Annotated in this window: 54 protein-coding genes, 2 tRNA genes and 1 pseudogene; 25 read left to right on the top strand and 32 right to left on the bottom strand. The window is 68.0% G+C overall.

What is annotated here, in order from left to right; genetic code table 11:
- Positions 1 to 369: 369 nt before the first annotated feature.
- The 3 genes from ACFV4K_RS10340 to ACFV4K_RS10350 are packed head-to-tail and all read left to right on the top strand — an operon-like array spanning position 370 to position 2174.
- Entirely contained in the window at positions 370 to 960 is a 591-nt protein-coding gene (locus ACFV4K_RS10340) for a TetR/AcrR family transcriptional regulator (RefSeq protein ID WP_379273742.1), read from the top strand.
- Complete coding sequence (locus ACFV4K_RS10345; RefSeq protein ID WP_379273744.1) at positions 957 to 1805, top strand: alpha/beta fold hydrolase; 849 nt, start codon at positions 957 to 959, stop codon at positions 1803 to 1805. Before ACFV4K_RS10340 ends, ACFV4K_RS10345 begins: the two co-directional genes overlap by 4 nt.
- A 9-nt stretch (positions 1806 to 1814) precedes the next feature.
- Positions 1815 to 2174 (top strand): VOC family protein, encoded by a 360-nt coding sequence (locus tag ACFV4K_RS10350; protein WP_357081921.1) that lies wholly within the window; start codon positions 1815 to 1817, stop codon positions 2172 to 2174.
- 9 nt (positions 2175 to 2183) lie between these two features.
- Here ACFV4K_RS10350 and ACFV4K_RS10355 read toward each other — a convergent pair whose 3' ends face one another.
- The 3 genes from ACFV4K_RS10355 to ACFV4K_RS10365 all read right to left on the bottom strand — a co-directional run bounded on the left by ACFV4K_RS10355 (position 2184) and on the right by ACFV4K_RS10365 (position 5986).
- Positions 2184 to 3380 carry a DUF418 domain-containing protein gene (locus ACFV4K_RS10355; protein WP_379273746.1) on the bottom strand — a complete coding sequence of 399 codons (1197 nt, stop codon included), beginning with the start codon at positions 3378 to 3380 and terminating at the stop codon, positions 2184 to 2186.
- A 91-nt stretch (positions 3381 to 3471) separates the two neighbouring features.
- Positions 3472 to 4350, bottom strand: a complete 879-nt coding sequence (locus tag ACFV4K_RS10360; RefSeq protein ID WP_379273841.1) for an NAD(P)-dependent oxidoreductase — start codon at positions 4348 to 4350, stop codon at positions 3472 to 3474.
- Positions 4351 to 4366: 16 nt separating this feature from the next.
- Positions 4367 to 5986 carry an FAD-dependent monooxygenase gene (locus tag ACFV4K_RS10365; protein ID WP_379273747.1) on the bottom strand — a complete coding sequence of 540 codons (1620 nt, stop codon included), beginning with the start codon at positions 5984 to 5986 and terminating at the stop codon, positions 4367 to 4369.
- Between the two features lie 108 nt (positions 5987 to 6094).
- Here ACFV4K_RS10365 and ACFV4K_RS10370 point away from each other — a divergent pair, with 108 nt between their 5' ends.
- Entirely contained in the window at positions 6095 to 6814 is a 720-nt protein-coding gene (locus ACFV4K_RS10370) for a TetR/AcrR family transcriptional regulator C-terminal domain-containing protein (RefSeq protein WP_379273749.1), read from the top strand.
- 3 nt (positions 6815 to 6817) lie between these two features.
- Here ACFV4K_RS10370 and ACFV4K_RS10375 read toward each other — a convergent pair whose 3' ends face one another.
- The 5 genes from ACFV4K_RS10375 to ACFV4K_RS10395 all read right to left on the bottom strand — a co-directional run bounded on the left by ACFV4K_RS10375 (position 6818) and on the right by ACFV4K_RS10395 (position 10313).
- On the bottom strand, positions 6818 to 6982 hold the full coding sequence (locus ACFV4K_RS10375) for a respiratory nitrate reductase subunit gamma (RefSeq protein ID WP_379273751.1): 165 nt from the start codon (positions 6980 to 6982) through the stop codon (positions 6818 to 6820).
- The gene (gene narJ / locus ACFV4K_RS10380) at positions 6979 to 7626 is read right to left on the bottom strand and encodes a nitrate reductase molybdenum cofactor assembly chaperone (RefSeq protein ID WP_379273753.1); all 648 of its coding nucleotides are present in this window, start codon (positions 7624 to 7626) and stop codon (positions 6979 to 6981) included. The genes ACFV4K_RS10375 and narJ overlap by 4 nt, the downstream gene beginning before the upstream one ends.
- A gap of 184 nt (positions 7627 to 7810) precedes the next feature.
- A complete protein-coding gene (locus ACFV4K_RS10385) occupies positions 7811 to 8377 on the bottom strand; it encodes a DUF308 domain-containing protein (protein ID WP_379273755.1) in 567 nt (188 codons plus the stop codon).
- A gap of 76 nt (positions 8378 to 8453) precedes the next feature.
- The gene (locus tag ACFV4K_RS10390) at positions 8454 to 9107 is read right to left on the bottom strand and encodes a 1,4-alpha-glucan branching protein (RefSeq protein WP_379273757.1); all 654 of its coding nucleotides are present in this window, start codon (positions 9105 to 9107) and stop codon (positions 8454 to 8456) included.
- 69 nt (positions 9108 to 9176) lie between these two features.
- Positions 9177 to 10313, bottom strand: a complete 1137-nt coding sequence (locus ACFV4K_RS10395) for an epoxide hydrolase family protein (protein ID WP_379273759.1) — start codon at positions 10311 to 10313, stop codon at positions 9177 to 9179.
- Positions 10314 to 10450: 137 nt separating this feature from the next.
- Here ACFV4K_RS10395 and ACFV4K_RS10400 point away from each other — a divergent pair, with 137 nt between their 5' ends.
- The gene (locus tag ACFV4K_RS10400; RefSeq protein ID WP_379273761.1) at positions 10451 to 11767 is read left to right on the top strand and encodes a cytochrome P450; all 1317 of its coding nucleotides are present in this window, start codon (positions 10451 to 10453) and stop codon (positions 11765 to 11767) included.
- Here ACFV4K_RS10400 and ACFV4K_RS10405 read toward each other — a convergent pair.
- Positions 11764 to 12186 (bottom strand): MerR family transcriptional regulator, encoded by a 423-nt coding sequence (locus ACFV4K_RS10405; protein ID WP_379273763.1) that lies wholly within the window; start codon positions 12184 to 12186, stop codon positions 11764 to 11766. The genes ACFV4K_RS10400 and ACFV4K_RS10405 overlap by 4 nt on opposite strands.
- Before the next feature lie 47 nt (positions 12187 to 12233).
- Here ACFV4K_RS10405 and ACFV4K_RS10410 point away from each other — a divergent pair, with 47 nt between their 5' ends.
- Both ACFV4K_RS10410 and ACFV4K_RS10415 read left to right on the top strand, forming a co-directional pair.
- Positions 12234 to 13190 carry an MBL fold metallo-hydrolase gene (locus ACFV4K_RS10410; RefSeq protein WP_379273765.1) on the top strand — a complete coding sequence of 319 codons (957 nt, stop codon included), beginning with the start codon at positions 12234 to 12236 and terminating at the stop codon, positions 13188 to 13190.
- Positions 13191 to 13194: 4 nt separating this feature from the next.
- Complete coding sequence (locus ACFV4K_RS10415; protein ID WP_379273767.1) at positions 13195 to 13803, top strand: GNAT family N-acetyltransferase; 609 nt, start codon at positions 13195 to 13197, stop codon at positions 13801 to 13803.
- 220 nt (positions 13804 to 14023) lie between these two features.
- Here the strand turns inward: ACFV4K_RS10415 and ACFV4K_RS10420 are convergent.
- The 3 genes and pseudogenes from ACFV4K_RS10420 to ACFV4K_RS10430 all read right to left on the bottom strand — a co-directional run.
- Positions 14024 to 14167 (bottom strand): annotated as a pseudogene (locus tag ACFV4K_RS10420) (FAD-dependent oxidoreductase); the annotation flags it as partial.
- Between the two features lie 36 nt (positions 14168 to 14203).
- Positions 14204 to 15193, bottom strand: coding sequence for a thioredoxin-disulfide reductase (gene trxB, locus ACFV4K_RS10425; protein WP_379273769.1), 990 nt, complete (start codon positions 15191 to 15193; stop codon positions 14204 to 14206).
- A complete protein-coding gene (locus ACFV4K_RS10430; RefSeq protein ID WP_379273771.1) occupies positions 15190 to 15609 on the bottom strand; it encodes an ArsR/SmtB family transcription factor in 420 nt (139 codons plus the stop codon). The genes trxB and ACFV4K_RS10430 overlap by 4 nt, the downstream gene beginning before the upstream one ends.
- Before the next feature lie 78 nt (positions 15610 to 15687).
- On the opposite strand from ACFV4K_RS10430, the gene ACFV4K_RS10435 reads away from it, so the two are divergent.
- The 4 genes from ACFV4K_RS10435 to arsA (ACFV4K_RS10450) all read left to right on the top strand — a co-directional run bounded on the left by ACFV4K_RS10435 (position 15688) and on the right by arsA (ACFV4K_RS10450) (position 20397).
- Positions 15688 to 16110 carry a low molecular weight phosphatase family protein gene (locus tag ACFV4K_RS10435; RefSeq protein WP_379273773.1) on the top strand — a complete coding sequence of 141 codons (423 nt, stop codon included), beginning with the start codon at positions 15688 to 15690 and terminating at the stop codon, positions 16108 to 16110.
- 20 nt (positions 16111 to 16130) lie between these two features.
- Entirely contained in the window at positions 16131 to 16541 is a 411-nt protein-coding gene (gene arsD, locus ACFV4K_RS10440) for an arsenite efflux transporter metallochaperone ArsD (RefSeq protein WP_379273775.1), read from the top strand.
- 11 nt (positions 16542 to 16552) lie between these two features.
- A complete protein-coding gene (gene arsA / locus ACFV4K_RS10445; RefSeq protein ID WP_379273777.1) occupies positions 16553 to 18325 on the top strand; it encodes an arsenical pump-driving ATPase in 1773 nt (590 codons plus the stop codon).
- A gap of 281 nt (positions 18326 to 18606) precedes the next feature.
- On the top strand, positions 18607 to 20397 hold the full coding sequence (gene arsA / locus ACFV4K_RS10450; RefSeq protein ID WP_379273779.1) for an arsenical pump-driving ATPase: 1791 nt from the start codon (positions 18607 to 18609) through the stop codon (positions 20395 to 20397).
- A gap of 81 nt (positions 20398 to 20478) precedes the next feature.
- On the opposite strand, the gene ACFV4K_RS10455 is transcribed toward arsA (ACFV4K_RS10450), so the two are convergent.
- The 4 genes from ACFV4K_RS10455 to ACFV4K_RS10470 form a co-directional block, all read right to left on the bottom strand.
- A complete protein-coding gene (locus ACFV4K_RS10455; RefSeq protein ID WP_379273781.1) occupies positions 20479 to 20802 on the bottom strand; it encodes a hypothetical protein in 324 nt (107 codons plus the stop codon).
- A gap of 189 nt (positions 20803 to 20991) precedes the next feature.
- On the bottom strand, positions 20992 to 21777 hold the full coding sequence (locus ACFV4K_RS10460) for an SAM-dependent methyltransferase (protein WP_379273783.1): 786 nt from the start codon (positions 21775 to 21777) through the stop codon (positions 20992 to 20994).
- 117 nt (positions 21778 to 21894) lie between these two features.
- Positions 21895 to 22380 carry a hypothetical protein gene (locus ACFV4K_RS10465; RefSeq protein WP_379273785.1) on the bottom strand — a complete coding sequence of 162 codons (486 nt, stop codon included), beginning with the start codon at positions 22378 to 22380 and terminating at the stop codon, positions 21895 to 21897.
- A 331-nt stretch (positions 22381 to 22711) separates the two neighbouring features.
- Positions 22712 to 23644 carry a hypothetical protein gene (locus ACFV4K_RS10470; protein ID WP_379273786.1) on the bottom strand — a complete coding sequence of 311 codons (933 nt, stop codon included), beginning with the start codon at positions 23642 to 23644 and terminating at the stop codon, positions 22712 to 22714.
- Positions 23645 to 24314: 670 nt separating this feature from the next.
- Between ACFV4K_RS10470 and ACFV4K_RS10475 the strand changes: the two genes are divergently transcribed.
- The 3 genes from ACFV4K_RS10475 to ACFV4K_RS10485 all read left to right on the top strand — a co-directional run bounded on the left by ACFV4K_RS10475 (position 24315) and on the right by ACFV4K_RS10485 (position 26834).
- A tRNA-Lys gene (locus tag ACFV4K_RS10475) sits at positions 24315 to 24389 on the top strand.
- 2 nt (positions 24390 to 24391) lie between these two features.
- Positions 24392 to 24466 (top strand) — tRNA-Ser (locus tag ACFV4K_RS10480).
- 25 nt (positions 24467 to 24491) lie between these two features.
- Positions 24492 to 26834: a hypothetical protein gene (locus tag ACFV4K_RS10485; RefSeq protein ID WP_379273788.1), complete on the top strand. Its 2343-nt coding sequence runs from the start codon at positions 24492 to 24494 to the stop codon at positions 26832 to 26834.
- Positions 26835 to 27012: 178 nt separating this feature from the next.
- Here the strand turns inward: ACFV4K_RS10485 and ACFV4K_RS10490 are convergent, their stop codons facing one another.
- Genes ACFV4K_RS10490 through ACFV4K_RS10510 form a run of 5 tightly spaced genes read right to left on the bottom strand, consistent with a single transcriptional unit; the run spans position 27013 to position 32837 of the window.
- Entirely contained in the window at positions 27013 to 28521 is a 1509-nt protein-coding gene (locus ACFV4K_RS10490) for a bifunctional 3-(3-hydroxy-phenyl)propionate/3-hydroxycinnamic acid hydroxylase (RefSeq protein ID WP_379273789.1), read from the bottom strand.
- On the bottom strand, positions 28518 to 28874 hold the full coding sequence (locus ACFV4K_RS10495; RefSeq protein WP_379273791.1) for a DoxX family protein: 357 nt from the start codon (positions 28872 to 28874) through the stop codon (positions 28518 to 28520). Before ACFV4K_RS10495 ends, ACFV4K_RS10490 begins: the two co-directional genes overlap by 4 nt.
- Complete coding sequence (locus tag ACFV4K_RS10500; protein ID WP_379273793.1) at positions 28871 to 30772, bottom strand: acyl-CoA synthetase; 1902 nt, start codon at positions 30770 to 30772, stop codon at positions 28871 to 28873. The genes ACFV4K_RS10495 and ACFV4K_RS10500 overlap by 4 nt, the downstream gene beginning before the upstream one ends.
- The gene (locus tag ACFV4K_RS10505; protein WP_379273795.1) at positions 30769 to 31707 is read right to left on the bottom strand and encodes a fumarylacetoacetate hydrolase family protein; all 939 of its coding nucleotides are present in this window, start codon (positions 31705 to 31707) and stop codon (positions 30769 to 30771) included. Before ACFV4K_RS10505 ends, ACFV4K_RS10500 begins: the two co-directional genes overlap by 4 nt.
- Entirely contained in the window at positions 31704 to 32837 is a 1134-nt protein-coding gene (locus tag ACFV4K_RS10510) for a VOC family protein (protein WP_379273797.1), read from the bottom strand. Before ACFV4K_RS10510 ends, ACFV4K_RS10505 begins: the two co-directional genes overlap by 4 nt.
- Positions 32838 to 32974: 137 nt before the next feature.
- Here ACFV4K_RS10510 and ACFV4K_RS10515 point away from each other — a divergent pair, with 137 nt between their 5' ends.
- Positions 32975 to 33637: a TetR/AcrR family transcriptional regulator gene (locus tag ACFV4K_RS10515; protein ID WP_379273799.1), complete on the top strand. Its 663-nt coding sequence runs from the start codon at positions 32975 to 32977 to the stop codon at positions 33635 to 33637.
- Position 33638: 1 nt separating this feature from the next.
- Here the strand turns inward: ACFV4K_RS10515 and ACFV4K_RS10520 are convergent, their stop codons facing one another.
- The 9 genes from ACFV4K_RS10520 to ACFV4K_RS10560 all read right to left on the bottom strand — a co-directional run bounded on the left by ACFV4K_RS10520 (position 33639) and on the right by ACFV4K_RS10560 (position 40509).
- Positions 33639 to 33971: a hypothetical protein gene (locus ACFV4K_RS10520; RefSeq protein WP_379273801.1), complete on the bottom strand. Its 333-nt coding sequence runs from the start codon at positions 33969 to 33971 to the stop codon at positions 33639 to 33641.
- Positions 33968 to 34471: a Tn3 family transposase gene (locus ACFV4K_RS10525; RefSeq protein ID WP_379273802.1), complete on the bottom strand. Its 504-nt coding sequence runs from the start codon at positions 34469 to 34471 to the stop codon at positions 33968 to 33970. Before ACFV4K_RS10525 ends, ACFV4K_RS10520 begins: the two co-directional genes overlap by 4 nt.
- 498 nt (positions 34472 to 34969) lie before the next feature.
- The gene (locus tag ACFV4K_RS10530) at positions 34970 to 35359 is read right to left on the bottom strand and encodes a DUF4158 domain-containing protein (RefSeq protein WP_379273804.1); all 390 of its coding nucleotides are present in this window, start codon (positions 35357 to 35359) and stop codon (positions 34970 to 34972) included.
- 140 nt (positions 35360 to 35499) lie between these two features.
- Positions 35500 to 35778 carry a hypothetical protein gene (locus tag ACFV4K_RS10535; protein ID WP_379273806.1) on the bottom strand — a complete coding sequence of 93 codons (279 nt, stop codon included), beginning with the start codon at positions 35776 to 35778 and terminating at the stop codon, positions 35500 to 35502.
- 99 nt (positions 35779 to 35877) lie between these two features.
- Entirely contained in the window at positions 35878 to 36957 is a 1080-nt protein-coding gene (locus ACFV4K_RS10540; protein ID WP_379273808.1) for a DUF6670 family protein, read from the bottom strand.
- A gap of 205 nt (positions 36958 to 37162) precedes the next feature.
- Positions 37163 to 37549 carry a winged helix-turn-helix transcriptional regulator gene (locus ACFV4K_RS10545; RefSeq protein WP_379273810.1) on the bottom strand — a complete coding sequence of 129 codons (387 nt, stop codon included), beginning with the start codon at positions 37547 to 37549 and terminating at the stop codon, positions 37163 to 37165.
- 776 nt (positions 37550 to 38325) lie between these two features.
- Entirely contained in the window at positions 38326 to 38802 is a 477-nt protein-coding gene (locus ACFV4K_RS10550; RefSeq protein ID WP_379273812.1) for a hypothetical protein, read from the bottom strand.
- 195 nt (positions 38803 to 38997) lie between these two features.
- Positions 38998 to 39975 (bottom strand): DUF1353 domain-containing protein, encoded by a 978-nt coding sequence (locus tag ACFV4K_RS10555; protein WP_379273814.1) that lies wholly within the window; start codon positions 39973 to 39975, stop codon positions 38998 to 39000.
- Positions 39976 to 40032: 57 nt separating this feature from the next.
- Positions 40033 to 40509 (bottom strand): DUF6194 family protein, encoded by a 477-nt coding sequence (locus ACFV4K_RS10560; RefSeq protein WP_379273816.1) that lies wholly within the window; start codon positions 40507 to 40509, stop codon positions 40033 to 40035.
- A gap of 62 nt (positions 40510 to 40571) precedes the next feature.
- On the opposite strand from ACFV4K_RS10560, the gene ACFV4K_RS10565 reads away from it, so the two are divergent.
- Both ACFV4K_RS10565 and ACFV4K_RS10570 read left to right on the top strand, forming a co-directional pair.
- On the top strand, positions 40572 to 41300 hold the full coding sequence (locus ACFV4K_RS10565) for a MerR family transcriptional regulator (protein WP_379273818.1): 729 nt from the start codon (positions 40572 to 40574) through the stop codon (positions 41298 to 41300).
- A gap of 7 nt (positions 41301 to 41307) precedes the next feature.
- Positions 41308 to 41661, top strand: coding sequence for a hypothetical protein (locus tag ACFV4K_RS10570; protein WP_379273820.1), 354 nt, complete (start codon positions 41308 to 41310; stop codon positions 41659 to 41661).
- Positions 41662 to 41866: 205 nt separating this feature from the next.
- Here the strand turns inward: ACFV4K_RS10570 and trxA are convergent, their stop codons facing one another.
- Together trxA and ACFV4K_RS10580 are read right to left on the bottom strand one after the other, a co-directional pair.
- Positions 41867 to 42604 (bottom strand): thioredoxin, encoded by a 738-nt coding sequence (trxA, locus tag ACFV4K_RS10575; protein WP_379273822.1) that lies wholly within the window; start codon positions 42602 to 42604, stop codon positions 41867 to 41869.
- Positions 42605 to 42667: 63 nt separating this feature from the next.
- Complete coding sequence (locus ACFV4K_RS10580) at positions 42668 to 44944, bottom strand: MFS transporter (RefSeq protein ID WP_379273824.1); 2277 nt, start codon at positions 44942 to 44944, stop codon at positions 42668 to 42670.
- On the opposite strand from ACFV4K_RS10580, the gene dinB reads away from it, so the two are divergent.
- From dinB to ACFV4K_RS10620, 8 genes are all read left to right on the top strand, one after another.
- A complete protein-coding gene (gene dinB, locus ACFV4K_RS10585) occupies positions 44928 to 46157 on the top strand; it encodes a DNA polymerase IV (RefSeq protein WP_379273826.1) in 1230 nt (409 codons plus the stop codon). The genes ACFV4K_RS10580 and dinB overlap by 17 nt on opposite strands.
- Positions 46158 to 46193: 36 nt before the next feature.
- On the top strand, positions 46194 to 46994 hold the full coding sequence (locus ACFV4K_RS10590) for a HugZ family protein (RefSeq protein ID WP_379273828.1): 801 nt from the start codon (positions 46194 to 46196) through the stop codon (positions 46992 to 46994).
- Positions 46995 to 47138: 144 nt separating this feature from the next.
- A complete protein-coding gene (locus ACFV4K_RS10595; RefSeq protein WP_379273830.1) occupies positions 47139 to 47369 on the top strand; it encodes a hypothetical protein in 231 nt (76 codons plus the stop codon).
- 68 nt (positions 47370 to 47437) lie between these two features.
- Positions 47438 to 48667 (top strand): site-specific integrase, encoded by a 1230-nt coding sequence (locus ACFV4K_RS10600; RefSeq protein ID WP_379273832.1) that lies wholly within the window; start codon positions 47438 to 47440, stop codon positions 48665 to 48667.
- Positions 48668 to 48945: 278 nt separating this feature from the next.
- A complete protein-coding gene (locus ACFV4K_RS10605) occupies positions 48946 to 49896 on the top strand; it encodes a hypothetical protein (protein ID WP_379273834.1) in 951 nt (316 codons plus the stop codon).
- Positions 49897 to 49971: 75 nt separating this feature from the next.
- Positions 49972 to 50583, top strand: coding sequence for an ArsR/SmtB family transcription factor (locus tag ACFV4K_RS10610; RefSeq protein WP_379273836.1), 612 nt, complete (start codon positions 49972 to 49974; stop codon positions 50581 to 50583).
- 2 nt (positions 50584 to 50585) lie between these two features.
- Entirely contained in the window at positions 50586 to 51320 is a 735-nt protein-coding gene (locus ACFV4K_RS10615) for an SRPBCC domain-containing protein (RefSeq protein ID WP_379273838.1), read from the top strand.
- 47 nt (positions 51321 to 51367) lie between these two features.
- Positions 51368 to 51937 (top strand): dihydrofolate reductase family protein (locus ACFV4K_RS10620; RefSeq protein ID WP_379273840.1); only part of this gene is annotated, 570 nt, incomplete at its 3' end.

Genomic DNA, 51937 nt, shown 5'->3' on the forward strand with positions numbered 1-51937 from the left:
GAGCCCACGCGCACCATCGGCGGTGCGGCGCAGCACATGCGCGGTCACCCGCGGCGCGCGGGCCGCGGCGACGATCTCCTTCGGCAGATATGCGGGCGACGCATCACCTTGATGCCAGCGGAGCCCCGTCACAGCGCAGTCGATTCCGACATCGATATTGCGCGAACGTCATCGGTCCCGTGGCATCGAAGGCGAGCGGCGGGTCAGAGTTGCACTGGCAGAAGAGAGTCGGCGGCCAGGTCGAACACGTCACCCTCCGATCGTGAACGCGCACACGGTAACCCGACGTTCGCGGGCCGTTCGGGTTTCGCCCGCACCAAACCTATGTATATTAGGTTTCACCCTAATAGTCTTAGGAAGGAGTGGCTGATGTCGCCGCGGGTGGGTCTGAACGCCGAACGCATCACGCAGGCGGCCGCCGAGATGGCCGATGCCATCGGATTCGACAACGTCACGCTGGCCGCGGTCGCCAAGCACTTCGGGGTGAAGGATCCGAGCCTCTACTCGCATGTCCGGAATCTGCGGGATCTACGTACTCGCATCGCCCTGCGGGCGGCGGTCGAGATGACCGACCGGATCGGTGTGGCGGTCCAGGGACGGGCAGGTCGCGACGCGCTGATCGCCTTCGCGAACGCCTACCGGGACTACGCCCGCGAACACCCCGGACGCTACGACGCGACCCAGCGCAAGCTCGACATCGAGGTCATCGCCGACGCCCCGGGAGCGGTCCGCAGCGTGCAGCTCACCGAAGCCCTGCTGCGCGGCTACGACCTCGACGGCGCCGAGCTCATCGACGCGGGCCGCCTGCTGCGCAGCACCTTCCACGGTTTCGCGACGCTCGAGACCGTCGGCGGCTTCAACCACTCCCGCGAGACCGACGGGTCCTGGGCGCGCATCCTCGACGCCTTGCATCTGCTGCTGACCCAGTGGCCGACATCGAGACAGGAGACCCCGCAATGAGATCCGAGACGCTACCGGTACCGGGCGCGACCATCTACTACGAGGTGCGCGGCCGCGGCCCGCTCGTGCTGTTCCTGCCCGGCGGCGGGGGCGACGCGGCCTCGGTGGACCCGATCGCCGAGGTTCTCGAGGACCGGTTCACGGTGGTATCGCTGGATCAGCGCGGCTATTCGCGCAGTGTCCTCGACGGTCCGCAGCGGACCCAGCGGGTCGAGGTGCAGAGCGACGACGTTCACCGGCTGCTGAGCCACCTCACCGGTGAGCCCGCGCTCGTCGTCGGTGGCAGCAATGGCGCGATCGTGGGACTCGATCTGCTGGCCCGGCATCCGGAGCAGGTGTCGCTGCTGATCGCGCACGAACCACCGTGTTTCGCCGTCCTTCCCGACGCCGCCGAACAGCGCGCCATGATCGACGAGGTCTACACGCTGTTCCGCACCGAAGGCCCCGGCCCGGCGTCGATGCGCTTCCTGGCGGGCATCGGCAATGCGATGAAACCGTCTCCGATGCCCGACGAACTGCCGCCGCGCGCCGCCGAGATGTGGGCGCGACTGGCGGCCAACGGTCCGCTGATGCTCGAACACGAGCTGCGGGAATTCACTTCGTACCTACCCGATTTCGCGGCGCTCGCCCCGGTGGCCGATCGACTGGTCCTGGCCGCCGGGCGTGAGACGAAGGGCTGCCTGCCGTACCGCCCCGCCGTCGAGATCGCGCGCCGGCTGGGGATCGAGGTCACCGAGGTCCCCGGCGCCCACAATGGGATGCGCACCGAGGCCCCCGAATTCGCCGCGCGACTGGGCGACATCCTGACCGCGCACCTGCGCGCCGGAGCGGCCGGACGCTGTTAGCGTCGGCACATGATCACCGGTGCGCACACCATCCTCTACGCCGAGGACGCCGACGCGGCACGGGCCTTCTTCCGCGACGTCCTCGGTCTGGCCCATGTCGACGCGAACAACGGGTGGCTCATCTTCAAGTCGCCGCCCGCCGAACTCGCCGTGCATCCCGCGCAGGTCCCCGACAGCGGCAAGGCCGAGCTGTACCTCATGTGCGACGACCTGACCGCCACCGTGGCCGACCTGCGGTCTCAGGGCGTCGAATTCACCTCGGACGTCACCGATGCCGGGTGGGGCCTGCTCACCATGCTGAAGGTGCCGGGCGCGGGCCAGATCGGCCTCTACCAGCCGCGGCACGCCACAGCCTACGACCTGCCCTGAACCGCGCTCCTACGCTGTCGGTTTCCGCCACGCGGGGATCGACAGGTAGGTCGCCGCGCGCAGCAGCCACTCGACCGGGCCGTACGGGTGAGTCCGCAACCACCGAGCGCTCAGCCGGATCTGCACCAGATAAGTGGCGACCGCGAGCAGCACGACCCCGACCGGGGGCACGCGATCGGCCAGCGCCAGGCCGTATCCGGTGTAAATGAGCATCAGTACCACCGACTGCCCGATGTAGTTGGTCGCCGCCATCCGCCCGGCGGGTGCGAGCCAGCCCACCGCGCCCGCCCATCGGTAGCGGGCCAGCCACACGATGCCCGCCGCGTAGCCGAGTGCCAGCAACGGATTCGCGAGCTCCTGCACCCCGTACCAGTACGACGGCAGCTCCCCGCGCAGCGTCATCAGCGTCACTGTGACAGCGGAAACGGGCAGTCCCACACCGAATCCCACCGCCAGCGCCCGCGGCAGCCACCGGGTCGTCCAGTCCGTGTCCTCGAACACGCGGCGCTTGCCGGCCGCCAAGCCGACCAGGAACATCCCCAGCGCCGGAATGCCCTGACCGATCCAGGTGAAGATCATGAACTTCGGTCCGAACTCCAGCTGGGCGCGCAGCGTGTCACCGACATTGCCGGTGTAGCCATCATGCATCCGCTGCAGATCGAACACCTCGTCCAGCCCGGCCAGTCCCCCGTTGCCCGGCAGGAACGCCAGGGACGCGAACGCGAAATACAGCACCAGACCGGTGATCAGGGCCGGGCGCGGCCGAATCCAGCGCAGCGCCACCAGGATCAGGCACAGCGCGGCGTACAGGGTGAGGATGTCGCCGATCCACAGCAACAGCAGATGCGCCAGACCGATCAGGAACAGTGCGAGGCAGCGGCGCAACAGCCGGGGCGTGGCCGCGACGCCCGCACGCCCTGCGGCCGCGATCTGCAAGGTGAACGAGTACCCGAACAGGAACGCGAACAGCAGATAGAACTTGCCGAGGAAGAACCCGTCGATCAGCCCGTAGGCGAACCGGTCCAGTGTGCCGTCGAACATCGGCTGCGGATCGGCGCCCGCGCCCGGCGCCGACCAGAGCATGGTCGCCACCACGGTGTTGGTGACCAGAATCCCGAACAGCGCGAATCCGCGCAGACTGTCGACCACCCCGATGCGCTGCCTCTGCGTCACATCGGCTACCTGGGTTTCGAGCTGTTCGGACATGCCTGCACGCTATTTCCGGCAGCGCCCCCGCCACATCCACCACGGCCCCGGATTCCCTCTCCGACCTCCGAGGTATTGACACGCCCGGAAGTCATCCCATGGCAGGACCTCTCAGCAGGTCGATGAGCTTCGTTTCGGACAGATCGCCATGTCCTTCCGCGACCAGACGTTCGAAGATCCGCTCGGTGGTATGACCCAGGGCCGCGGGAGTGCCGACCGTATCAGCCAGTTCGACCCCGATCCGAGTGTCCTTCAGGCGCAGCGCCGCGGTGAAGGCGATATCGCGGTCGTGCACGCCGCCGATCATCTCCGCGCACATGCGGATCACCGTCGGGCTGGCCGCGCCGCCACGCGAGAGGGTGTCGGCGACGAGCGCCAGGTCCAAGCCCGCGAGTTCCGCGGTGCGCAGGGCCTCGGCGGTGGCGGCGATCTGAATGGAACCGAGCAGGTTCTGGATCAGCTTGTAGCTCGTGCCCGCACCGACCTCACCGAAGTGCACGATGTCGGTGCACAGGGGTTGCAGCAGGGGGCGCGCCGCATCGAGGTGGGCGGCGGCCGCACCGACGAACAGGGTGAGTCGGCCGGCGGCCGCGGCATCGGGCAGCCCTGTCACCGGCGAGTCGAGATACCGAAGACCGTGGGCGGCGGCGTGTTTCGCCAGCTCCAGGACCCACGGCCGGGAGATGGTCGAGAACTCCACGGCGAATGCGCCGGGCGCATACTCCCCCGCCAGCGCGCCGTTCGCCCCCAACCAGGCAGCCCGCGACGCCTCGTCGTCGGCCACCATGGCGACGATCGCCTCGGCGTTCCGGGCGGCTTCGCGGGGCGTGGCCGCGAATATGGCTCCCTGAGCGACGAGTTCGTCGGCCTTGGCGGCGGTTCGGTTGTAGACCACCACCTCGTGCCCGGCGGCGACCATGCGCCCCGCCATCCTCGCACCCATCCGGCCCAACCCCAGAAACGCGATCATCGCCACGAGCCGAACCCTACCCAGCCCCGGCTACCGGTCGCATCGATCGGCCGTCGAGCGACAGGATTTCACTCAGTGCGTCGACCAGGGCGGTCCGCGGGTCGAGGGGCCGGTCGATCATGCGCCAGGCGACCACGTGGTCAGGGCGAACCAGGACCGCGCCGTCCGGGCGCAGGCCGATGCCACCGGTCCAATCGCTGTCCGTCACAGGAATTCGATGCACGGTCAAGGGAATCGCCAGTGCATCGGCGGCGGCGTGTGCGGCATCAGCCCAGTCCTCGTCGGCGGTCAGGACGGTGAGATCCCTGCCGACCAGATCCAGCGTCGACACACGGCCTCCGTCAGGGGACACCCAGCGATGCGGCAGGCGCGAGCCGGGCGTGCCGTCCAGGACCAGCGAAATGTCCTCGGTGGAAGGCAATGTCGGATTCGAGCCGATGACAGCGGTGGATTCGTAGCGGTAGCCCACATGCACGACGGGCGCATTGAGCACTCCAGCCCGTCGGCGAGCCGCGACGATCTCCGGGGAGTTCTCCCAGTGCAGCCGGGGATCCAGCAGCCGAATCACGGCTTGCTCGAGCGTGGTCGCCGCCACCGGCCGCCTTTCGGCCTCGTAGCTGTCCAGCAATCCGCGCTCGGCCCACCCGTGGTGGACGGCGGCGATCTTCCACGCGAGGTTGTGGGCGTCGGCCACACCGGTATTCAGTCCGAAAGCACCCAGCGGAGGCACCGTGTGGGCGGCGTCGCCCACGAGGAAGACCCGACCGGACCGGAACCGCTCCGCCACCTGTCCACGCGGCCGCCAGGGCAGGACGCTGATCACCTCGACTTCGACGCCCGGGTCACCGACCGCCGCCCGGATCAGCTCCACACACCGGGCATCGGGGAATCCCCCCTCCGAATCATCATCGGGCACATGGAGAATCCACTCGCCGGAACCGTCTACGGTGACCAGCAGGCCGGAGACGTCCGGGTTCTCGATCGTGCAGGTCGCGAAGGAGCGGCCCCCGGTATACGGGGTGAGGTCAGCGCGAAACAGCATGCTGATCATGGGCGTTCCCAAGGGGCCGGGCCCCTCGACCTCGATATCGAGCAGGCCGCGGACATCACTTCGCGCCCCGTCCGCGCCGATCAGATAGTCGGCTCGCACGACGGAGCCGTCGGACAACACCGCGCGCACACCGTCGACGTCCGGCGTGAACGATTCCAGCCGCGTCGAATACCGCACCACCGCACCGCGTTCCCGCGCGGCGGGCAGCAACACCGAGTCCAGCCGGTGCTGCGGGCACGTACCCCGCACCAGCGCCGGACTCGAATCGTCCGTGCGTGAGGTGGCAGCCGCCGCGCCCGCGGGATCGGTTGTGGCGAAGTCGGCCTCGGCCAGTGTGCGCGCGTAGACCTTGCCGAGCCCGGCGCGCATATCGATGCTCACCGCGTTGACCGCGTCCTCGAGCCCTTCGGCGCGCAGCATCTCCATGGTTCGCCGCGACAGCCCGGTGGCGCGCGGATGCGGTGACGGGCCGGACTGTGCGTCGACCACGAGCGTCGGAACGCCGTGCCCGGACAGGAAGACAGCGGCGGCCAGGCCGACCGTGCCTCCCCCGGCGATCAGGACGGGAACTCGGTGTTCGGTCATTGCGAAACTCCTTATGGATACACCGTAGCCGTAATGGATACACCGTAACCACAGTGTTAGGCTGAGCGCAATGGCGCAGTGACGCGCGAGAATCCGGACAGGAGCGTGATGACGAACGAAAACCCCGTGCTGGTCTGGAGCAAGGAACGCCCGGAACCCGCTCGGCGCGCGCCGCGCGTCGACCGCATCGTCGCCACCGCCCTGACCCTGGCCGACACCGAGGGGCTCGACGCGGTATCCATGCGCCGCGTCGCCACCGAACTCGGCTCCGGCACCGCCTCGCTCTACCGCTACATCACCGACCGCGGCGAACTACTGGACCTCATGATCGACGCCGCCCAGGCCGAAATCCCCCCACCGGCCCTCACCGGTGATGCCCGCGCCGACCTCGCGGCGGTCGCCCACCACTTCCGGGATCTCCTGCTCCGCCACCACTGGCTGGGCCGCGTCCTGTCCGGCCGTCCCGCCCTGGGCCCGAATGCCCTGCGCCGCTTCGATATCGCCATGGCCGCGGCCCTGGAGCTCACCGACGACATCACGCTGGCCGCCAATATCGTCGACACGGTGCTGTCCTACGTCGCCGGCGCCGCCATCCAGGAACTGTCCGAGATTCGCGCCCGACGGCGCACCGGACTCACCGAGGACCAGTGGCGCGAGGCGGTCGGCCCCTACCTCCGGACCGCCATCGCCACCGGCGACTATCCCCACTTCGCCCGCCGCATCCGCGACGCCGAAGACCCCACCCCCGACCAGACATTCGCCTTCGGCCTGTCCTGTGTCCTCGAAGGCGTACTGGCAACCGCGCGAGCCGCCTCGGACCAGGCCTGACCTCTAGTGCCCGACCGGCTCCCAGCCGCGCTCGGGCATCGACTCACCCGGGGTGGTCCAGCCGAACTTGTCGTAGCGATACCGCCGAATCAGCCTGACAATGCACATCCCCAACGACGCGTACGGGACGGCGACCCGCAGCAGATAATCCTTGGCGGTGAGCGTCAATGTCGGCCTCCGATGAAATCGGGCGGTGCGAACGGTTCCAGGCCGACGTCCTCGCCGCGCGGCCCGGCGGCGATGAGCTTGGCGACGGCCTCACGCTCGGAACCCTGCAGGGCCGGGAGGGTCGCCGAGACCGAGTCCAGGACACCGGTCCACGGTGACGCGGACTCCCGCAACGCCATCCGCATGACCTCGATGCCCGCGCGGTGCTCGACCAGCAGCTGCTCCCCGGGAACCGGATGCGCCGCGGCGAATTCGAGCACGACCGCCAGGTGATCGGACAGCTCCTCGTCACCGAGCACCAGTCCGGCCGCCTGATAGACCTGCTTGAACCGCAGCAGCGCCATCCCGCGTTTGCGGGTGTCGCCGTAGAGGAACCAGGTCAGGTAGGGGCTGAGCCGTTTGCGGTGGTCGAAGGTGTCGACGTAGGCGGTCGCCGCGGCGAGTGGTTGCGCGGTCTCCAGATAGGACAGCACCCGCTGCAATGGCGCACCGACGGCTTCGGGGAGCGCCGAGACCGCGCGCGCCAGCAGGGGCAGCGAATCCAGCAGCGCCTCATCGGGATAGCCGAGCAGCAGCGACTGCACCTGCCAGGCGGCGGCCCGCTCGGAGTCCCCGGCCGCGGGCCGCGCGGACTTACGCTTCATTTGCGATGCCTCCCCTGCTGCTGGGGCATACCCCTGCCTCTCAGCGTGACGCGGCGGCGCCCGTCGCGCGTTCCGATTCCCGAGCACACGAACAACCCGAACCTACTGGCAAATCTCGTGCAATTGCAGAATTTCGCGAGGGTTGGTTACCCGAGAGAAAGACGAAGGTCGCGCGGCGGATTTGTCAGACAGTTCCGACGGTCGCCGGCTGTACCCGCAGGCCGATCGCGATGTCCGAGACGCCGAGCGCAACCGTCAGCAGCCCCACGGTGATCGAGAGCGGCAGCAGCGTCGTGAACGGCGCGACCGCGACGCCCACCCCCGCGGCCACGGTCGCCAGTCCGATCAGCTCCAGTCCGCCCGCGCCCGCGTACTCCTCCGACCACACTCCGACGATCGCCTGCACGATTCCCCGCAGCACCCAGCCGATCCCAATCCACAAGGACAGCAAGGCAACCCACTCGCCACCGTCGAGGGTCCACAGCGCCAGCACGAGGGAGACGACCGCGCTCGACACCTCGAGCCATTTGAGGGCCGTGTGGATCCGGGCGCCGAACGCCATCACCAATTGGAAGGCCGCCGTCGCCAGCAGCACCAGCCCGAAGAGGATCCCCGCCACCTGCCACGATTTGTCCGGCCAGACCGCCAGGACCACCCCCAGCACCACAGAGCAGCCGCCGGTGACGACCAGCGACTGCCAAGCCCAATCGGCGAAGACCTCGCTTCGCCCCTCTATCCGGTTGGCGGGCACCTATTCATGATATGACCGATTAGTCCAGGTAACTGGACGGTTGCGTGTGCGCTCGGCGCGTCGGGGCCGTCGCGGATCAGGGAGCGCTGAGGAAAACCCCGCGTGGCGTGGTGCCGTCGGGGGCCGACCATGGCGCGTCCAGATGGCTGCGGTCACGGCCCAGCGACCGGCCCGTGGCGAGGCGGCGGTGCACACGGATCAGCTCCGCGCCCGCATTGGTGGAGCGGTCGGAGTCGAAGGCGATATCGGTCTGGGCTTCGGTGTCGATCACCGTGGGCCGGAATCCCGGTGCGGGCGTGAGGATGTCGCCAGGTACCACGTGCACCGTCAGGTCGGGGGTGTCACTGGTGTTCTGGTCCTGCGGGGTGGCCTTGCCGGTCAGCAGCAGGGCGGCCTGCTCGATGAACACCGGGTCGTGGGCGGCATCGTAGAGCCAGCGCATACCCAGCACGCCGTGTTCGGAGGTGCCGATCAGCGCGTGGTCCAGGCCCTCGACGCGGGCGCCGCGGTAGGTCATCGGAACCAGATACGCGACCGGCACCGGACCCGCGAGGTCGGTGACGACCATGAGTTCGATGCCGACCTCGCCGTCGGGGTCGTCGAGCCGGAATCCGCCCGACTTGACCAGGGCGGGCGTCCCGGCGCCGACGTGCCAGTGCCGGGTGGGTAGCCACGCCGTCAGCAATGCCAGTTTGGAGGGCTGCATGGTCGTCTCGTGGATCTCGGCCATAGTGCCATCCTGCCAGAGTCCGGCCGGATCGCGGCCGAACCCTTTGCGGCGGACCGATATTCGCCGATGTCAGCGCAGCTTTCGGAAGAAGTCACGCAGATCCCGGGTCAGCAGATCGGGGGTCTCCATCGAGGCGAAGTGGCCGCCGCGATCGAACTCCGTCCAGTGCACGACGGTGTTCTGCCGTTCGGCCAGGCCGCGAATCGTGCCGTTACCAGGGAAGACCGCGATCCCGGTCGGTACGCCGGAGTCGGGCAGCTCGGCACCCCAGTGCTGAGACTCCTTGTATAGGCGCATGGACGAACCCGCGGTGTCGGTGAACCACAGCACCGCGAGGTTGGTCAGCAACAGATCGCGGTCGATCGCCGCGTCCGGGGTCTCGCGGGCCGGATCGGTGAAGGTGTTCACCACGTCGAGCACCCACGCCAGCAGACCCGCCGGGGAGTCGGCGACGGCCGGGGCGAGAGTCTGCGGACGGGTCGAGTGCATGCCCGCGTACCCGGAGGTCTCGCTGCTGCTCCAATCCTTCAGCCGCGCCAGCTTCTGCTGATCGGCCTCGCTGTAGCCGGAGCCGTCGTCGTTCCAGGACGGGATCGTGATGGGGTCGTTGAGGTGCACACCCGCCACCCGATCGGGCGCGAGACGGCCGATGCCGGGAGCGATGAACGATCCGGCGTCCCCGCCGTGCGTGCCGTAGCGGGTGTAGCCCAGGGCGGCCATGAGCTTCACGATCAGCTCGGCCGACCGCTCGGTCGCGGCCTCCCCGGCGTGTCGCGTCGGCCCGGAGAAGCCGAACCCCGGGAGCGTCGGGATGACGACGTGGAAGGCGTCGGCCGGATCGCCGCCGCGCGCACGCGGATCGGTGAGCGGGCCGATCATGTCGGTGAAATCCTCGAACGGCCAGCCGTGCACCAGTACCAGCGGCAGGGCATCCGGTTCGGGCGAGCGGACGTGCGTGAAATGCAGTCGCTGACCGTCGATTTCGGTGACGAACTGGGGATGGCGGTTGCGTTCGGCCTCGTGGACGCGCCAGTCGTAGCCGCTGCCCCAGTACTCGCACAGCTCGCGCACGTAGGCGGTCGGAATTCCATAGGACCAGCCCACCTCGGGCAGATCGGCGGGCCAGCGGGTGCGGGCCAGGCGGGTCCGCAGATCATCGATGTCGGAGGCCGGAATGTCGATTCGGAAGGGCTCGAAAACCGTCATGTCTCCACGGTAGGAACCAACTAGGTCAGGGGCAGTCCTAGTCCGTTCGCCGATTCCGCTGCGGCGGCCCGCGTTCTAGGCTGGTACGCAAGCGTTTCAGCCGCGGCGAGGCGGCGCGACTGGAGGGAACCGGCTACGTGACCACCACCTTTCCACCCGGACCGGCCCTGCCGCCCCTCGTGCAGACCGCCATCTACACCAAATGGCGCGGACCGCTGGTCCGGTCGGCCGCCCGCCGGCACGGCGACACCTTCACCCTGCATCTGGCCGCGCCGTACGCCGAGAACCTGGTCGTGTTCACCCGGCCCGAGCACATCCGCGAGATCTTCGCCGGAGATCCCGCGGATCTGCATGCCGGAGAGGGCAATCGGCTGCTGGCCGAGATCCTGGGCGAGCACTCGCTGCTGATCACCGATGAGGACGAGCACGCCCGCGCGCGGCGACTGCTCATGCCCGCCTTCGTGGGGTCCTCATTGCGCGGATACCGGGCGCTGGTCGACGACATCGCGAAAACCCATGTCGACCGGTGGGTTCCGGGCGCGACCGTGCACACGCTGGACCGCATGAACGATCTGACCCTCGATGTCATCATGCAGGTGGTGTTCGGAATGGCCGACGAAGCCCGCCGGGCCGCGCTGGTGCCGCGATTGCGCGAGGTCGTGAACATCAGCCCGATCATCATGTTCGGCTGGAAGTACCCGTTCCTGGCGCGGCGCGGCATGTGGAAACGGTTCCGCGCCACCCAATCCGCCATTGACGAGCTGCTCTACCGTGAGATCGCCGAGCGCCGGGCGCAGCCGAACCTGGACGCGCGCGACGACGTGCTGTCGCGGCTGCTGGCCGCCGGATCCGGCGAGAACCCCGACGACGCGCCGCTGACCGACGCCGAACTCCGCGACCAGCTGATCACCCTTCTGCTGGCCGGGCACGAGACGACCGCGTCCGCGCTGTCGTGGACCTGCCATGAGCTGGCCGCCAATCCCGAGATCCAGACCCAGGCCCGCCGCGCGGCCCACGACGGGGACGAGAAGTACCTCGAAGCGGTGCTCAAGGAGTCGCTGCGCCTGCACACGGTCATCGCGGGCACGGGCCGCAAACTCACTCGCGACCTGACCATCGGCGGATACGACCTGCCGCGGGGCACGGTCATCGCGACCTCGATCATCCTGGCGCACGAACGCGCCGAAGCCTTCCCGGACGCCGTCATGTTCCGGCCCGAACGATTCCTGGACGGATCGGTCGCGCCCAACACCTGGTTGCCGTTCGGCGGCGGCGTGCGACGGTGCATCGGAGCCGGGTTCTCACTGATGGAGGGAACGGCGGTGCTGCGGGAGATCCTCACCCGCTACCGGCTTTCGCTGCCACAGGGCAAGACCGGCGAGCCCGTGCGGATCCGGAACATCACGCATGTTCCGGCCCACGGCGCTCCGGTCGTGGTCTCCCCGCTCCCTTAACCGCGGTCCGGGAAGTCGGGTGCGCGTCGCACGTGGGCCGGTGCCACGTACGCCGAGCACTCGTCGCATTCGCTGATGATGGCGTGGCGGCAGGCGAGCAGATGCTCGAGGAAGTGGTCGGTGGCCTCGAGCAAGGCGATGCGCTCGCGCACCTCGGTGCGGCGGTCGTTGATGATGGCCCGGCGATCGGTGTACTCGCTGAGCCCCAGCTGCCGGATCTGGCTCAGCGACAGACCGGTTCGCTGCAGCGTCAGGATCGCGCGGGCGTAGTCGAGGATGTCCTCGTTGTAGCTGCGGTGACCCGATGGGCTGCGCGGCGGGGCGAGCAGGCCCACCGATTCCCAATGCCGCAGCACGTGTGTCTCCACACCGAGTGCCGCGGCGGCGTCACCGATTCTCATGTCCTGCGCTGTGGTCACGATTCTCCCCTTTACTTCATGTCGACCTTAAGTATTAGCGTTCCTTCATGTCCGATCCAGTCCGCAAGCCCACGCTCCTGCAATGCTGCACCGCCGCAATCGGTTCCCTCCACGGCGCGGTCCGGCCCCGGCCCGCCGACCAACGGTTTCTGCGCTCGATCACCGACGCGGGACTCCCCCGCGCCGAGTGCACCGTCACCGTGACGGCTCTGACCAACTTCCCCCGACCAGTGCCGACCCAGGTGGTCGTCGAAGGCGTCTCCACTCCGCGCCGCATCACCAGCGCGCTGAGCTCCTTCGTCATCCAGCACCCCGAAGCGACCTTCATCGTGGACCCGGGATTCTGCATCGACGCCGAGCATCGCGCCATTGCGCAACTGCCCGCCGTGATCCGTCCCGTCGCGCGTCCGCCGGCCGAGACCATTGCGACCGCCACCGCCCTGCGAGCCCAACCGGGCCTGCCCGCACTGGACTTCGCGCTACCCACCCATGCCCACTGGGACCACGTGTGCGGTCTGCTCGACCTGCCGGGGCTGCCCGTCCACCTGCACAGCGTCGAGCGGGACTGGGTCATGACCGGTCCCGTCGCGCCGGTGGGCGGCGTCCGCGACTCCCTCGTCGACCGTCCCCACCAGGAGTACGACCTCGACGGTCCCCCGATCCTCACCTTCACCCGCAGCCACGACCTCTTCGGAGACGGCAGCGTCGTCCTGGTCGACCTCGCCGGACACACCCCCGGCAGCATCGGCGTTCTCGCCCATACGACGCACGGCTGGAAACTCCTCGCCGGCGACGCCGCCTGGCACACCCTGCAAATCGACCGAATCCGCCAGAAGGCCACCTATCCGGGCGTCTTCATGGACCACGACCGCGACGCCACCTTCAAAACCCTGCACCGGCTCCACCTCGCGCAACGCCTCGTTCCGGTGATCCCCACCCATGATCACGACGCCGCCCTGCTGCTGGCAGCGCCCGATGCGGAGGTCGCCGAGCCGCTACCGTGAACCCATGGGGATCACCGTACGTCCGGCCCAGCTATCCGACATTCCGGAATTGGCGCGAGTGCTCGGCATCGCCTTCTCCGACGATCCGATCACCGCATGGCTCATCCGCGACGACGCCACCCGCGCTCGCCGCGCCGCCGCGCTGTTCACCGCGATGGCCCGCCACCACCTCATCCCCCTGGGTGGGGTGGAGGTGGCCTGCAACGACGCCAATTCCATTGTGGGCGCGGCACTCTGGGCGCCGCCCGGGCACTGGCACGCCCCGGAGAACGTGACCCGGCGTCAGCTGCCCGGGCTGCTCTTCGCCTTCCGGCACCGGCTGCTGACCGCCGGCCGGCTCTCGGAGACGATGGCGCGGGCGCATCCCCGCGAACCGCATTGGTATCTGGCCGTCCTCGGAACCCTGCCCGGCGTTCGCGGACAGGGATTCGGGCGGGCCCTGCTCAATTCGCGGCTGGATCGGTGCGACGCGGACGGGCTGCCCGCCTATCTGGAATCCAGCAAACCCGACAACGTGCCGTACTACGAGCGGTTCGGTTTCGAGGTCACCGGCACCCTGGACGCCACCCGGGGCGGCCCGCCACTGTGGCCGATGTGGCGTACGCCCCGCTGACGACGCTTCATCGAATCTCGGTGCCCCACGCGGACGTCAGCCACACCTGGCGGGTGGCCGCCATCCTGCGATCGGCGACCGCGGGGTCACCGCCCGCGGTTTCCTCGCGCACGACCGCGATCGTCATGGCGACCAGCACGTTGACCAGGGCGGGCACGTCGGCGGTGGCCGGGCGCATGCGGGCCGCGTCGACCTGGGACTGGATGAAGGTCGCGAGAGGCGATGGCCAGGTGTGCGGCCACGCCCCGCCGGGGGTGGGCTGGTCGTCGAGGATCACAGACCGGTACCCGGCACGGCGCAGGTAGTAACCGGCAGCGAGTCCAGCTTGCCCGCCGCCGATCACGACCACGTCGACGCGGTTCATCGCGCGTTGCTCATCCATCCAGACGCCGCGGCCGGGTCAGGCGTCGACGGCGACGGGTTCGCCCGCGGCGGCCAGGGTGTTCTCGGTGATGTCACCCTGCTCGGCGAGCCAGCGCTCGGCGTCGATGGCTGCCGAGCAGCCGGTGCCGGCCGCGGTGATCGCCTGGCGGTAGGTGCGGTCGACGAGGTCACCGGCGGCGAAGACGCCCTCGGCCGAGGTCGCGGTGGTGGGCGACTCAACTTTCACGTAGCCGGCGGCGTCGAGGTCCACCTGACCCTTGACGAGCTCGCTGCGCGGATCGTGGCCGATCGCGACGAACATGCCCGTGACGTCCAAGGTGGACTGCTCCCCGGTGACGGTGTCGCGCACGACGAGGCCGGTGACGCTGTTCTCGCCCAGCACCTCCACCGGCGCGGCGTTGGTCATGAAGCGAATCTTCTCGTTCGCCTTGGCGCGCTCGAGCATGATCCGGGACGCGCGGAACTCCTCACGGCGGTGCACCAACGTGACACTGCGCGCGAACTTCGTCAGGAAGGCGGCCTCCTCCATCGCGGAGTCACCCCCGCCGACCACCACGATGTCCTGGTCGCGGAAGAAGAAGCCGTCGCAGGTCGCACACGCGCTCACACCGCGGCCGAGGAGCCTCTCCTCACCGGGAATCCCGAGGTAGCGGGCGGCAGCACCCATCGCGAGGATGACGGCACGGGCGTAATAGGTTTCGCCGCCCGCGATGACCTTCTTGACCGGGCCGTGAAGCTCGATCTCCTCGACGTCCTCGGTGCGGATGTCGGCACCGAAGCGCTTGGCCTGCTCGCGCATCTCCTCCATCAGGTCCGGGCCCATGACAGCCTCACGGAAGCCCGGGAAGTTCTCGACCTCGGTGGTGGTCATCAGCGAGCCACCGAACTGGGCGCCCTCGAACAGCAGGGGTTCGAGCTCGGCGCGGGCGGCATACACACCGGCGGTATAACCGGCCGGTCCCGAGCCGACGATGATGAGTTCGGAAACGGTCATATCAGTGGTCATGGGTTCCTTCTCTGCAATACGGCAAGGTGGTTGGTCGCGTCGACCGTCGCGCAGGCCGAGCCCTCGACAACACCGGGCTCGGGCGACAGCACCGCCGACAACTGGGCCAGCGCGGACGGGATCACCCGGTAGTGCACCCAGGTCCCGCGGCGCTCGCAGTCGAGCAGACCGGCCTCCCGCAGCACCTTGAGGTGATGGGAGATCGTGGGCTGGGACAGCTCGAACGCCGGGGAGATATCGCACACACAGCTCTCACCGCCCTCGCGGCTCGCGATCAGACTCAGTATCCGCAGACGCACCGGATCACCGAGCGCCTTGAACATCCGCGCCAGGTCACCAGCCCAATCCGAGGTCAGCGGCTCCCGCGTGAGCGGAGAGCAACAGGGTTGGACCCCACTCGACAGTTGATTCGGCATACGTCTATATTGACGGTTATCGATCCAACTCGTCAAACGAATGGCCGGTGAATCCGGCCACCCCGGAAGGACCCTCGTGTGACCAGACCTTCGGTGCTGTTCGTCTGTGTGAAGAACGGCGGCAAGTCCCAGATGGCGGCCGGGTTGATGCGCAAGGCCGCCGGCGACGCGGTCGAGGTGCATTCGGCCGGTACCAAGCCCGGCACCGCTGTCAACGCCCTGTCCGCGCAGTCGCTGATCGAGGTGGGCGTGGACATCACCGGCGAGTCCCCGAAGCTGATCGATCCGCGGTTGGTGCGTGAGGTCGACCTGGTCGTCACTCTCGGCCGCGAGGCCCACCTCGACCCGGTCCCGGGAACCCGGTTCGAGAACTGGGACACCGACGAGCCGTCCGAGCGCGGCATCGACGGCATCGAACGCATGCGCCTGGTTCGCGACGACATCGCCGCCCGGGTCAGCCAGCTCGCCGAGCAGCTCACCGGCAGCCCTACAAACCCCTGAGAAAAGGAGAGTCACCACTGATGACCCGCATCGAGATTTTCGAGCCCGCACTGTGCTGCAACACCGGAGTGTGTGGCGAGGACGTCGACCAGGCCCTGGTCACCTTCACCGCCGACATGGACTGGATCAACTCCCAGGGCGGTGACATCGCCCGCTACAACCTCGCCAGCGAGCCCCTCGCCTTCGCCGAGCGTGAGCCGGTCAAGGCATTCCTGCAGATCTCCGGCTCCGAAGGGTTGCCGCTGGTCCTGGTCGACGGCGTCACCGCCGTCACCGGCCGCTACCCCGACCGCGCCCAGCTTGCCAAGTGGGCCGGTATCGCCCGCGAGCCGGCCGCCGCACCCGCCGGGAGCCAGCTGCTCGGCCTCACCGACACCACCACGGCCGGATCCTGCTGCGGCGACGGCCCGGACAACGCCAGCTGCTGCTGAAAGGTCGACCCATGAAGTTCCTCGACGGTGCACCCCGGTTCCTGTTCTTCACCGGCAAGGGTGGGGTCGGGAAGACCTCGATCGCCTGCGCCTCGGCCGTCGCTCTCACCAAGGAGGGCCACAAGGTCCTGCTGGTGAGCACCGATCCCGCCTCCAACGTGGGACAGGTTTTCGGGATGAGCATCGGCAACACCATCACCGAAGTTCCTGCGGTCGCGGGGCTGTCCGCACTCGAGATCGACCCCGAACAGGCTGCCACCGCCTACCGCGAACGCATCATCGGCCCTGTCCGCGGTCTGCTCCCCGACAAGGAACTCGCCTCGATCACCGAGCAGCTGTCCGGCTCCTGCACGACCGAGATCGCCTCGTTCAACGAGTTCACCGCGCTGCTCACCGACGAGACGACGATCGCCGGGTTCGACCACGTCCTGTTCGACACCGCCCCCACCGGCCACACCATCCGCCTGCTGCAGCTGCCCGGGTCGTGGACCGAGTTCCTCGACGACGGCAAGGGCGACGCCTCCTGCCTCGGTCCGCTGTCCGGGCTCGACAAGCAGCGCACCATCTACGCCGGCGCCGTCGCCGCCCTCGCCGACCCGCAGCGAACCCGTCTGGTCCTCGTCGCCCGCCCCCAACGGTCCCCGCTGGCCGAGATCGCCCGCACCCACACCGAACTCGCCGACATCGGACTGGTCCAACAGCACGTGGTCATCAACGGAGTTCTCCCCGAACCTGAAGGTGGCGACGAGCTGGCCACCGCCATCTACGCCCGCGAACAGACCGCCCTCGCCGACCTGCCCGCCGACCTGCGGAGGCTGCCCATCGATCAGGTCGAACTCAAATCGACCAACATGGTCGGCATCGATGCCCTCGACACTCTGTTCACCACCGAATCGAATGCAGCGACGAAACCGCGATCCGGGCATGCCGCGGCCGCTTCGGATGCGCCGCTGTCGGCCCTCGTCGACGAGCTCGCCACCGACGACCACGGCCTGATCATGTGCATGGGCAAGGGCGGCGTCGGCAAAACCACCATCGCCGCCGCGGTGGCCGTCGCACTCGCGCAACGCGGCCACCAGGTGCACCTGACCACCACCGACCCGGCCGCGCACCTCACCGAGACCCTCGCCGGCAGCCTCGAGAACCTGACCGTCTCGCGCATCGACCCAGCCCAGGCCACCGCCGCCTACCGCGACCGGGTCCTGACCAGCAAAGGAGCTGCTCTCGACGACCAAGGCCGCGCCAGCCTCGCCGAAGACCTGAAATCACCGTGTACCGAGGAAGTCGCTGTCTTCCAGGCCTTCTCGCGGGTTATCGACGAATCCCGCCGGCACTTCGTCGTCGTCGACACCGCGCCCACCGGCCACACCCTGCTCCTGCTCGACGCCACTGGCTCCTACCACCGCGAGGTCGCCCGCCAGATGGGCGACGATACGGACATCACCACCCCGCTCATGCGGCTGCAGAACCCCGACGAGACCAAGATCGTGCTCGTCACCCTCGCCGAAACCACCCCCCGCCTCGAAGCCGAAGGCCTGCACGCCGATCTCGAACGCGCAGGCATCCACCCCTGGGCCTGGGTGGTCAATAACTCCATCGCCGCAGCCCACCCGACATCACCGCTACTGCAACGACGCGCCGAGACCGAAGTCGCCGAGATCGATGCCGTCACCAGCACACACGATCGGCATGCGATCGTTCCCCTGTTGCCCACCGAACCCGTGGGAGTAACGGCCCTGTCCTCACTCGCCGGAAACGAGCCAGTCTCCTCGCCGTTTCGCTGACAGGGCGAGATCGACTACGAAGGCCCGCCGCCTCACGCCGCACCACGACAACGTCGGCCGCAGCAGCTCCGCAGCGTTCGAGAGGGTCACCGCGGGGTTCGAGTGACTGGACGGCATGTTTCGGGAGTACCTGTCGATGTCGTGGATCGAGGGCACTTCACCCCGGACGTGCGGGACGTTCGGCTCTGCCATGCCCGGCGGTAGTCGCGGTCGAATAAGGCACACAGGTTCGGGTGGATGTCGGCGGCGACCGCGTGGAGGTGTCAGACACGGTGGGTGAGATGAAGTTTCTGGCCGGTGTGCCGCGGTTTCTGTTCTTCACCGGCAAGGGCGGAGTCGGTAAGACGTCGATCGCGTGCGCCGCGGCGGTGGTGCTGGCGCGGGCGGGGCGACGCGTGCTGCTGGTATCGACCGACCCGGCATCGAACGTGGGACAAGTTTTCGGCGTGACGGTCGGCAACACGGTCACCGCCATCACAGGTGTGCCGGGGTTGTGGGCACTCGAGATCGATCCGGAGCAGGCCGTGGCCGCCTACCGGGAACGGATCCTCGCGCCGATGCGCGGTGTGCTGCCGGAGGCGGACATCGCGTCGATGACCGAACAGTTGTCGGGGTCGTGCACGACCGAGGTGGCCTCGTTCAACGAGTTCACCGCCCTGCTCACCGACGGGGCCAGCGACTACGATCACGTGCTGTTCGACACCGCGCCCACCGGACACACCATCCGGCTACTGCAGTTGCCGGGCAGCTGGAGCGAATTCCTCACCAGCGGCGGCGACGCCAGCTGCCTGGGCCCGCTCTCGGGGCTGGACAAACAGAAGACCGTCTACGCCACCGCGGTCGCCGCGCTGGCCGACCCGCACCGCACCCGCCTGGTGCTGGTCGCGCGCCCGTCCCGCTCGACCCTGGCCGAGATCGCCCGCACCCGCACCGAACTGGCCACCGTCGGACTGTCCGATCAGTACGTGGTGATCAACGGCGTACTGCCCGACAACGCCGATTCCAGCGACCCACTCGTGGCCGCGACCCGCCGCCGCGAACGCGCGGCGGTCGAGGCCATGCCCGCGAGCGTGCGGGAACTACCGCGGGATCTCGTCGAGCTCCAAGCGACCAATATCGTCGGTGTCGACGCCCTGACGACCCTGTTCGACCCGACACCACCGCAACCCGCCTCCAGCACGGCACCCGAGCCGGTGGTTCCGGCGTTGGCCGATGCGCCGTTGGCCGCGCTGGTCGACGACATCGAAGCCGACGGGCCGTGCCTGATCATGTGCATGGGCAAGGGCGGAGTCGGCAAGACCACCGTGGCCGCCGCGGTCGCGGTAGCGCTGGCCGAGCGCGGCCACGACGTGCATTTGTCGACCACCGACCCGGCCGGCGATCTCGCCGAAACCATCGCCGGGACCCTGGAACATCTGCAGGTCTCCCGCATCGACCCCGCCCGCGCGGTCGCCGACTACCGGGCCCGTGTCATGGCCGGCAAGGGCGCCGGCCTCGATGACGCCGGTCGGGCCGCCCTCGCCGAAGACCTGCGGTCCCCGTGCACCGACGAAGTCGCGGTCTTCCAGGCGTTCTCACACGTCATCGCCGAATCCCGGCGCCGGTTCGTCGTCATCGACACCGCACCCACCGGCCACACTCTGCTCCTGTTGGACGCCACCGGCTCCTACCATCGCGACATCGTGCGTCAGATGGCGCCCGGCACCCGGTTCGTCACCCCGCTGATGCGACTGCAGGACCCCAAAGCCACCAAGGTCCTGCTGGTCACCCTGCCCGAAACCACCCCCGTCCTCGAGGCCGCCGACCTGCAAAGCGACCTCGAACGCGCCGGCATCCACCCGTGGGCGTGGATCATCGACAACAGCCTCGCCGCCGCCGCGCCCACCGACCCGCTCCTGCGCCGCCGCGCCGCCGCCGAACTCGACCAGATCCACCGGGTCACCACCCGTACCGACCGCTACGCGGTCATCCCCGCCCTCGCAGAGGAACCCGTCGGCATCCCCGCACTCACCGCACTCACCCACACTTCCCCGCCGACCACTAGGACCGGGCAGCGAAGCTTTCCGCACTGATCTACGCCGCGCCCACACCGGGGAGCAGAACCAGCCGGACGCGGCCGCACGCCACGACCGCGCCGAACACGACTGACAGGATCAGCTGCAGCAGTCTGCTCCGGTAGCGACTGCCTTCTGCTTCGCCTCACCGGTGCAGCACGCAGGCGAGTCGCCAGCGGTATCTTCAACGCCCGCCGCGCTGCCGGTGCCGCAGCAGGCCTGCACCGCTTCAGCGTCGCGGGTGGCGAATTCCGGTGCGGTGCCGAAGTTCTCGGTGTCGGCGAGCACCGTGTACACCTCCCACTTCTCGGCATTCGGGCCGGTGACCCACACCTTGTCCTGGGTGGCGAAACAACACGTGGTCGCGATCTGCTCCTCGGTGAACAGTCCCGCCTCCGACAGCCGCGCGACCGCCCCGCACACCCTGCGCGCGGCGGCCTCGAAACCCTATGGGGCACTGCGGCGATCAATTGTTTTCCGCGCGAGTTCTACCGGAACCCCGATACCGACCGGGCCGCTACGGAATCGGGCGGACGGACTGATCGGTGGCTCGAGCAGAAACGACGAGGCACCGGCAGCAGGTCGCTACCGGTGCCTCGTCGTATGCGTCGATCAGGGCTTGCGGGCCATGCCGCCGACCACCAGCTGTTCCCAGATCGTCAGTTCGGCCGGGTGCCCCTCGGCGTCCTCACCACGCCATTGGACACACGGACGCAGACCGTCCTCGTCGATCGCGAGCGTGCCGAAGCAGGCGCGGATCTCGTCGTCGGTGCGGAAGCGTCCGCGGCCGAAGGCTTCCAGGATCTTGCTCGCGGTCGCCATCGCCTCGCGCGAGGTTCCGGTCCGGAAGTGCGAGAGGTAGATCCGGCTGCCGGAAGCGATCCGATCCGCCCAGTACTGGACCACCGAGGTCGGATTCTCTTCGTCATTGACGAAACTCAGCGTCATGGCGAAGAGCAGGCCGACCGGCTCGTCGAAGTCGATGAGCCGCTGCACCTCGGCATTGTTCTCGATGCCCGCCGGATCGCGAATATCGGCTTCCAGCACCATGATTCCCTCGTCGACGGCGAGGAGCGCCCGGCCGTGGGCCACCACGAACGGATCGTCGTCGACGTACACGACGTGGGCCTCCGGGTAGACCTGCCGCACCACCTCGTGCACGTTCACGGCTGCCGGGAGGCCACAGCCCATATCGATGATCTGCCGGATTCCCGCGTCCGCCATGGCCTTCGCGGCGCGCAGCACGGCGTCGCGATTGGTGATGGCCAACTTTTCCGACCCGGGTAGGTCTCCGATGAAGTAGTCACCGAGATCCTTGTCGACACCGTAATTGTCGCGCCCGCCGAGGACGTAGCTGTATACGCGTGCCACGCTCGGCCGGGACTGCCGTGCTCGCATGGCGTTGATGTTCAAGTGTCACACCCCTCTTTCCCCACCGACGATACCGCTATCCACCAGGAAATCTTGCGTCATATTCGCAAACGGCACCAGGTGTCACAAGGGGGTGGGCCCGAGCTATTTCTGGACGGTCGCGGCGGCCGGCGTGGTGGCCGGATCGGCGGCGGGAGGCGCTGCGGCCGTGGTGGTTTGCGGAGACGTCGTCTCCGCTGCCGTGGTGGTCGGAGCAACCGTGGTGGAGGTGACGGTTGGCGCTGGATCGGTCGTGGTCGTGGCCGGTGGGGTTGTCGTCGCGGTTGCGGTGGCGGTAATCGGAACCGGGCAGTCGCCACCGTGTTGCTCACCGAGCAGATTGATTTCGGCGTTGCTGCGCGGGTCGCCGGCGTAGTTGATCTTGTCGGTGCACTTCACGTAGTGGTCGACACCGCCGGGCGCCGGAGCGGGCTCGGGCGGCGGTGCGTCACCGGGTGCCACGTCCTGCGGCCGCTGCGGTGAGTTCGCTACCGGGTTACCACCGCCGGGATTGCCGCCGCCCGGGTTCCCGCCACCCGGACTCGCCACCGGCGCACCGGAACTCGTCGGTACCACACTGGTAGTGGTCACACTGGTCGACGATTTGGTCGTCGTCGCCGACGAAGTCTTCGAATCATCCGAGGAACACCCCGACGCCAGCGTCAACACGGCCGCCAACACCAACACCTCCGCCGCGCCGGCACCCTTCCCCGAACGCACCCGGCCACACCGATCCGCAATCGCGGACATTCTTCCTCCCGAATTCACCGCAGCCCCAGCCCCGACACATCCGCTGCGCGACAAGACAACTCGGGGGCGAAGGCCCCCGCTCCGACCTTAGGAGGCAATTCTCCGGTTCACCATCGGAACGGGTGCCCTCAATTTCTCTGTCCCCCGCAACGGGGCCGCATGGTGTAAGGGGCTACTTGGAGGGCTCGGGCTGTTCGGTTCGGGATGCGAGGAGAGCGTCGAGTTGCTGCTCGGCGCGGGCGGCGCGCGCCAGGGTTTGAGCCCGTGCGTCGTCGAGCGCCGCGATGCGAGCCGCGGACTCCTGATGCGCCTGGTCCAGTGCGGCTTTCGCTTCCGCACGGACGGTGCCGATATCGGCGGCGGCTTGCCGGCGGACATCGGTGAGTTCGGTCCTGGTGCGGTCGAGATCCGAGCGCGTCTGTTCCAGCACCGTCCGCGTCTCGGCGACCACCTGACTGCGTTCCGCCACCGCGGCTTCCGCGCGTTCGATGGTGCGCTCGGCGTCGGCGGCGCGCTGCACGGCCAGATCCCGCTCCGCGCCCGCCGCGGTGATCCGCTGCGCCGAATCCCGCCGCACCTGCTCGATCTCGGCCGCCGCCTTGGTCCGCGCCAACTCGATGTCCTCGCTCGCCTGCTGCCGGGCCCGCTCGATATCCTCGCTGGATTCCCGCCGGATGGTACGGATCTCCGCCTCCGCCTCGGCCCGCGCCGCGAACACATCATCGGCGGCCTGCTTGGTCACCCGCGCGACCTCCTGCAGCGCGTCATCGCGTGCCGCCAGCGCCTCCGCGATCCGCCCCTCGGCTTCCTCGGCGGCGAGCGCCGCATCCTCGGCCGCCGATTCCGCCGCGGCCCTGGCCTCTTCGCTCTCCCGCCGCGCCTGCTCGGCCGCCACGGTCGCCATCTCCGCCTCGGCGATCCGCCGCGCCGCATCCGCCTGCACAGCCTGGACCTGCGCCTCCGCCACCGCCGGATCGGCCAGGGTGGACAGCTCCGCCACGGCCGTATTCAGCGTCGTGCCCAGCTGTTCGGCGATCGCGCGAAACTGTCCGAGCAGCTCATCCGCCCGTAGGCGGGCCACGGTCACCGGCCCCTGTTGCGTCACAGTGACATTCGCGACTGGCCCTTCACCCTCCCCCGCCTGCTGCCGCTGCCGCTCCCGCCAAGCCCGCCACCGCGTGTGCTCGGGGTGCTCACAGTATTCCGACGGCCGCCCCGGCCCTCCGCCGCGCGTGATCGGTTTCGTACACCCCGGGTAGTTGCAAGTACTCGCCACGCAGCAAATCGTAGCGTTGGTTTCGTCATTGCTAACGGAACAACACGAAACGAAACCCGAACTGCCCCAAATCAATCAACCCGACTCTGACCTCCGATAAGTGAACCTTATCGGGGGTCAGAGTCCCCGCTTCCCCTGAAAATCGTCGAATCTATTTCGTTTACGTTTGGTTGCCACCAACGCTACTAAAGCTCAACGAAACTATTCGAAAACTGTGCTTGCATGTACCCGCGTACCTGTCAGTTCATCGACCGCAGTGCCGTTCTGGGCGGCGAGATGGCGGGTGCGCTGATCTGCCATCCACGGCCAGCGCAGCGTGAGCGAGCGCGTGCAGACCCCCGGGTGTCCCGGAACTCACGCGCGTGCCTGGACATCGCCCTGGCCGCCACGAGCTGACCGACCGCCGCTGCTGTCGGCGGTACCAGCAGACGCCTGTTCATCCGGCTCGCCGAAATCTGCGTGCAGTCCGATCTCGGTGTCGGTTACTATCTCGGTGCCTCATGGAGTAGATCAGCGGTAGATCACCTGGCTCTTAACCGGGAGGGCGCGGGTTCGAATCCTGCCTCCATGTCCAATCCTGGTGTAGCTCAGTGGCAGAGCACCCGGCTCGAGACCGGGAGTGCGCGAGTTCGACCCTCGCCGCCAGGTCCAAGTACATATCTCTCGGAGGGATCGTTTGTCTGATCAGGCGTTTCAGGACGGCCCGACGCTGTACGCGACCGGGCGGCTGGAGCGTGCACTGGAGGTCGCGGTGCGTGCGGGAGACAGCACAACGCGTGCCCGGGCACAGAAGAAGGCGCAGCGGTGGCGGGATGTCCTGGACGGCATGGCGACTGGGCACATCACGGTCGGCAGCCGCACACCTGTCGCGGATCTGCCCGCCTGGGTGACTCTCGAAGTGGCGCACGGCGGTTTCGCTACCGGCCGTGCCCTATCCGAAGCACCGTTGAGTGCAGCCGAAGCCGAGTTGCTCACCCAGCTGCCGCGAGAGGTGCCGGGCGAAACGGACCGGGAACGGCTGAATCTGTGGTACCTCGGTGATACCGGCCAGGCCGACCTGCTGAAGTTGATCACAAGCGGTCGCTACCGGATCGAGGTGCCCGAGGACGCGGCGCTTCCCATCGTCGCCCTTCTGTTGCACCGAGGTCTCCTGGAGCAGGCGCTGGACTTGATGGCCGACCTGCGGCCGTTCATGGCCCGGTTGCGCTTCACCCCCGCCGCCGACGCCGCGGCCCGTCCGGCCGGCGTGGCGGTGCGGGTGACGTCGGTGGGTGAGGTCGCGGCAGCACTGCGGGCGGTTTCCACGCCGGAACAGCTCACACTCATGCGCACCGCCGTCGATGTCTGGACGCCGTTGTACGACCGCCTGGTGGAGCTGTGGTGCGCAACGATCGACGGCGACCTGCCGCGGCTGGACGACTCGGGCATAGTCCGGGGCGGCTGGCCCTGCCGGACCTGGCCCGCGCGGTGGGAGGACGAACGAGCGCGCTGGCTGGACGATTTCACCCTCGCCCGCCGTGACCACGAGTTCCGCGGACGGCACGCACACCGCAAGAGCAACTTCGTTCGGCTGTACGAGGCCCTGCTCGGCTGCGGTGCCGCAGGTGCCGGCCTGAATGCCCGACAGGTCGGATGGGTCCGCCGTGTACTCGCCAACACGATCACCCGCCACGGTGAGCCCGGCGGCGCCGCACGCGAATCCGTACGCATCGCACAGGCCGAGTGCCTGTCCGCACCGTTGTTCGCTGATCTCGCGACAGTGTTGGCGATCCGGTTGGACCGCTATCCTGCCGACGGCGGACTGCTTTCGCTCGACTCGGTCACCGCATCGATCTCGGCTGCCGAGGAAGCAATGGTTCGGCCTGCAGCCGACCGCCCGGCCGTTCCTGTGGGTTCGGCGATGCCGCAACACCTGCAAGACAAGGCGATTCGTGCTCTGGAGGCACCTGCCGGCGAGCTGATCCGGCGCGGAATCATCGGCTCGGGTGAGACGCTCGCAGCCGTCCTTCCCCAGCTCACCTCGCAGGTACTATCCGCCGATATCACCGACCCGGATGTCGCGGAACTCTTCGAACAGCTCTACACCGCGTTCCGGAGACGGCGCAGCCTGCTGCTGGTCGATCTGCAGCATCAGGTCCGGTTCGAGGAATTACCGTGGGTTACTGCGCTGACCCCGTTGCGCCACAACCGGAACGACAAGTCGGTGCAGGCCAGCGCTGCCCGCGCGCTCCTGCGGCAGGTGACCATGTTGGCGATCGAATCCTTTCCGCATGCTGTGCTACCGAATCCACTCGTGCGTGAATTCCACGCACTCGCACAGCGGGCGGGCCTGGACCTGCCCCTGCTCGAGGAGGTCGCCGCGGACATCTTCATGGGCACCTTCACCGAGAAGTGGCGCACTGCCGCCATCACCGCGAGCCGGACCCTGGACGGCACGTTGTACCAGGCGTACTACGACCTGCCCGCAACGTCGGCATGGGATGTGCGGAGACGCACCGTCACTCGCTGGAACAAGGCCACCGCCCCCGATTTTGCCGAGCGGTGCGAGCAGCGCGCCACCGAGGCCGGGACAGACGGCAGCTATGTCGCCCGCAACGGGGCGGTGCTCGAGCAGAGCCAGATTCTCACCACACACAATCTGGCTGCGCTGGTCGACGCGCTCGAACTCGACCGCCGACTGCGCGACATCGCGCCGGAAGCAGCACAGCGGGCCTTCGGATGGACACTGCGGCGACTGAGCCAGCCGGCCCACGGCCACGCCGCCCTCATCCAGCTGAAGAATGCCGCCTACGCCTGGCGGCAGGCCATCTTCCTGCTGAGCTACTGCGATCAGGCCACCCAGCGCGCCCAACTGCATCGGCTGTCCGAGCAGACCACCACACCCCAGCTCGCCCCCGCGGTCGCCGGACTCGCCCACATCCTAGACGGCGGCCGTTTCACCCCGGCCGGCCTCGTCCCCGACGGTGGCGGCCGCCGATTCCTCGGATGGGCCGCCGGACGCCACTGGTACTTCGGATGAGTCAGGTTCCGAGCCTGCCGTCAGATTGGCCAGGCTGTCCTACGACCAGGCCCGCGATCTGCTCGACGCCGTACCTGAACCCAACCAGAAGATCTTCACCGAGCACCACTACGTGAACGTGGGACAACGACTCACCGCTTTCGAATCGTGTTGTTCGAGCGGTGTCCCGATTGTGGCTTCAGTGGAGGCGGACGATGTCGGTGCACAGCTGTGTCAGCTTGTTTCCGGTTCGCTGGACTGTCCCGTCCGGGCGGACCAGGGCTGCGGTGGTGCGTCCTTGTCTCAGCCAGCGGTGCAGTTCGTCGCCGGGCTCGGCGGTGAGCAAGACTCCGCCGAGTTGTTCGATGTGCTCGCGTTGAGCAGACGTCGGTGTGGATGTGGTGATGATGGTGTATCTGCCGGCGATGGCGTCGTCGACACCGCGGCCATCGGCGAGCCGGGCGCTGGGGACGAGTTTGCCGGCCAGACCACGACGGAGGCGGGGGGCTGTGACCAGGCTGCTGCGGCGCAGCGGTGGTGTTTCGCCGCTGGTGATCTGTGCGGTGAGGCCGGGGATGCGGTGCAGGTGAGGGGCGAGCACGCTGCGCAGTCGATTGCCCAGCTCGCCGCCGTCGGTCATGATCACGCCGATCAGTTTGGCGAGACGGATCATGCTGCGGGCATGTGGTTTTCGTTCCTCTTCGTAAGTATCGAGCAGGTCGGCGGGCAGGCCGCCGGCCAGGACAGCGGCCAGCTTCCAGGTGAGGTTGGCCGCGTCGCGCAGTCCGGCGCACATTCCCTGTCCGATGAACGGCGGGGTGAGGTGTGCGGCGTCGCCGAGGATGAAGACTCGCCCGTGGCGCCAGTGATCGGCGGCTTGGGCGCGGAAGGTGTACTCGGCGACCCGGACCAGTTCCAATTCCCTGGCGGGGGTGTCCGCGGTCCAGGGGCGGATAAGCGGGTGCAGGTGTGCGATATCCGGGTAGTCGGCAGCGGTTTCGCCGGGCCGCAGGCGGAATTCCCAACGGTGACGGGTTTTTCCGATGCGCATGTACGTGGCGGCACGTTGCGGGTCACAGACCTGATGGACCCCCTCCCATTGGCCGAGTTCGGCGGTGGTGGCGATATCGACCACCAGCCAGCGCTGTTCGAACCTCATGTCCCGCATGTGTGCGCCGATCGCGGTACGGATCAGGCTGTTGGCGCCGTCGCAGCCGAGTAGATACCGCGTGCGGACCATCGACGCCGATCCGTTGACACGGTCGGTGTAATCGACTCGTACGCAGTCGGTTTCCTCGGTGATGCCGGTGACTTCGACGTTTCCGCGTACGGTGGCCGACCGGTGCTTTTCGAGGTTGGCGCGCAGGAGCGCTTCCAGTTCGGGCTGGTCGAACAGGTTCGCCTCGGGGTATCCGTTGCGCCCGCCCGCCGGGTCGCGGTCGATCTGGCCCAGCACGCGCTGGTCGCGGTCGAGGAGACGCAGCCCGAGCGCGGGCCGGGTGATGGCGTCGAAGCCGGACCCGATGCCGAGCCGAGCAAGGATCCGGCGCACTTCGCCGTCGAGGTGCACCGCGCGCGGCTGTGGGAATACCCCGTCCCAGCGTTCCAGCACGAGTACCTCGATGCCGTACCGAGCCAGCAGGGTGGCCGCGGTGAGCCCGGTCGGGCCCGCACCGACGATGACCACGGGAACGATCGAGTCGCTCATCGGTGCGCTCCGATCAGTGTTGCGACGTAGGCCGCGCAGATCAGCCCGGCGACCACGGCCGGTGCGAACTGCGGCAGCGGGTCGCCGTGGCGGGTGTGCACGATGGTGGCGCCGAGCATGAGCAGGACCAGACCGCCCGCGGCTGCCACACCGACCGGCCACCACACCAGTGCGGCTACCAGGCCCACCGCAGCGGCGAGTTCGAGCGCACCGATGGCCCGGTAAGCCGCAATCGAGAAGCCGACATGAGCGGCCCGCTCCCGCATGGACGGTACCGCGAGCACTTTGGCCGCTCCGGCGGAAACGAAGCACAACACGAGCAGACACGTGAGTGCGATCGACGCGATCTTCATTGATCAACCAGGACTTTCCATGAAATTGCGTATCGGCCGAGCACTGCTCGTACAGCCCGGGCGTCGGCCGTCGTATCGAGTTCGACGGTGGCCAGGACCGAGCCGTCCTCGACCGTCACCGATACGGCACCGATTCCGCTCGTTTGGTCGAGTGCGTGGCGCAGCTCGCGGCGAGTGGCGTCGGCGCGCAACGCGAGTTTGTAGGGTTTGCCGACGTCGGTGGTCGGCAGCGAGTCGAGCACGGTGATCGATTTCGGCGCGGCGGCGCGCTCGGGAACCCGCTCGCTCGCCCAGACCAGCAGATCGGTTTCGGTCACCTCGGCGCCCGCGGCCAGCGTGACATAGGCGACCGGTATCTCACCGGCGTGGGGGTCGGGCCGCCCGACCGCGCCGGCACCGGTGACCTGTGGATGAGCCAGGAGGGCGTCTTCGATGACGGCGGGGTCGATATTGTGACCGCCGCGGATGATCAAGTCCTTGGCGCGGCCCTGCAAGTAGACGAACCCGTCGTCATCGACGCGGGCGAGGTCACCGGTATCGAGCCAGCCGTTCACCAGCTTGCCCCGCCCGTCGAGCAGATGGCCGTGGTCGCCGCGCCCGCTCACGTATCCGGCGAACAGCGTGGGACCGCTGACCGCAAGCACCCCGAGATGATTGCGCGGCAGGTCGTTCCAGCTGCCGTCCGGTCCGATCCGCACGACCTTGAGCTTCTGGTAGGGCATGCGCTGCCCGACCGCGCCGGGCCGCGGTGCGCTGGGGAAGGTACGGGCGCTGGCGCAGGTCGCCTCGGTCAGGCCGTAGCCTTCGATGAGCGTGATTCCCGTGTGGGCCTGGAAGTTCTCGCGTATGGCCGCAGGCAGCGGCGACGCACCGACCATCGCGTAGCGCAGGCTGGAGATGTCGGCGGTGACCGGGCACTGCGCCAGCGCCGCGTACACGGTCGGCACCGCGCTCATCGTCGCGATCCGGTAGCGCTCTACCAGGTTCCAGAAGTAGCCGTAGAGTGCGGGATCCCGGTAGCCGAGCGGTCCGGCCCAGACCACGGCCTGTCCTTTGAACAGTGGCGCCAGCAGCGTGACCACCAAGGCATTGACATGGAACAGCGGCAACCCGGCGAACACCACCGAATCCATGTCCAGCAGGGAGTGGGCGGCGATCATCCAGGCGTTGGCGACCTCACCGGTATGGGTGTGCGCGGCCAACTTCGGTATCCCGGTAGTGCCGCCGGTGTGGAACAACGCCGCCAGATCGGTCGCGGTCGGGAGCTGTCCGGTGAAACCGGCCGGGTCCTCATCGGCGGCGAGATCGGTCAGGTACCCCACCTCTACCCCGTCCAGCCCTGGAAGTGGCTCCGCGGCGGTCGACGCGGTCGGGCGCAGTACCAGCAGTGCGTCGATGTCTCCGCCGACCACGGATTCCCTCGTCGAGCGCCAGGTTTCGACGGCGAGTTGGGGACCGGCGGTGATCACGACCCGCGCGCCGGAACGGCGCAGCAGTTCGGCGATGTGCCGCGGGGACAAGCCGCCATTGATCGGCGCGGCGACACCGGCCAGCTGGGCGGCCAGCGTCGCCGGGATGAGCTCGGCGCAATTGGGCGCTATGAGCGCGACCGCGTCACCACGCCGCACGCCCAACCGGTACAGCAGATTCGCGTAACGGTGGACATCGGCCAATAGCTCGGAGAAGGTGCGGCACAACGGTTCTTGCCATCGCGTCGCATCCGGCAGCACGGTCAGCGCGGTCCGGTCGGGCCACAGCCGCGCCGCCCGCGCCAGCAGCGCATAGGTCGACTCCGGCAATCCGCGTTCGGCCAGCGGTACGGATTCGATCTCGGCGAGATCGGTTGGCGACTCGTAGCGCGGCCACAGCCGGTCCTCGCCAGCGGTGGTGACGGTCATCGCGCGTACCGCACGACGGTGCGCTGCCGTCCCAGATCGAGTGCGCCGTCGTCGGTTCCGATGGCGGCCTCGACGACGTCCCCGTCCTGGAGGTATTTCGGGTTCTTGGCCTGACCGGCGAAGAACAGCTTCCATTTCACCGCCGGGGGCAGCAGGTTGGTGATCAGCGCCAGCGGCTTCGGCGGGGCGCTGATGGCGGTCCCGATCGGGGTGCCGGTGAGCAGCAGATCCCCGGCGTCCATCCGCTGGAAGCGAGTCAGCTCCCGCAGCGCCCGCACCGGCCGGTAGATCATGTCGGCGACCGTCATGTCCTGGCGGAGTTCGCCGTTGACCCACAGCCGCAGCCGCAGATCGGTGAACCGCTTCAGCTCATCCGCGTCCAGCAGCACCAGCGCCGGACCGACCGGCGTGAACGTCGGATACGACTTCGCCTCGTAGAACTGGGTTTTCGGCAACTGCACATCCCGCGCGGACACATCGTTGGTGACGACCAGCCCGGCGATGTAGTCGGCGAGGTTGTCGGCGGTGATCTCGGAGCCGACGGGCATCGGTGCGCCGAAGACCAGGCCGATCTCCACTTCGTAGTCCAGCAGCCCGACATGAGCGGGCCGGATCACATCGTCGAAGGGGCCACTGATTGATCCGGAGGTCTTGCGGAAGAAGGTGAGCGGCACCGTTTTCGGGTCGCCGCCGGAATCCTTCACGTGGGAGGTGAAATTCGTCATCTGCGCGACCACCCGGCACGGCGCGGTCACCGGCGAGCACAGCGTCAGCTCGGCCACCGGCGTGGTGTCGCGGCTGCCGGCCGCGGCGGTGAGGGCCTCGCGATCGGCCAGCAGCTCACCGGTGGTCGTGGCGGTGGTGTGCACGCGGGCGGCCCCGGTGGCGGTCATGACCCACCAGGCGTCGGCGGTGCGGAGTACGGAAATGCTCATGAGCGGGCTACTTTCATCAGGCCGCGCAGGCGGCCGAGGTCGAATTCGTTGTCCTCGCGCAGTGCGCGGGTCATGGTGCGCAGTTCGCGCAGCGTTTCCCGGCCGGGCGCGATGCCGAGGAAGTCCTTGGTGGCGGGTGGACCCCATTGCGCGAGACCGGATGCCGACATCGGCGCCCAGCCGGGTTCGAGGGTGTTGTCGAACAGGTCGCCGTCGCTGAAGTGCTCGACCATGAATCCGTCGGGATCGCGCCAGTAGTCGAAGATCTGGCTGCCCTGGATATGGCGGCCGATTCCCCACGACCGCTGATACCCCTGTTCGCGTAGGTATTCACCGCCCGCGGCCAACGCGTCGAGGTCGGCGACCTGGTAGGCCGAATGCACGTAGCGGTTGGATGGCCCGAGCGCCAGCGCCAGGGTGTGGTGGTCGGTCGGAGTGGAACCCTGGTCGCAGCGAATGAAACTCATCACCGGACCGCGCTCACGGTGGCCGGCGTGGAACAGGAAATCGCTCACGATCAATCCGAGATGCTCCAGATACCAGTCCAGGGTCTGCCGGTATCGGGTTGTCTGGAAGACCACGTGGCCCAGCCGCTGCACCCGGGCCGGTTCGCGGGGCGGGCGCTGTGTGCTGTTGGTCCGGATCGCGCTGTGCCCGAAGTTGAACGTGTGCGGCTGCTGCGCGGGCAGCGTGCCGAGCATCTCCATACCCGACACGACACGCACCCGCAGCCCGTTCGGGTCGGCGAGGTCGACGACGAGCCCACCGACGGTCTCCGGCAGCGCGGCCACCCGGGATCCGGCGCGGTCCGCGAGCCGCGACAGATCGGCGGCATCGGTGGCCCGGAATGTCGGACCACGGAAACTGGATCGCGGCCCGCGACGGATCAGCACGCATGGCGCGCCGGGATCGGTTCCGCGCAGCCACAATTCGTCGGCCGACCGTGCGGCGGTGGCGAATCCGAAGGCGTGCGCGAAGGTTTCGGCCTTGCCCAGGTCCGGTTTCTCGAACTCCAGCCAGGCCAGGTCCACGACCTTGATCACCGGGTTGCGGGCCCGTCCGGGATGTTCACCGGGCAGCGCTCCCTGATCACTGTGGAGACCGACGTGGACGTCGTGATGGTCATTCATCGACCACTCCCTTTCAACTTACTGACGATATCGTCACTTACGCCGTTATCTTCAGTCAAGGGTTTCTGAATATTTCGTCAACACTGAAGCTGTGGGCTACCATGGCCGGGACCTTGGCCAGAGAGGTGAACGGCGCTATGCCCCCACGGATCGATTCGGAACCCACCCGCCTTGAGCGCCGCAAGGCGCGAACCCGTGCGGCCCTGGTGACCGCCGCGCAGGCGTTCATGGCCGAGGGCAAGCTGAACCCGCCGATCCTGGAGATCACCCAGGCCGCCGATGTGGGGATGGGTTCGTTCTACAACCACTTCGCCAGCCGCGACGAGCTGTTCCGGGCCGCGGTCGAGGACGCGCTGGATCGGCTCGGCGCGGCTCTGGACGTGCTGACCGAGCGACTCGACGATCCGGCGCAGGCGTTTGCGCAGAGCTTCCGGCTCGTCGGCCGCCTGCACCGCCGCGCGCCGACGCTCAGCAAGATCCTGCTCGCCAACGGACTGGGCCTCACCGAGGCCACCACCGGCATCACCCCCCGCGCTCGCCGCGATATCGAGGCCGCCGTGCGAACCGGACGCTTCCAGCTCCGCGATCTCGACTTGACCATGACGATCGTCACCGGCGCCGCCCTGTGCCTGGGCCAACTGCTGCACGACCACCCCGACCGTGACGACGCCACCGCTGCCGACCAGGTGACCGAAGACCTGCTGCGCATGCTGGGCCTGCCCTCCGACGAAGCGATGCGGATCGCCCGGTCCCCGCTGCCCGGACTCGACTCGCTGCCGCTGGAGTCGCCGGCCGGCTGAGTCACGCACCGATACCGGCGCCGGGTCCGCCGACAGCAAGAATCCGCTCCATGGCCGAGGACAGCACCGCCAGCGGATCTTCGACGACCTCGACAGCCCGGAATCCGACGAATCGATCGGGCCGCACCAGAACCGCACCGGCACGGGAGATTTCACGTTTGCACAGCCAGGCGAAGCGCACGTCGGCCAGTTCGGCGTCGACGGTCACCGCGACCAGGCGGATGCCGCTGCTCTCGGCGAGTTTGCGGGCGGCGTCGACCCACGCCGCCCCGTCCTCACCGGCGATGAGGACGAATGCGCCACTGTAGGTGAGCTCTTGCAGCGGGAACGTCACGCCCGCACGGGAAACGAACGCGTGCGGCAGCGGGAACCGCGCGGCACCGGCCGGTACAGGGTGATCTTGCCCAGGTCCCGGATGTGCGGGGATAGCCGCATCCCCAGCAGGTCGAACAGCGCGAAGTTGACCAGGGTGACCCCGTGAATATCGGTCGCGTGCTCGGTGATCGGCAGATCCGTTGCGCTGCCGAGGATTTCATCCAGCACGTAGTGGGCTTCGCGGCGGGTAGCGACGATGACCTTGGTGCCGTATGTGGTGTGCTGATCGGTCACGTGGGTACAGGTCGACAGCCCCTCCTCGGCGAAGAAGTGATCCGCCCACATTCTCATCCGGGATCTGTGGGTCGATGAGAATCGCCAGCAGGTCATCGAGCAGCGCTTGCCGGTCCTCCCCGGTCTTGACGCGGTCGGCGATTTGCTCACGCATCCGGTTCTCGGCGGCGCTGAACTTCCCTGACAGCGCCTGATCGAACAGTGCCACCACCTCATCGAGCACATCGGCGGCCGACTGGGCCAGCACCGTCAGCAAGATCGGATACCGGCGCTGCGGGTCACGACGTTCCAGCGCCTGCCCAGTCAGGCGGCGGCCCAGCGTGGCCAGGAACCGGCGACGTTCCGCCGGCAGCACCGACAAATCGAGGGTGTCCGCGCCGAGACCGCGCATGAACCCCAGCTTCTCGACCTCGTTGCGCACCGCGGCCGCGGCCGCCTCCACCGGGCCGGTGGACAACCACCGCAACCGTGACATTCGGATTGAGGCATCGGTGACCAGCAAGCCGTCCAACTCGGCGCACCACTGCGGAGTCAGCTCATGCGCAAGCCGATCGTAGGTCCCCCACTGCGCCTGCTCACGCGCATGCACGACACGGCGGACCACGGTGTCAGGGCTGGGCCGGATCACCCGCGCCGAGATCAGATACTCACACCCCAGCCGGAACAGCAGCGTCGGCGAATCATGTTCCGTCGCCCGGGCCAGCAGGAACTCGTCGAGTTCCTTCAATCCATCGCACCCGCCGACCGCCAGCTCAAATATTGACCCACCAGCTTCAGATGCTTGGTGCGGGTCTGTGCCCGGCGGCCGTACGAACGGATCTGCGACGCATCGACTTTCAGCTGATCCGCCAACCGTGCCACCACCACATTCGGCGCGGCCGCGACCTTGTCCGGCACGAACCCCAACCACGGCAGCGGGCACAACGCCACGGCCAAACCGAGCTGATCCTCCGGACCCCGCCCCCGCCCCGGCGCGACGAACGCGATATCGGAGGGAGTCAGCGTGAAGAACCGGAACAACTCCTCCCGGCTGATCTCCGGAAACTCCCGCAGACGCGCCAACTCCTCGGCCGCGAACACCTGCGTCGCCGCGAAACCTGACGTCCAGCACACCGACCACCCTCATCGGCGGCCAAGCACCTACCGCGTCCGCCCGCAGCCCGAACCGATCACAACGCCATCGCTGCTGGTCCAGCCATATGTGTTGTCTTTCGCGCGGCTCCTACCGGGACAACGGGCACATCCAGACCGATTCATGCCGCCGGCGTCGGGCCCGCACCGTCGCCAGCGCCTGGATCCCCTTCCGCGGGCCGAGATCTCCACCAGCACACGATCTTCCCGCCCGCCTTCCAGAGGGCGGGCGGTGTCACGAGCACTCCTGCCGTCTGCGGTGTCGGCGTCAGCGGATGACCCGATCCTGCCGTGATTCCCCGGAGGGCGAGCACCGCGAGCCCGACCAGCACAGTGACGTTCAGCAGGAACTGCCAGTCCGCATGCCCGGGGCGGAACCACAGCAGCTGCCGGTCGAGCACGTCCGAGCCCTGGCCGGTCGCTGCTGCCGGTCGCCTCGTCGTCTTCAGAGCGGGCCGGCGGCAGCGCGCCGGCCCGCGACAGCAGCACCCTACGATGCCCTAACTGACGTCGATGTATTCGGCGTAGCCGCGGGTGGTGGTGTGGTGTGCGTCGAGGTCGACCTCGGCGCGGTATCCGGCGATGTATCCGCGGCCGACGCCGAATCGTGGTGGGGTGTCGTAGGTTCCGGTGACGGTGAGACGATCACGTACTCCCCATCGGAAGCGGCGGGGCAAGAGCATCGGGTGTTCTCCGGTGCTGTCGGTGGCGGGTGTGTCCTGGTATTCGAGGACCTCGTAGAAGGTGCGGTCGGTGGCGATTTCGTTGACGCGCCAGTCACCGCTGCCCGACAGTGTGCGGTGCAGCACCAGGTCGCCGACGCGGTCACCGAATATGCCGACCCTGCAGAACAACAGTTGAGCATCGGTGGACAGGTCGACGACCTGGTAGGTGAACAAGTCGATCGGCGCCTTGTAACGCCAGGGCAGTAGACGATCACGTACGGCGTAGGGGCCCACGCAGCGCGCGTATTCGATGTTGCCCGAACCCGATACGTCGACGCGGGAGCTGGGTGTCTGGATCCAGCCGGTGTAGCGGCCGAACAGGCTCAGGTGATCGTAGAGGCGCCCCTGGACGAACCAGGTTGCGCGTTCAGCGAGGGTGAACTGCAGGCGTGCGGTCAGGCCGGGAATGTCGATGGCCACGACGAATTCCGGATAGCGTCCGCCCAGGGTCAACTCCGCACCGAATTGCAGCTCGTCGTCGCCGGACCCGAAGACACAGTCATCGCGCATCGACACCGTGCCGTAGTAGGCCGCCGCCGCAGTGGAGATCGACACCGTGGCGGTGTCGCGGGGCGTGGTCGTCACGACGTCGTCGACGTCGAAGGCCCGCTGTCCCGGCATTCCCGCCATCACCATGACACTCAAATACTGGTGCGGGCCATCAAGGTTCGGGATCATCACCCCGTAGTGGGTCCATCCGTAGAAGCGATGCCCGGGCAGCGGGGACAGCGGGTAGGAGCTGTCGAACGCCCGTGTGGAGGACTCGGTGCCGCGCTCGGCGTAACCGAGGATCACACGGCGCGTGCCGGCGAGAACCAGCCGGGTCAGCGCGTTCTGCGACGCCCGGCCCGTCATCGCACACCACCGTCGCCCAGCTGCGCCACGATCGTCGAGAAACTACTTTCCAATCCCTGCAAACCGAACCACCGCACGTCGAAACTCACCTCCATGATCTGGGAACACTGCGCCCACCCTAACCGAATCGGTTCGAAAAGCGAACCACAATGATTCGTTACCAGATCGGGGACGTCCATTCGAGACGGTTGGACTGGTTCGGATTTCAGGGCAGCTGGTCGAGATCGTCGACGGGGCTGTGGTCGAAGCTCTGCACGCCCAGGTGCCGGGCCCAGCTGCTCGACCATGCCTTGAGCGGGGCGAGCGCGTAGAGCAGTTCGGTACCGATCGGGGTCAACCGGTACTTGCCGGCGGTCGAGGTGTCGGCCACGCCGACGGAGACCAGCTCGCGCAACCGAGTCGACAGCACACTGGAAGAAATGCCGGGCAGACTGCGCCGCAGCTCCCGAAAACCGATCGGATCCCCTCGCAACTCCCATAACACCGTGATCGCCCAGCGGCGACCCAACAGGTCGAAGGCTGCCATCAATGGCTGGCCAGAGCTCGATCCACGCACCGGCATCCCCGGCCTCGGGCCCATTTCTTCACTCATCCAGTCACCGTACAGCGGTTCGAAATTCCAACTGGTGAGGACGCTCGCGGCCGGAAGTTCGCCACCGTGAGTTCTGCCTGCTCGACCAGCTTCGGCGCGCCACACCCAGTTCGAGATCGACACGGCGCGGACCATCTGCGCTCCCGACGGAAGCGCTCGAATCCCACTACTCATCCGGGTATCGCTGCCGGCGACCACACAGCTGACGCGGGCGACTGGTAGATTGCTGAGAAGCTGGTCGGTTGACTAGCAGCGTAGGGGCCGGTGGGGCACTAGGGGCGGCTCAATTCCCAGTTCCAGTGCGCCACCGGCCTTCTCGAGAACGCCGTCGCCGACGCTCCGCCTTCATAGCTGAAGGGTCGCCCACACTAGCACATCTCCGTAACCATGCGTAACAGCAACGTTGACGCCGCGCCTGAGCAAGATGCGGATGGCCCAACCCGATGCCATCGCGTTCGGTCGAGCCTCTTCTGGTGGGCCGCTGACCTCCGTTCGTAAAACGATCAATGCGGGCAATCCGCTGGCACAGCGGCGTCGAACTATCGAGCGGTCACGTATTCGCTCGAGGGGGAGTGCTGGAGTGCAGATGTTCGTCAGCGGCCGGGGTCCACGCGGGTGGCACTGGACAACGCGCTGTGTGAGGTCACCCGGCATTTGGGCGTCGACCCGCCAGGGTTGCTCGCACACGTCGCGATCGGATCCGCAGTGCACGAGACCCAGGCCCAGTAGCCGAGATACCGCTGGCCGAGCCATTGACGTTGTTTTTCGCGCGATTACTACCGGAACCCCGCGTTGTACGAACGAGCGACCGCGGTGAAGGCCTCCTTCGGTTCCCATGCCATGTCCGGATAGGTATCGCCGTATTCGTCCTCCAGGACCTTGACGATGCCGAGGCTGGCGAGGTCCAGGTCGTCGCGGGGATCACCGTCGGGCCGGTGCGGGTGGCTGTGCAGCGCGAAGAGGAATACGAAGGCGCTGTCGACGCCTTCGCTGTCGAAGATCTCCAGCAGTTCGGACAGGTAGGCGGCTTGTCCGGCCTCGTCCCGAACGAAGTTGCCGTTCAATCGAATCGGGGCACCGCCGGCGTCGTATTCGACGATCTTGTTGCTGCGCGGCGCGATATCGGCCGCGCCTTTCCAGGTCGCGGTGCCGAAACCGGTGATCGCCAACGGCTTTCCCTGCGCGACCAGGTCGCGCACCCCGGCCTGGAACTGCTCGGCCACCTCGGCGGAGCGAATGAGTTCGATCGACATGACTGATCTGCAACGCGCCGCACTCGCCCCGCTCGTGCCCGCGCTCGAAGACGCGGACATCAGAGCAGGTTCCGCAGAGCGTGCGCAGCCCAGTCACGCTCGCCCCTAGGGGCTTCGGCCGGGATCCATGGGAGCAGGCGCCGATCTGCTTCTGATCCTCGAAATCGCTTGCGGCGACTCCCGACTCGCCACCGGTCAGGAAGTCCACCAGGACATGACGAACGCCGCGATCGACAGGGCGACGAAGGCGACGGCCACGGCAGCGGCCAGCCGGGTGTTCCAGCGCTGGAGGCGATCCACGCCGACGAAGGCGGCGCTGATGAGCAGGATCGGGATCACCGCGGGAATGATCAAGGCCACCAGGGGCCCGAGAATCCATCCGGCCTTTCGGAATTTGCCCCACGTCGAACCGAGTAGCAGCGGGATCACGATGGCCCCGGAGAAGCCGCCGATCAGCTCATGCCAGATGTCGTTGCCGAGCCAGGGCACGCCGGGGATGCCAGGGACGTCGATCAGGTCCAGGGTGCACCAGAGGCCGATCAACAGGATCAGCAAGCCGGTGCCCCACAAGGCGATTCGGTAGTGCCACTTGCGCAGCGGGGACCAGTCGACCTGGTGTCCGAGGTGCATGGTCGCCGCGGTCACCGCGGCCCAGATCATCCAGCGGCGGATCAGGCCGGTGCCGGTCTTGGCCATCGCGTCGCGGAAGATGCGGTCGGCGTCGTCGCGATGAATGACCCGCTCGGCGATGTAGCTGGCCGGTTCGTCGCCGTTGAGCACGAGGCCGTCGTGCAGGATCGCGGCCGGCAGGTGGGCGCCCGTTTTCGGCACCAGCCAGGTCAGGAAAGCGGGGACCGAGGTGAGGTCGGTGGTCCAATGCTCGAGGTCCGCCGGGACCAGGATGGTGCCGAACCCATCGGGTGCGTCGTCTTCATATCCGATGCGCCGCAATAGCCTGAACGATTCACGACGGGTCACCGCGTTGTAGGTCCGATCCAGCATGATCGTGAGGTCGGGTTGCGGCGCGGGTGCGGGGGCGGTGGGCGGCGGCGCGGGCTCGGCCGGTTTGTTGACCACCACGGCGGTGGGACCGACCTCGGCCGCGGCGACCGCGGCCGGCGCTTGCCCCGCGTCGTAGAAGGATCCGGTGCCCTGCTCATCGTTGAGCTCCATCGTCTCAGGGTGACACCGGAAGGCAACGGTTCAGGTCGATATTCGGCGAAGCGGCGATCAAGAAGACCGCTGGTCGGCGCGTCGTTCGTATCCCGGCCGGGCGCGTCGGTGTGCTGTCCGCAGCAGATCTCGAGCGGTCGCTTCGGTGGCGCTCGCCGGGTTCACCACCGACAGCCACCCCGCGGTGCCGTACACGGGGTGCGGGATCCAGGTGTCGAACTCGCTCGCGTCGACGGGATGGTCGTCGAGGTCTCTCGGACCGTATCCGAGTGTGGCCGTGAAGCCTTCGCGTCCGGCGTTGACGTTCAGGCGGAAGGCGCCGGGGCGGTCGAGGTCCGACGTCGTGTCGTCGGGATAGTTCTTGGTCACGATGGTGGCGAAGGGCTGGGTTCGGGTGGGCACCTGGCCGTCGGGGGCGTAGTAGAAGAACGTGTCGCCCCAGGACAGTTCCGGGAAGTTGCTGTCCGGGCCGGGTGCGAGGGTCAGGACGCCGTCCAGGGTCTCGATGAACTCGGTGATCTCGTCGATATCCATGAGTTCTATCGTCACCTTGAAGTGCTTGTGGAGACTTGGGCAGTCAAGGTGGAGGTCGCTGGGTGGAAAGTCGCAACTCGGGGTCGTTCCGTACCGCCGATGTCGCCCGCAGGTCCGGGTACTCGGTGCAGCAGATCCGCAATCTCGAACGCGACGGGGTGCTGCCGCCGACGACCCGCAGCGAGACCGGGTATCGCGCGTACCGCGAGGTTCACGTGGTGTCGGCGCGGGCCTATCGCGCGCTCGCCGCGGGTGTGGGGCCGGTCGACGCCAAAGCGATCATGCGCGCCGCTCACTGTGACTCCCCCGCCGCGATGCTCGAACTCGTCGACGCCGCGCACGCCGCCTTGCACGCCGAACGCCGCGATCTCGCGGCGACCCGGGCCGCCGTGCGGCATATCAGCGACGAACCGATCACCGATGTGCGCCAGTCGGATTCGATGACCATCTCCGAGCTGGCCGATGCGATCGGCGTGCGACCTTCCACGCTGCGGCATTGGGAGGCCATGGGCCTGTCGAGTCCTCAGCGCGGTGACACCCGAGACGCCCGCATCTACACACCCGCGGATGTCCGCGACGTCCGCATCGTCTACCAACTCCGCCGGGCCGGTTACGGCATCCCAGCCCTGCGCGCCCTCATGCCCGAGCTTCGGGACACCAGTCGCCGTCAGGACGTCCTGACCCGCCTGGCCGCGCGCGATCACGCCATCGAATCCCGCTCCCGAGCCCTCCTGGCGGGTGCGGCCGAACTCGACGCTCTCCTGACCCGCCCCCGAACCGCGATGACATAATCGGCCAATGACCGACGCAGAGCGGATCAACTGGGACCACCTCAAATCCCGCCAGCCCACCGACGCCGACCGCAGCGCCCTCCAGACCGCCCTGGTCGACCGCGCCCTCGCGGTCAAACAGCACGGCTGGGATGACTATCGCGACACGTGGACCAGCACCGAACTCGCCGACGTCGCCTACCTCCTCCAGGACACGGCCGTCCTCGAGGAACTCGAAGAACCCGAGGGCTCGGTCCTCACCCGCTACGCTGGCAACCTCTACGGATTCAACGGCGCCCGCAAGGACATCGCCGCCGGCCTCGTCGGCACCCAGGAATGGTTCACCGCCGCCCGCAAGGCCCTGGCAGCCCGCGAGCGATAGCGAACTTCATGACCGGGACGAACCGTCCACTCGTGTTCCTGGACGTCGACGAACCGCTGATCCCGTTCGGAGGGAAGCAGCCCGGCGCCGTGGAATCGCTTCTCTCCCACACCGACAGCGGTTCCAACCCGCTGGAGGACCGCTTCGACCCGGAGCTCGGCCCCTCACTGGCAGTCCTGCGATGCGAAACCTGTTCCTTGTCGGATCAAGCGCGGTCGTGGGGTTGGAGCGCGGCGTCGAGTTCGGACAGGAGTTTCTTCTTCGATCGTGCGCCGACGAGGGTGCGCACGAGCTCGCCGTCGCGGAACAGCAAGAGTGTCGGCTGCGACATGATGGCGTATTCGCGGACTGCCAAAGGGTTTTCGTCGGTGTTGAGTTTGTAGATGGTCAGGGCGTCCGCTCGTTCCGAGGCAACCTCCGCGAGCACCGGCTTGATCATGTGGCAGGGCGGGCACCATTCGGCCCAGAAGTCCACCAGGACGGTCCCCTGCTGGTCCAGGACCTTCTGCTGGAAGGTGTCGTCGGTGATGGAGGCGATCTCGGTCATCTGGGGTCCTTCGTGCGTCGGCGCTTCGGGGAGTGGGCCCGCGGTTCGGCGTGCGGCCTCATGGAGTCGCTGGACAAGGCCGTCTCTGCGGGCGGTGAGGATGTCGATCTGGGTGGTGAGATCGGTGATGGCGCGGTGGTATTCGGCGAGGGATTCGGGGCAGTCGTCGCCGTGTTCGCTGCCCGCGACCAGGCAGTCGAGGAAGGGGCGGGTTTCCTCTACGGGGATGCCGAGGCGGTTGAGGGAGCGGATTTCGCGGACGAGGCGGATGGTGTCGTCGTCGTATTCGCGGTAGCCGTTGGCGTGGCGGGTGGGGGCTACGAGGCCCAGGGACTCGTAGCGCCGGATCGCTTTCGGGCTGACTTCGGCCAGTCGGGCGAGTTCACCAATCCGCATGGTGGTGAATCTAAACGCTGCCCCCAGGGGCAAGGTCAAGACTTGGGGACGAAGCGGCCCGAGTCAGCCCTCGGGCCGGATCGCTGTCGAGATCTGCGCGACCAACCGCGATGGCCGGTCCATGTCGGCTTGGGCCTTGCCGCTGGTGAGGATCGCGCCGGAGAGGCTGCGTGCCGGATCGGCCCAGCCGTACTGGGTGGTCAGTCCGCTGCGGCCGAAGTGGGAGCCGGTGTCGGGGCCGAATTTGGAACGGCGGGCGCCCAATTCGTAGCCTCCCACCGAGACCCGGCCCGCCACGCCCGGGAGCCAACGGGCCGGGCGGGTCGCGGCGTCCAGGGTGTCGGGGCGCATGATCCGGACACCGTCGAGTTCACCGCCACGGGAGAGGATTTCGTAGAAGCGCGACAGCTCGGCGGCGGTGGTGACGAGGTTGCCGGAGGGGAGTTCCGCGGTCAGGAAGGCGCGGGCCGCGGATTCGTCGGTGGGGCCGGACAGGCCGCCGCCGAGGGCGCGCCCGGCGAGGTGACGCCATACCTTGGACGGTCCGGGGCCGACTCGCACGCTGGGGACCACGCTGTCGACGTCCTCGGGCCGGACACCGAAGTTGTTCCAGCGGAAGCCGAGCGGTTCGAGGACCTGCTCGCGCAGGTGGTCTCGCATGGCCCGCCCGGTGGCGCGCTGGACCAGCAGTCGCTGGATCAGGCCGGCGGTCATGGCGTGGTAGACGCGGAATCGGTTGGGCCGCCAGCTCGGAACGAGATCGGCGAGGCCGCGCACGGCGAGCTCCTCGTCGAGGACGAGTTCGGAGCCGCGGTAGGGCGGGGTGATGAACGGGACGCCCGCGGAGTGCGACATGACGTCGCCGATGGTGATGCGGTCCTTGCCGTGGCCGCTGAACTCGGGCACGTGGTCGCACACCCGGTCGTCCAACGTGAACGCGCCCTGTTCGATGAGCATGAACATCACGGCGGCGGCGACGCCTTTGGCCGTGGAGAAGCCGCAGAACGGCGAGTCGGGCGTCACCAGTCGCTTGTCGGCATCGGGCGCGTCCTTCGGCGCGTTGCCCCAGCCGTACCCGATGGCCCGGTTCAGCACGATGTGCCCGCGGTGGCGCAGGCACACCTGGATGGCGGGCGTGGTGCCCATCCGATACCAGTCCTGCACGGACCGCCAGATCGCCTCGATGTCGCCGCCCGTGAGGCCGGTGTCGGCGGGGTCGGATTCGGGACCGATCGTGGTCACGGCGTCGAGGTCGGGGGCGATCCGCACCAGCGCCGTCATCGGAGGGGTCATGCGACCAGCATAGGGAGATCTTGGTTCCCAGGAAGCTCCCAGCTCGGAGCCAGGGTGTTCACCGGCTGGCCGGACACACTCCCGCGGTGAGTCGATGGCGGCCGACCACTGGGTAGTGGTCCGCTGCAGCAAGGTCACCCTCGCCTCAGGCCCCCCCAGCGTCGCGTACAGCATCGGCATCAGGTGGAGGTCGGCGTATCGGCCGCCGAGGAACATGCCGATGCCGAACAGCACCAGCAGCCAGGTGACCGAGCCGTCGGAGAATCCGGCGACCTGGGTCATCATCGGGGCGATGTAGGTGATGGCGGCGAAGACTCCGCCGAAGCCCAGCACGGTCATCGCCATGGCCATGGCCATGGCCATGGCCAGCATCACCTGGACATTGCGGAGCGCGGCGAATTCCTGTCCCAGCCGGGCGGTTTCGGGACGCGGTAGGGCGGGCACCAGCTTCGCGATGCCGATCAGTCCGGCCACACCGACCGCGGCGACGATGACGAAGGTGGTCCGCCAGCCGATCGCCTGGCCGATGAAGGTGCCCAGCGGCACGCCGACGATATTGGCGATGGTGAGTCCGGTGAACATGGTGGCGATCGCGCCGGCCTTCTTGTCGGGAGCGACGAGTTCGGCCGCCACGACCGAGCCGATGCCGAAGAACGCGCCGTGGGCCAGTGAGGCGACGATGCGCCCGGTGAGCATGACCGCGAAGCTCGGCGCGACCGCCGAGATCAGATTGCCGACGATGAACAACCCCATGAGCAGCATGAGCATTCGCTTACGGGAGATCTTCGTGCCGAGCACGGTCATCACGGGCGCACCGGCCACGACGCCGAGCGCATACCCGGTGACCAGCAGGCCCGCGGTGGGAATGGTGACGCCGTAGTCACCGGCGATCTGGGGCAGCAGGCCCATGATCACGAACTCGGTGGTTCCGATCCCGAAGGCCCCGATGGTCAGGGCGAAGATTGATGACCAGGCAATTCGGGCGGAGCACGGATTCCGGCAACCACCAGACCGTGCGGTATGCGAACATATGTTCGTGTCCGCCACCGACCCGAGAAGCGCTGACCGCCGCGAGCGCGCGGCGATTCTGCACGCCGACTTGGACTCGTTCTACGCGTCGGTGGAACAGCGGGACAATCCGCGACTCCGCGGTCGACCGGTCCTGGTGGGCGGCGGAGTCGTGCTGGCCGCCAGCTACGAGGCCAAGGCATTCGGGGTGCGGACGCCGATGAATCTGCGTCAGGCGATGAGCCTGTGCCCGAACGCGATCGTGGTGCCGCCGCGGATGTCCGCCTATTCCCAGGCCAGCAAGGCGGTGTTCGAGATCTTCCGGGACACCACACCCGAGGTCGAGGGCATCTCCATCGATGAGGCGTTCCTCGACGTGGCGGGCCTGTGGCGGATCGCGGGAAGCCCGGTCGATATCGCGCGCGGACTGCGGGAGCGGGTGCGGGCCGAGGTCGGGTTGCCGATCTCGGTGGGGGTGGCTCGGACCAAGTTCCTCGCCAAGGTGGCCAGTGCGGTGTCCAAACCGGATGGGCTGCTGGAGGTTCCGCCGGACAAGGAGCTGGAGTTCCTGCATCCGCTGCCGGTGGAACGATTGTGGGGCGTGGGCGCCGTGACCGCCCGGGAGCTGCACGAGCGCGGAATCACCAAGGTCGGTCAGCTCGCCGATATGGGTGAGGGACCGCTGGCCGCGGTCCTGGGCCCGGGTGTCGGACGGCACCTGCACGCGCTGTCGTGGGCGCATGATCCCCGGCGCGTGGACACCGGCCGGAGGCGGCGGTCGATCGGCGCGCAACGGGCCATGGGGCGGCGGTATCGCAGCGACGAGGAGCTCGAAGCGTATCTGCACGGACTGGCCGATCGGCTCGGGCACCGACTGCGCACAGCTGGACGGGTGTGCCGAACAGTGGTGTTGCGCATGCGCTTCGACGACTTCACCCGCGCCACCCGCTCGCACACTCTCCCGGAGGCCACCGACAGCGGCACGGCGATCCTGCGTGCGGCGCGCACGCTGCTGGAGACGGCGTTACCCCTGATCAAGGAGCGCGGCGGGCTCACGCTCATCGGTCTGACCCTGACCAATCTCGATCGGGCCGACAGCATGCAGTTGTCGCTGCCGTTCGAGGCGCGCGCGGAATCGACCCTCGATTCGACGCTGGATGCGCTACGGGATCGATTCGGTGCCGGCACGGTCACCCGCGCGGCGCTGCTGCGGAAGGGCGAAGGGCTGTCGGTGCCGATCCTTCTGGACTGATCAGTCGTGTTTGGCGGCGCGGGTAGCCTGTGACGCATGGCTCTCGACCACGGTGACCCCGGCGACGCTCCCTCGATTCCGCCGCCGCTGACCCCGATCGTGAACACCACGCGGCCGTCCGTGGCCGATGAGGCCAGAACTGTTGCCGCGGTGACGAATACGGCTACCTTGGCGACGTTGTCCGCCGACGGCGGACCCTGGGCCAGTTTCGTCACGTACGGGTTGCTCGAGGGTCAGCCGGTGCTGTGTGTGTCCCGGATGGCCGAGCACGGCCGCAATCTGGCGGGCGACCCGCGGGCCAGCGTCTCGATCGTCACCCCGGATCTGCCCGAGGATCCGCTGGCCGGAACGCGATTGACGCTGGCCGGCGTCGCCGAACTGCCCGAGGGCACGGAGGCGATCGCCGCTCGCGAGGCGCATCTAGCGGCGGTCCCGGCCGCCAAGACCTACATCGACTTCAGCGATTTCACGGTGTGGGTCCTGCGCGTGCAGCGGGCCCGCTGGGTCGGTGGCTACGGTCGGATGGATTCGGCGACGGCCGAGGAATACGCGGCGGCTCAGGCCGATCCGATCATTCCCGCCGCGGCGCGGGCGATCGCTCATCTCAACGATGATCACGCGGATGCCCTCCTCGACATGGCGCACGCGCGCGGCGGGTACCCGGATGCGACGGCCGCGATCTGCGAGCGTGCCGACCGGTTCGGACTGGATCTGCGGGTGACCACGCCGCGCGGCATCGCCGTGACGCGGATCGGCTACCGCCAGCCCATCGACGCGATCGCCGAATTACGTGCGGCGACAGTCGAATTGGCGCGAGCCTCGCAGGACGAGCTATGACCCACATCGCCGTCGGTCAGGCGCCTGAACTGGGTCGCGTCGCGAACGGCGATCAACACCCCCATGGACAGCGAACGTCTTTCCAGCGTTGCGAAGACGCGCAGACCGCACGACAGTCCGCCACCTTTGGGGGATGATTGGGCCATGTCGGACAAGCCGTCTGTGCTCGAGCATCATCGGATGCCGGAGCATGACGCCATGCGCTTGTCCGGCACGGTGGAAGCCATGCTCTGGACACACCGCAACTGCGTCGAGGGCGACGGCAACACCGAGCAATCCTGTGGACGACGTGCGCAACTGCTCGAACTGCGCACCCAGCACGGCTGGAGCTGGCCGCTCCCAAAACCTGACGCGGCCTGGCGACTGCAGCCCTGACCCGGCGCCGGACACGCGAAACGGGGTCTGCCGCAACGGGAACGCCCTCTCGATCTAGGGTCGAGGGCATGCCGGAACCGACCGAGATCAGCGAGCGCCCGCCCGGGGATCAGTCCGCGGTGATCGCGGTACCCGACGAAGTGCGCGGCGAACTGCGGCGCGGAGTACGCAGTGTGCTGGTCGACGCGGCGGCCCTGCGGCTGGTGCGGGACCGGTTCGACGAGGTGCAGGCGGAGTCGCTGCGCCGGTATCTCGAAGCGTCGCAGTCGGCGAACACCTTGCGCGCCTATCGGACCGATTGGATCGCCTGGGCGGCGTGGTGCTCGGCCGAATCGCGGCAGGCGCTGCCCGCCGACGCCCTGGATGTCGCGGTCTATCTGGCCGCGGCAGCCGACGCGCGCCGCGAGAACGGTGAATGGGCGTTCAGCGCGGCCACTTTGGAACGGAAAGCCGCCGCGATCGCCGCGGTCCACGCCGCCAACGGGCTGCCCTCACCGACGCGCGCTGACGTGGTGCGCCTGACCCTGCGCGGTATGCGGCGCACGCGTCGTACCCGTCCGAAACGCAAGCGTCCGGTGCTGTTGCACACGCTCGACCAACTGCTGGGCGAACTGCCGCCCGCCGAGTGGCCCACCGAACCGGCGCGCCGCCGCGACACCCTGCTGCTGCTGGTCGGCTTCGCCGGAGCGCTGCGGCGCAGTGAGATCGCCGCGCTACGGGTCACTGATGTCAGCGTGGCCACCGACCACACCACCGGCGAGCCCCTGCTGCTGATTCAATTGCCCGCCACCAAGACCGATGCGACCGGCGTCAACGAGCAGCGCGTGGCACTCCCCCGCGGGCAACGCCCGCACACCTGCCCGGTGTGCGCCTACGCCGACTGGACCCGACTGCGGGAGGCGCACGCTTCCGGCGATCTCCGCACGTGGCTGCGCACCACGCCCGCCGCCGATCCGAACTTGCACCGCTGCCACGGCTTCACCGGCACCACCCTCGCCGACCCGGATCTGCCACTGTTTCCGTCCATTTCCCGCCACGGTGGACTCGCCTCGACCGCCATGTCGGGCCGTGCGGTCGCCGAGCTCGTCAAACGCTACGCCGCGCGCGCGGGCCTGGACCCGGCTCTGTTCTCCGGCCACTCGCTGCGCGCTGGCTTCGCCACCCAGGCCGCCCTCGGCGGTGCGAGCGACCGCGAGATCATGCGTCAGGGCCGCTGGTCCAATCCCCGTACCGTGCACGGCTACATCCGTACCGCGAATCCGCTCGAGGACAACGCCGTGACCAAGTTGGGCCTCTAGCGGGGCATCGATCCGGGCGGTCGGTTACAACCATTGCCGAATACACGGCGCGAATTCTGTGACGCGCAACTCGTTGAATGAGAAAACGCCGGTTTCGGCCAGTGAGCCAGCTCACCGCGGGTGGACCTCATCGGCCGTGAGCTGGTCTTATCAATGACGTAGATTCGTTTCAGATTGTCTGGGTCCCGGATCGATCGCCGGGCCGATGCCTTCCGCCGCCGCGGCATCTCCATTCCGCCGACGGCCCAAAGCAACAGGAATCCATAGTCATGCGTCTGATGACCGCACCGTCGGAGGAAACAATTCGTGCCGCGCTGGAAATGGCACGGGAAGCACCGCTGATGAACGGCGCTCTGCCGTGGATCTGGTGGCTGAAAGGCGCGTCCCTGCATATTCGCATCGAGGACGCGCCGGTTTCCGAGATCATCGATCCGGCCTCGCATCGTGCGAGCATGCTCGGCCACGGTGCGGCGCTGCATCATCTGCGGACGGCTTTGACGGCGTTCGGATGGTCCTCGGCCGCCGTGCGGATGCCGGACCCCTTGGACGCGAATTACCTTGCGGTTCTTCATCTCGCGCCGGCGACCGCCAACCGCGATCAGATCACCCTGGCGGGCGCGATCTTCCAGCGGCAGTTCCAGCACAATCGCTTCCGGCCGTGGGCCATGCCGCCCAACCTGATTCGCTCCATCAGCGGCAGCACCGCGGGCACTCGTGCGGCCGCCCGACGCGTTCCCGACGGCCTGCGCCGCAACCTGTCCACCGTGTATCGCACCGCCGCCGACCGCAATACCGAGTACGGGGACTTCCTCACCGGCGTCGCGGGTCGCATCGATCAGCGTGACCTGGCCGCCAGGCCCGAGCAGCAGACCTGGGCCTCCGCCCGCCCGCTACTCGCGCCCGTCCCGGACTCCGACGACCCGTTCAACGATCGCGACCCCGACTCGGCGGAACTCCTGATCCTCTGCACGCCCTCCGACGACGCGATCTCTCATCTGAACGCCGGCGAGGCGGCCAGCTCCATCCTGCTGACCGCCGCCCGCAACGGCCTGGCCAGCTCGCTGCTGTCGCAAACGATGAAGGTCCCCGAAGTCCGTTCCGGCCTGCGCGACACCCTCCTTCACGAGTGCGCCTACCCGCACGCCCTCATCCGCCTGGGCCGTCCCGACCAATCCGATGCCGGCGGCCGCTACGTCCAGGCCCTCCCGGGTATGAAGTCAGCGGCCTGACGAGTCGGGCAAGCGGGTTCAACCGACAACTTGATTTGTCTTGACAAAATTATTTGTCGGTGCGAAGGTTGAGCCATGCTCGACGTCGCAGTGATCGAAGAACCCGCAGCGGCAGAGGCGTCCCTGGACCCGATCCGGTCTCGGATCCTCGCCGCGCTCGCCGAACCAGGGTCGGCGGCCATGCTGGCCGGACGGCTGGGGCTGCCGCGGCAGAAGATCAACTACCACCTCAAGGAACTGGCCCGGCACGGGCTGGTGGAGTTGGTGGAGGAACGCCGCAAGGGCAACGTCACCGAGCGCGTATATCGCGCTACCGCAGCGTCTTACGTGATCTCGCCCAGTGCGATGGGGGCGGTCAGTCCCGATCCGGCGCGCTCGCCCGATCAGCTGTCGGCGCGGTGGCTGCTGGCGCTGGGGTCACGGCTCGTCCAGGAGGTCGGGTCGCTGCTCAGCGGTGCCGCGCGGGCGCAGCGGCGGGTCGCGACATTCGGGATCGACGCGCAGGTGCGGTTCGCCTCCGCCGCCGACCGGGCCGCGTTCGCCGAGGAGCTGGCCGATGCGGTCACCTCGCTGGTGAGCCGCTATCACGACGAGTCCGCACCGGCGGGCCGCAATCATCGGGTGGTGGTCGGGATGCACCAGATCCCCGACGCCGCCACCGAAACCGTAGCAGGACAGGGGAACTGACCATGGGACATCCGTTCGAGCTCGAACTGGAGGAGCATCTGCCGGCCACCCCGGAACAGGTGTGGGAGGCGATCGCGACCGGGCCGGGAGTCGACTCCTGGTTCATGGGGCGCAACGAGATCGAGGCGCGCGAAGGCGGGGTCTCGGCCATGGAGACCGGCGGGCAGCGGGAGGAAGCCGTGATCACCGCCTACGAACCGGGTAAGCGGCTCGCGACCCGCACCGGGACCGACGAGGACGGGCGGTTCATGGCCTTCGAGTATCTGATCGAGGGGCGTGAGGGCGGCAGCACCGTGTTGCGGGTCGTGCACAGCGGCGTGCTGGGCGACGACTGGCAGGACGAGTACGACGCGCTGCGGCGGGGCTGGCCGTTCCACCTCAATACGCTGCGTGAATACCTCCGCTATTTCCCGGGGCGGATCGCGGTGCCCGTATTCGGTGTCGCGACAGGCTCTTCCGGCCGCGCGGTGCGGGATGCGCTCATCGAGGCTTTGACGCTGCCGACGCCGCTTGTGGCGGGCGCGCAGGTGCACGCCTCCCCCACCGGCCTGCCGCCGATCGACGGTGAGGTGGTGTGGGCCGACGACGAACGGTTCGAGATCCGCACCGCTGACGGCCTCTACACCTTCCATCAGGCCCCCACCGGTCTGGCCCTGATGTTCCACCACCTGTTCGGCCCCGACACCGACGGCGCCGAAACCGCTTGGCAGCACTGGCTCACCGCCCTGGTGAGCTGAACCCGACACGACGATCACCCCGCACCCCAGATATCAAGGAGAACAGCATGCGCACCCTGATCAGCACCGCCTTCGTATCCCTCGACGGCGTCGTGGAGGGCCCCGGCGGCGAACCCGGCTACCGAAACTCCGGATGGACCTTCAAGGACATCGCCTTCGTTCCCGAGGCCTACGAGATCAAGGGCCGCGAGCAGGAGGAGTCGGCGGCGATCCTGCTGGGCCGCACCAGCTATGAGGCGTTCAGCCCCGTGTGGCCGGATATGGAGGACTTCGCCGGCTACAAGGTGATGCCGAAGTACGTCGTCTCCACGACCCTGAACGAGGACGACCTGGTGTCCAACTGGGGCGAGACCACCATCCTGCGTTCCATCGACGAGGTCGCCAAGCTCAAGGACTCCGAGGGTGGCCCGATCATCGTCCACGGCAGCGCCACCCTCAACCGCGGCCTGTCGGACGCGGGCCTCATCGACCGCTACCACCTGCTCGTCTTCCCGCTGCTGCTGGGCGCGGGCAAGCGACTGTTCTCCGGCACCGACAAGGATGTCCAGAAGCTGAAGCTGGTCGAGTCCGAGACCTACGCCAACGGCATCCAGAAGAACGTCTTCGACGTCGTGCGC

It is taken from the genome of Nocardia sp. NPDC059764 (assembly GCF_042732555.1).
Classification (GTDB): Bacteria; Actinomycetota; Actinomycetes; order Mycobacteriales; family Mycobacteriaceae; genus Nocardia.

What these genes read in the sequence shown, in the direction of transcription:
- ACFV4K_RS10340 (WP_379273742.1), top strand. Translation starts at nt 370, where the DNA reads ATGTCGCCGCGGGTGGGTCTGAACGCCGAACGCATCACGCAGGCGGCC.
- ACFV4K_RS10345 (WP_379273744.1), top strand. Translation starts at nt 957, where the DNA reads ATGAGATCCGAGACGCTACCGGTACCGGGCGCGACCATCTACTACGAG.
- ACFV4K_RS10350 (WP_357081921.1), top strand. Translation starts at nt 1,815, where the DNA reads ATGATCACCGGTGCGCACACCATCCTCTACGCCGAGGACGCCGACGCG.
- ACFV4K_RS10355 (WP_379273746.1), bottom strand. Translation starts at nt 3,380, where the DNA reads ATGTCCGAACAGCTCGAAACCCAGGTAGCCGATGTGACGCAGAGGCAG.
- ACFV4K_RS10360 (WP_379273841.1), bottom strand. Translation starts at nt 4,350, where the DNA reads ATGATCGCGTTTCTGGGGTTGGGCCGGATGGGTGCGAGGATGGCGGGG.
- ACFV4K_RS10365 (WP_379273747.1), bottom strand. Translation starts at nt 5,986, where the DNA reads ATGACCGAACACCGAGTTCCCGTCCTGATCGCCGGGGGAGGCACGGTC.
- ACFV4K_RS10370 (WP_379273749.1), top strand. Translation starts at nt 6,095, where the DNA reads ATGACGAACGAAAACCCCGTGCTGGTCTGGAGCAAGGAACGCCCGGAA.
- narJ (WP_379273753.1), bottom strand. Translation starts at nt 7,626, where the DNA reads ATGAAGCGTAAGTCCGCGCGGCCCGCGGCCGGGGACTCCGAGCGGGCC.
- ACFV4K_RS10390 (WP_379273757.1), bottom strand. Translation starts at nt 9,107, where the DNA reads ATGGCCGAGATCCACGAGACGACCATGCAGCCCTCCAAACTGGCATTG.
- ACFV4K_RS10395 (WP_379273759.1), bottom strand. Translation starts at nt 10,313, where the DNA reads ATGACGGTTTTCGAGCCCTTCCGAATCGACATTCCGGCCTCCGACATC.
- ACFV4K_RS10410 (WP_379273765.1), top strand. Translation starts at nt 12,234, where the DNA reads ATGTCCGATCCAGTCCGCAAGCCCACGCTCCTGCAATGCTGCACCGCC.
- ACFV4K_RS10415 (WP_379273767.1), top strand. Translation starts at nt 13,195, where the DNA reads ATGGGGATCACCGTACGTCCGGCCCAGCTATCCGACATTCCGGAATTG.
- trxB (WP_379273769.1), bottom strand. Translation starts at nt 15,193, where the DNA reads ATGACCACTGATATGACCGTTTCCGAACTCATCATCGTCGGCTCGGGA.
- ACFV4K_RS10430 (WP_379273771.1), bottom strand. Translation starts at nt 15,609, where the DNA reads ATGCCGAATCAACTGTCGAGTGGGGTCCAACCCTGTTGCTCTCCGCTC.
- arsD (WP_379273775.1), top strand. Translation starts at nt 16,131, where the DNA reads ATGACCCGCATCGAGATTTTCGAGCCCGCACTGTGCTGCAACACCGGA.
- arsA (WP_379273777.1), top strand. Translation starts at nt 16,553, where the DNA reads ATGAAGTTCCTCGACGGTGCACCCCGGTTCCTGTTCTTCACCGGCAAG.
- arsA (WP_379273779.1), top strand. Translation starts at nt 18,607, where the DNA reads ATGAAGTTTCTGGCCGGTGTGCCGCGGTTTCTGTTCTTCACCGGCAAG.
- ACFV4K_RS10460 (WP_379273783.1), bottom strand. Translation starts at nt 21,777, where the DNA reads ATGCGAGCACGGCAGTCCCGGCCGAGCGTGGCACGCGTATACAGCTAC.
- ACFV4K_RS10490 (WP_379273789.1), bottom strand. Translation starts at nt 28,521, where the DNA reads ATGAGCGACTCGATCGTTCCCGTGGTCATCGTCGGTGCGGGCCCGACC.
- ACFV4K_RS10495 (WP_379273791.1), bottom strand. Translation starts at nt 28,874, where the DNA reads ATGAAGATCGCGTCGATCGCACTCACGTGTCTGCTCGTGTTGTGCTTC.
- ACFV4K_RS10500 (WP_379273793.1), bottom strand. Translation starts at nt 30,772, where the DNA reads ATGACCGTCACCACCGCTGGCGAGGACCGGCTGTGGCCGCGCTACGAG.
- ACFV4K_RS10505 (WP_379273795.1), bottom strand. Translation starts at nt 31,707, where the DNA reads ATGAGCATTTCCGTACTCCGCACCGCCGACGCCTGGTGGGTCATGACC.
- ACFV4K_RS10510 (WP_379273797.1), bottom strand. Translation starts at nt 32,837, where the DNA reads ATGAATGACCATCACGACGTCCACGTCGGTCTCCACAGTGATCAGGGA.
- ACFV4K_RS10515 (WP_379273799.1), top strand. Translation starts at nt 32,975, where the DNA reads ATGCCCCCACGGATCGATTCGGAACCCACCCGCCTTGAGCGCCGCAAG.
- ACFV4K_RS10525 (WP_379273802.1), bottom strand. Translation starts at nt 34,471, where the DNA reads ATGTGCTCGATGAGGTGGTGGCACTGTTCGATCAGGCGCTGTCAGGGA.
- ACFV4K_RS10540 (WP_379273808.1), bottom strand. Translation starts at nt 36,957, where the DNA reads ATGACGGGCCGGGCGTCGCAGAACGCGCTGACCCGGCTGGTTCTCGCC.
- ACFV4K_RS10545 (WP_379273810.1), bottom strand. Translation starts at nt 37,549, where the DNA reads ATGAGTGAAGAAATGGGCCCGAGGCCGGGGATGCCGGTGCGTGGATCG.
- ACFV4K_RS10550 (WP_379273812.1), bottom strand. Translation starts at nt 38,802, where the DNA reads ATGTCGATCGAACTCATTCGCTCCGCCGAGGTGGCCGAGCAGTTCCAG.
- ACFV4K_RS10555 (WP_379273814.1), bottom strand. Translation starts at nt 39,975, where the DNA reads ATGGAGCTCAACGATGAGCAGGGCACCGGATCCTTCTACGACGCGGGG.
- ACFV4K_RS10560 (WP_379273816.1), bottom strand. Translation starts at nt 40,509, where the DNA reads ATGGATATCGACGAGATCACCGAGTTCATCGAGACCCTGGACGGCGTC.
- ACFV4K_RS10570 (WP_379273820.1), top strand. Translation starts at nt 41,308, where the DNA reads ATGACCGACGCAGAGCGGATCAACTGGGACCACCTCAAATCCCGCCAG.
- trxA (WP_379273822.1), bottom strand. Translation starts at nt 42,604, where the DNA reads ATGCGGATTGGTGAACTCGCCCGACTGGCCGAAGTCAGCCCGAAAGCG.
- dinB (WP_379273826.1), top strand. Translation starts at nt 44,928, where the DNA reads ATGTTCGTGTCCGCCACCGACCCGAGAAGCGCTGACCGCCGCGAGCGC.
- ACFV4K_RS10590 (WP_379273828.1), top strand. Translation starts at nt 46,194, where the DNA reads ATGGCTCTCGACCACGGTGACCCCGGCGACGCTCCCTCGATTCCGCCG.
- ACFV4K_RS10595 (WP_379273830.1), top strand. Translation starts at nt 47,139, where the DNA reads ATGTCGGACAAGCCGTCTGTGCTCGAGCATCATCGGATGCCGGAGCAT.
- ACFV4K_RS10600 (WP_379273832.1), top strand. Translation starts at nt 47,438, where the DNA reads ATGCCGGAACCGACCGAGATCAGCGAGCGCCCGCCCGGGGATCAGTCC.
- ACFV4K_RS10605 (WP_379273834.1), top strand. Translation starts at nt 48,946, where the DNA reads ATGACCGCACCGTCGGAGGAAACAATTCGTGCCGCGCTGGAAATGGCA.
- ACFV4K_RS10610 (WP_379273836.1), top strand. Translation starts at nt 49,972, where the DNA reads ATGCTCGACGTCGCAGTGATCGAAGAACCCGCAGCGGCAGAGGCGTCC.
- ACFV4K_RS10615 (WP_379273838.1), top strand. Translation starts at nt 50,586, where the DNA reads ATGGGACATCCGTTCGAGCTCGAACTGGAGGAGCATCTGCCGGCCACC.